At 47.4% G+C, this 57,671-nt stretch carries 35 protein-coding genes and 1 pseudogene (1 of these 36 cut by a window edge); 27 read left to right on the forward strand and 9 right to left on the reverse strand.

Annotated features, from left to right (window positions below; all coding sequences use genetic code 11):
• Together BLS14_RS00575 and BLS14_RS00580 are read left to right on the forward strand one after the other, a co-directional pair.
• Positions 1-2,013: the 3' portion of a X2-like carbohydrate binding domain-containing protein gene (locus tag BLS14_RS00575; protein WP_256336110.1), read on the forward strand. The gene continues 1,842 nt to the left of window position 1, outside the view; the window shows 2,013 of its 3,855 coding nt (coding positions 1,843-3,855); the start codon falls outside the window, past its left edge; it ends in the stop codon at positions 2,011-2,013.
• Between the two features lie 287 nt (positions 2,014-2,300).
• A complete protein-coding gene (locus BLS14_RS00580; protein WP_256336111.1) occupies positions 2,301-4,547 on the forward strand; it encodes a helix-turn-helix domain-containing protein in 2,247 nt (748 codons plus the stop codon).
• Here the strand turns inward: BLS14_RS00580 and BLS14_RS32415 are convergent.
• On the reverse strand, positions 4,544-4,714 hold the full coding sequence (locus BLS14_RS32415) for a hypothetical protein (protein WP_170867764.1): 171 nt from the start codon (positions 4,712-4,714) through the stop codon (positions 4,544-4,546). The genes BLS14_RS00580 and BLS14_RS32415 overlap by 4 nt on opposite strands.
• A gap of 159 nt (positions 4,715-4,873) precedes the next feature.
• Between BLS14_RS32415 and BLS14_RS00585 the strand changes: the two genes are divergently transcribed.
• From BLS14_RS00585 to BLS14_RS00630, 10 genes are all read left to right on the forward strand, one after another.
• Positions 4,874-5,758 (forward strand): ABC transporter permease, encoded by an 885-nt coding sequence (locus tag BLS14_RS00585; RefSeq protein ID WP_143805411.1) that lies wholly within the window; start codon positions 4,874-4,876, stop codon positions 5,756-5,758.
• Between the two features lie 15 nt (positions 5,759-5,773).
• On the forward strand, positions 5,774-6,673 hold the full coding sequence (locus tag BLS14_RS00590; RefSeq protein ID WP_063564773.1) for a carbohydrate ABC transporter permease: 900 nt from the start codon (positions 5,774-5,776) through the stop codon (positions 6,671-6,673).
• A 97-nt stretch (positions 6,674-6,770) separates the two neighbouring features.
• Entirely contained in the window at positions 6,771-8,414 is a 1,644-nt protein-coding gene (locus tag BLS14_RS00595; protein ID WP_063564772.1) for an extracellular solute-binding protein, read from the forward strand.
• Between the two features lie 113 nt (positions 8,415-8,527).
• Complete coding sequence (locus tag BLS14_RS00600; protein ID WP_090948974.1) at positions 8,528-10,291, forward strand: right-handed parallel beta-helix repeat-containing protein; 1,764 nt, start codon at positions 8,528-8,530, stop codon at positions 10,289-10,291.
• A gap of 29 nt (positions 10,292-10,320) precedes the next feature.
• Positions 10,321-12,696: a glycoside hydrolase family 95 protein gene (locus tag BLS14_RS00605; RefSeq protein WP_090948976.1), complete on the forward strand. Its 2,376-nt coding sequence runs from the start codon at positions 10,321-10,323 to the stop codon at positions 12,694-12,696.
• Between the two features lie 132 nt (positions 12,697-12,828).
• Positions 12,829-14,883 (forward strand): alpha-galactosidase, encoded by a 2,055-nt coding sequence (locus BLS14_RS00610; protein WP_371121128.1) that lies wholly within the window; start codon positions 12,829-12,831, stop codon positions 14,881-14,883.
• A gap of 154 nt (positions 14,884-15,037) precedes the next feature.
• On the forward strand, positions 15,038-17,368 hold the full coding sequence (locus BLS14_RS00615; protein WP_090948982.1) for a glycoside hydrolase family 95 protein: 2,331 nt from the start codon (positions 15,038-15,040) through the stop codon (positions 17,366-17,368).
• A 100-nt stretch (positions 17,369-17,468) separates the two neighbouring features.
• Complete coding sequence (locus BLS14_RS00620; protein WP_090805203.1) at positions 17,469-19,001, forward strand: response regulator; 1,533 nt, start codon at positions 17,469-17,471, stop codon at positions 18,999-19,001.
• 297 nt (positions 19,002-19,298) lie between these two features.
• Complete coding sequence (locus BLS14_RS00625; protein WP_176854269.1) at positions 19,299-23,894, forward strand: S-layer homology domain-containing protein; 4,596 nt, start codon at positions 19,299-19,301, stop codon at positions 23,892-23,894.
• 166 nt (positions 23,895-24,060) lie between these two features.
• Complete coding sequence (locus BLS14_RS00630) at positions 24,061-26,181, forward strand: alpha-galactosidase (RefSeq protein ID WP_090948989.1); 2,121 nt, start codon at positions 24,061-24,063, stop codon at positions 26,179-26,181.
• A 68-nt stretch (positions 26,182-26,249) separates the two neighbouring features.
• Here the strand turns inward: BLS14_RS00630 and BLS14_RS00635 are convergent, their stop codons facing one another.
• Positions 26,250-28,007 carry a cache domain-containing sensor histidine kinase gene (locus tag BLS14_RS00635; protein WP_161490576.1) on the reverse strand — a complete coding sequence of 586 codons (1,758 nt, stop codon included), beginning with the start codon at positions 28,005-28,007 and terminating at the stop codon, positions 26,250-26,252.
• A gap of 223 nt (positions 28,008-28,230) precedes the next feature.
• Here BLS14_RS00635 and BLS14_RS00640 point away from each other — a divergent pair, with 223 nt between their 5' ends.
• From BLS14_RS00640 to BLS14_RS00650, 3 genes are all read left to right on the forward strand, one after another.
• Positions 28,231-29,187 carry an ABC transporter permease gene (locus BLS14_RS00640; RefSeq protein WP_090948992.1) on the forward strand — a complete coding sequence of 319 codons (957 nt, stop codon included), beginning with the start codon at positions 28,231-28,233 and terminating at the stop codon, positions 29,185-29,187.
• A 28-nt stretch (positions 29,188-29,215) separates the two neighbouring features.
• Positions 29,216-30,106 (forward strand): carbohydrate ABC transporter permease, encoded by an 891-nt coding sequence (locus BLS14_RS00645; protein ID WP_063564764.1) that lies wholly within the window; start codon positions 29,216-29,218, stop codon positions 30,104-30,106.
• A gap of 133 nt (positions 30,107-30,239) precedes the next feature.
• Entirely contained in the window at positions 30,240-31,844 is a 1,605-nt protein-coding gene (locus BLS14_RS00650) for an extracellular solute-binding protein (RefSeq protein WP_090948995.1), read from the forward strand.
• Between the two features lie 82 nt (positions 31,845-31,926).
• Here BLS14_RS00650 and BLS14_RS00655 read toward each other — a convergent pair whose 3' ends face one another.
• Positions 31,927-34,365: a glycosyl hydrolase family 95 catalytic domain-containing protein gene (locus BLS14_RS00655; RefSeq protein ID WP_090948998.1), complete on the reverse strand. Its 2,439-nt coding sequence runs from the start codon at positions 34,363-34,365 to the stop codon at positions 31,927-31,929.
• Between the two features lie 210 nt (positions 34,366-34,575).
• On the opposite strand from BLS14_RS00655, the gene BLS14_RS00660 reads away from it, so the two are divergent.
• Positions 34,576-35,472 carry an AraC family transcriptional regulator gene (locus BLS14_RS00660; RefSeq protein WP_063564761.1) on the forward strand — a complete coding sequence of 299 codons (897 nt, stop codon included), beginning with the start codon at positions 34,576-34,578 and terminating at the stop codon, positions 35,470-35,472.
• A 76-nt stretch (positions 35,473-35,548) separates the two neighbouring features.
• Complete coding sequence (locus BLS14_RS00665) at positions 35,549-36,493, forward strand: divergent polysaccharide deacetylase family protein (protein ID WP_240321373.1); 945 nt, start codon at positions 35,549-35,551, stop codon at positions 36,491-36,493.
• On the opposite strand, the gene BLS14_RS00670 is transcribed toward BLS14_RS00665, so the two are convergent.
• Positions 36,468-37,241: an N-acetylmuramoyl-L-alanine amidase family protein gene (locus BLS14_RS00670; RefSeq protein WP_090949000.1), complete on the reverse strand. Its 774-nt coding sequence runs from the start codon at positions 37,239-37,241 to the stop codon at positions 36,468-36,470. The genes BLS14_RS00665 and BLS14_RS00670 overlap by 26 nt on opposite strands.
• Positions 37,242-37,435: 194 nt before the next feature.
• Between BLS14_RS00670 and BLS14_RS00675 the strand changes: the two genes are divergently transcribed.
• Positions 37,436-37,660, forward strand: coding sequence for a YqzE family protein (locus tag BLS14_RS00675; RefSeq protein WP_063564759.1), 225 nt, complete (start codon positions 37,436-37,438; stop codon positions 37,658-37,660).
• Positions 37,661-37,755: 95 nt separating this feature from the next.
• Here BLS14_RS00675 and BLS14_RS00680 read toward each other — a convergent pair whose 3' ends face one another.
• Genes BLS14_RS00680 through BLS14_RS00690 form a run of 3 tightly spaced genes read right to left on the reverse strand, consistent with a single transcriptional unit; the run spans position 37,756 to position 41,975 of the window.
• Positions 37,756-38,967 carry a hypothetical protein gene (locus tag BLS14_RS00680; protein ID WP_176854271.1) on the reverse strand — a complete coding sequence of 404 codons (1,212 nt, stop codon included), beginning with the start codon at positions 38,965-38,967 and terminating at the stop codon, positions 37,756-37,758.
• Positions 38,968-38,994: 27 nt separating this feature from the next.
• Complete coding sequence (locus tag BLS14_RS00685; protein ID WP_090949003.1) at positions 38,995-40,212, reverse strand: YqhG family protein; 1,218 nt, start codon at positions 40,210-40,212, stop codon at positions 38,995-38,997.
• A 2-nt stretch (positions 40,213-40,214) separates the two neighbouring features.
• Positions 40,215-41,975, reverse strand: a complete 1,761-nt coding sequence (locus tag BLS14_RS00690) for a DEAD/DEAH box helicase (RefSeq protein ID WP_063564756.1) — start codon at positions 41,973-41,975, stop codon at positions 40,215-40,217.
• A 190-nt stretch (positions 41,976-42,165) separates the two neighbouring features.
• On the opposite strand from BLS14_RS00690, the pseudogene BLS14_RS00695 reads away from it, so the two are divergent.
• Positions 42,166-42,858: pseudogene (locus BLS14_RS00695) on the forward strand (HAD family hydrolase); the annotation flags it as partial.
• Between the two features lie 60 nt (positions 42,859-42,918).
• Here BLS14_RS00695 and msrA read toward each other — a convergent pair.
• The gene (msrA, locus tag BLS14_RS00700) at positions 42,919-43,434 is read right to left on the reverse strand and encodes a peptide-methionine (S)-S-oxide reductase MsrA (protein WP_076289735.1); all 516 of its coding nucleotides are present in this window, start codon (positions 43,432-43,434) and stop codon (positions 42,919-42,921) included.
• A 220-nt stretch (positions 43,435-43,654) separates the two neighbouring features.
• Between msrA and BLS14_RS00705 the strand changes: the two genes are divergently transcribed.
• From BLS14_RS00705 to BLS14_RS00740, 8 genes are all read left to right on the forward strand, one after another.
• The gene (locus BLS14_RS00705) at positions 43,655-44,215 is read left to right on the forward strand and encodes a flavin reductase family protein (RefSeq protein WP_063564753.1); all 561 of its coding nucleotides are present in this window, start codon (positions 43,655-43,657) and stop codon (positions 44,213-44,215) included.
• Between the two features lie 514 nt (positions 44,216-44,729).
• Positions 44,730-46,823, forward strand: coding sequence for an acyltransferase family protein (locus BLS14_RS00710; protein ID WP_063564752.1), 2,094 nt, complete (start codon positions 44,730-44,732; stop codon positions 46,821-46,823).
• Positions 46,824-47,048: 225 nt separating this feature from the next.
• Complete coding sequence (locus tag BLS14_RS00715) at positions 47,049-48,362, forward strand: extracellular solute-binding protein (RefSeq protein WP_090949008.1); 1,314 nt, start codon at positions 47,049-47,051, stop codon at positions 48,360-48,362.
• A gap of 144 nt (positions 48,363-48,506) precedes the next feature.
• Positions 48,507-49,385 (forward strand): carbohydrate ABC transporter permease, encoded by an 879-nt coding sequence (locus BLS14_RS00720; protein WP_063564751.1) that lies wholly within the window; start codon positions 48,507-48,509, stop codon positions 49,383-49,385.
• 39 nt (positions 49,386-49,424) lie between these two features.
• Positions 49,425-50,279, forward strand: a complete 855-nt coding sequence (locus BLS14_RS00725; protein ID WP_371121405.1) for a carbohydrate ABC transporter permease — start codon at positions 49,425-49,427, stop codon at positions 50,277-50,279.
• A gap of 29 nt (positions 50,280-50,308) precedes the next feature.
• Positions 50,309-52,114, forward strand: a complete 1,806-nt coding sequence (locus BLS14_RS00730; RefSeq protein WP_090949011.1) for a cache domain-containing sensor histidine kinase — start codon at positions 50,309-50,311, stop codon at positions 52,112-52,114.
• Positions 52,111-53,694 (forward strand): helix-turn-helix domain-containing protein, encoded by a 1,584-nt coding sequence (locus BLS14_RS00735; RefSeq protein WP_090805247.1) that lies wholly within the window; start codon positions 52,111-52,113, stop codon positions 53,692-53,694. The genes BLS14_RS00730 and BLS14_RS00735 overlap by 4 nt, the downstream gene beginning before the upstream one ends.
• 92 nt (positions 53,695-53,786) lie before the next feature.
• Positions 53,787-56,363 carry a beta-mannosidase gene (locus BLS14_RS00740; protein WP_090949013.1) on the forward strand — a complete coding sequence of 859 codons (2,577 nt, stop codon included), beginning with the start codon at positions 53,787-53,789 and terminating at the stop codon, positions 56,361-56,363.
• A gap of 102 nt (positions 56,364-56,465) precedes the next feature.
• Here BLS14_RS00740 and BLS14_RS00745 read toward each other — a convergent pair whose 3' ends face one another.
• Positions 56,466-57,572 (reverse strand): FAD-dependent monooxygenase, encoded by a 1,107-nt coding sequence (locus BLS14_RS00745; protein ID WP_090949016.1) that lies wholly within the window; start codon positions 57,570-57,572, stop codon positions 56,466-56,468.
• Positions 57,573-57,671: the final 99 nt, after the last annotated feature.

Raw genomic sequence — 57,671 nt, forward strand, 5'->3', positions numbered from 1 at the left:
ACCTTGAAGGTGGTCAAGGGCTCGGGCCAGTATATGTTGCTGGATGCGCTTAGAGTAACCATGGAAATTCCTCATGGAGGGCAGAACAGCACCATTAGTCCGACCTCTGCAAACTTTGACAAGGAGACGGAGCAACAGAAGGATGTCACCGTGAGGCTGTCCTTGAACGGCAATATGCTGACCGGCGTTGAAAATGACGGGGTGCTGCTCAGTGATGACGACTACACGGTGGTCAATGACAAGCTGACTATCAGGAAGCAGTACCTCACGCAGCTGCCTATAGGGACAACGAGTCTAAACGTAATCTTTAGCGCGGGTGATCCCCAGTCTTTGGCAATAAGGATCAGCGATACTACGGGCATTCGATTTATAATGATCAATAACGACGATCCGGCAATCAAGTACAACGGCTCCTGGTCACGAAGCACTGGCAGAGGTTTGGGTGACTATAAGGACGATGTGCAGTATACCGAAAAAAACGATGATTCTTTTGAATACACCTTCAAGGGAACGGGGATCCAGTTATTTACGGAGGTTGACCAGTCACAGGGAGACATGGATATCTATGTTGACGACCAATTCAAGGAAACAGTCAGCGCCCATCGTAACGGTCGGCTGGCACAGCAGAACCTGTACAGCATATCGGGGCTGCCGGATGGGCAGCACACGCTCAAGGCAGTGAAGAAATCGGGGGAGTACATGCTGCTCGATATGCTCAAAGTTGAGCTTCCGAATCTAATTAATCCGGTAACCGCGGATTTCGAAAAGTCAGCTTCCGCTCAGACGGACATTGATGTGACGCTGCTGCAACAGGTGGAAAGCTTCAGTGGTATTACTAACGGATCACTTGATCTGGTTCCGGGGTCCGATTATACAGTTGCAGGGAACCGAGTTACACTGAAAAAATCGTATCTTGCTGCGCAGTCAGTGGGGACGCTGAACCTCAGCTTTGCCTTCGGCGGTGATTATCTCAATGATGTGCATTCCACGGTGGTGGACGGGGATTCTTTCGAATACGCCTTCAAGGGCACTGGAATAAGTATGATTACACCGACTGGACCAGAACAGGGCGAAGTGGACATTTATGTAGACGGACAGCTGGTGCAGACCGTGAACGCCTACAGTCCAAGCCGGCAGATTCAGCAGGAGATTTATAGCATTTCAGGACTGGCAAAAGGCCAGCATACACTCAAAGCTGTGAAGAAATCCGGTGAGCTCATGCTGGCCGATCAACTGAAGTTTATTGTCCCTACTGGAAACGGTGAACCAACGAATCCGTCGAATCCAGGTGGTCCATCCAATCCAAGTGGACCATCGACTCCAGTCGTCCAGCCTTCAGACACTTCTGTGCCTGCGCCAGCTCCTGAATCTGGAAATACAGACGGGACAACAGGAACAGAGGGTGGTCAAGATATTCCGTACAAGGCGTATATTCAAGGATATCCGGGCGGGTTGTTCAAGCCGGATAACAAGCTCACCCGTGCAGAGATGGCAACCATACTCGCAATGGTATCTGAGAAAGAAGGCACAGGATCTGCTGTTGTATTCAGTGACGTTAAGTCAGAATATTGGGGAGCCGACGGCATTGCTAAGGTAAGCAAGATGGGGTTGATGAATGGTTATAAGGATGGGACGTTTAAGCCAAATCAGCCATTGACTCGTGCGGAGATGGCCACTCTCGTAGCCCTTCTCGGTCCGGATTCCGAGCATTCAGGCGATGGATTTTCTGATATCAGCAGCCACTGGGCCAAGGAAGCCATTTTGAAAGCGCAAAGCGCAGGCATTCTGAAAGGCTATAAAGATGGAACTTTTCGCCCGAATGCTTTATTGACAAGAGCGGAAGCCGTTGTAGCAATCAACAGAGCTTTGGGCAGAGCACCGCTCACGAACGTTTCGCAGCCACAGTGGAAGGATGTTCCTTCCACACACTGGGCCTTTGGCGATGTTGAAGCAGCATCCGTCGATCAGGTTGTAAAAGCCCGATCAGAGGTGGAAGAACCAAAGAAGAAATGATGTAAACTAGGATTGGGGGGCCATCTCGGCCCCTTTTTTCTGAATGATAAGGAGTTATCATCTCAAACCAAAGAACTTCGGAAATGTTAAAAAAAGCAATGATAATCGTCTTTTTATCGTTGCCTTTTATTCATTCCCGAATGAAACACGATTGAAGAATGAGATAAAACAATTGACTAACCCGGAAAATATTATTATCTTTGATAACGCTACCAATACCTCAAGGAGGGGGAGGAGGGTTACCCATTAAATATTCCAATGTTTTTCGTAAATTTTTAATTTCCTACGTGATCATTTTGGTTATACCCAGCATTGGCGGTTATATGTCTTATCTAACTTCCATCTCCGTAACACAGTCCATTTCCATTGAGAATAGTGTTACCCAACTCCAGAAAAGCCAGGAAATATTGGAGGGCCGCATGGCGGAAGTGGAGGGCTTCACCCGACAGCTTGCAGTTAATCAGGAACTGAACGTTCTGATGAATGAAAGGGACAACGAAACCAACGTATATGGAATATGGAGAACGATGGAGAATGTGTTGACCTTTGGACAGACCAATGATTTTCTGCAAAATTATTATATTTATCTTGCGAATTACAATCTAATTTTGACCCCGGGCTCTTCTTACAGACCGAATCACTATTATACTGATTTTCGTTATAACGATCTTTCGTTGGAAGAATGGATGAAGGACGTGTTGGGGAAGACCCACCGGAGTGAGATTAAACCGCTTAGTTCCTATGTTAGTAGGGGGAAGCAGACTTCGGTAATCACATATATGCAGTCATTGCCTCTGGACAGCTTCAATGATTCTTCACCGGCTGTCGCCGTTGTAATCATTGACGAGAAAATGATTCTTAGTCTGTTGTCCAGCCTGAATGACCGATACGGTGGCTGGGTTCATATCAGCGATGCGGAGGGCAATACCATTGCACTGCAAGGGAGCTCTGAGCCCGAGATGGTGAAAATGGCCTCGGACTCTCATTTTGACCCAAGCAGAGTCAGCCAGTTCTATGGGGATGATCTCGTGATCACTACAAGATCTGATAAGAACGGATGGGTATACCAGGCGGGTATTCCCCGTCATGTCCTGATGGAGAATGCAAACAGGATCAAGGGGATGACGATGCTGATTACGGGCGGCACACTGCTCATCGGACTGATTGTTGGACTTGTGCTGGCTTATCGCAACAGCGTTCCAATCAATCGACTGTTAAGTGTAATGAAAGAGCAGTTTGGGAAGGATGAATCGGCTCCCAAAAATGAATTTGACTTTTTGAGTGGAAATATCGCTGCTATGCTCACCAAGAACAAGCTGCTTGAATCCGAATTAAATCGCCAGCTCCCACTGGTCAGGGATGCCTTCCTGAAGCGGCTGATCTCCGGCGAATTCAAATCGCGGGATGAGATTCTTTCCGCTGCCGAACAGGCAGATATTAATTTGTATCAAGGCACGGGATATGCTGGAATTGTCCAGATTAAGGGTTATGCCAGTATGGACAGCGTCGAGATCCTGAATGAACTGAATGCCTCCCGATTACTGTTGAAGCAGGCTTTGGCTGAACTGGACGTGGATGTCCTGATGACCGATATGGGTTCGGATAAAGTGGTCATCCTGTTCTTTTCCAAGGAAACCGACTCCGAATTGGATCGTGAAAAGGAAGATATCACGCATATCATGGAGAATCTGGCACAGTATGTGTTCAATGAATACAGGATCACCATCCAGTCAGGATTCGGAAATCTCTTCACATCGTTGACAGAGGTCAGCCTTTCCTTTGATCAGGCCAATCAGGCGCTGGAGTATGCAGTCTACATGAACAAAAAAGGTATGATGTGGAACAACGAAGCCCAAACCGAAAATACAACGTATTATTACCCGCTGGATTCGGAGCAGCGACTGATTGGCACCATTCGTGCAGGAGAACTTGAAGAGGCCAAACGGATTGTCGATGCAATCATTGTGCAGAACATGGAGCAGCGGGAACTGTCCATGGAAATGAAGCATCAACTTGTTGGAGAAATGAAGGGGACTTTTCTCAAGTTGCTGGATCAAAAGGCGTTTACGGAATATGCCTCCATCGAGAATGTGAAACGGCGGGTCATTGATATTGGTTCCTCGGAGCCGCTCGAAACGATCAAAGCTGAGTTTTATGAGATCATGGAAGAGCTCTGCTCCGTTATTGCAAACAAGAAGAAGGATGCTCATATTCAAATCATCAAACAGATTAAGGAATATACTGCGAAAATGTATTCAGATACAGAGCTGACTCTGTATCGGGTGGCAGAGCATGTGGAGCGGCCTGAGAAATACATTTCTCAATTGTTCAAAGAGTTTACGGGGGTTAATTTCTCCGATCACCTGATCAAAGTCCGAATGGATCAGGCTGTGATTTTGTTGAAAGAGAGCAATTATACTGTTGACGAGATTGCGTCACGGGTAGGTTACAATAGTTCTCACTCCTTTAGGAGGGCCTTCAAACGATTGAATGGCGTTTCGCCCAGTGTGTATAGACAATCGGTTGACGATTAAATGAAAGGAAGACCCATAGACTGTGTTGTCCGTGTTCCGGACAATGCGGTCTTTTTTTGCGAATACGCCTCCGTAATGGAAAAATGGCTGTCGTACTGCGGATGTGTGCCCCCAAAAACAGGATAACTGTACGTGTAACGGCGCAGGTGTACCTGTTTATAGGACATCAAAATCGACTATGATCAGAATCAAGAAAGCGCTATCATAATTTACGCATCGCAGACAGCTAGTAAGGGGGGATTGTTCTGGAGAAGGAAATCGTATTAAATCACAAGACATCAACACAGCCGAAGGCACCTGGTTTTCTGACCAATGCCCGCAAAAGAATGATGAAGCACTGGCAGTTACACCTACTGGTGATTCCGCCCTTGCTATTTTTTCTCATCTTCAAGTATTATCCGATGATCAATGCGGTTCTTGCCTTTAAGGACTATAACGTCATCAAGGGGATATGGGGAAGTGATTGGGTTGGTTTTCAAAACTTTCGTCTGTTCTTTGAGAACCCATTATTTTGGACCCTGGTGAAGAACACCATTTTACTTAGCGGTTATTTAGTGTTGGCCGGATTTCCAATTCCGATTGTGCTCGCACTCATGATTAATGAGGTACGCGGAGCCAAGTTCAAGAAATTCGTCCAACTCGTATCCTTTGCACCCTATTTCATCTCAACAGTCGTGATGGTGTCCATGATTATGCTGTTCCTGGCACCACGGCTTGGATTTGTGAACATCGCCATGAACTTCTTTGGGCTGGATTCCGTGAATTTTCTGGGTGAGCCGGGCATGTTCCGTTCGATCTATGTCTGGTCCGACATTTGGCAGACTGCGGGCTACAGTGCGGTTATTTATTTGGCAGCACTTGCCGGAATCGATCCCACATTGTACGAAGCGGCTAAAGTCGATGGGGCCTCGCGTTTTCAAAAAATCCGTCACGTGGATCTGCCAGGGCTGGTGCCAACCATTGTCATTATTTTGATCCTGAATGTCGGAAATGTCATGGCGATTGGCTTTGAGAAAGTCTACCTGTTACAGAATCCGCTCAATCTGGCTAATTCTGAAATCATTGCAACTTATGTCTACCGAGTCGGCCTGTTGAATGCCAACTATAGCTTCGCAACTGCGGTGGGGCTGTTCAACTCACTGATCAATCTGGTCTTACTGGTTACGGTGAATGGTTTGGCGAAGAGAGTTACTAAGAATAGCATTTGGTAGGAAAGGAGTTCACCTATGGCTGCAAACGTTCAAACCAAGATTAAAGAGTCCGCTGTGGACAAAACGTTTCTGATTACAATTTACATTTTGCTCAGTATCGTGGCGTTGGTGGTCATTTACCCACTGATATTTATCGTCAGCAGCTCAATCAGCAGCCCGGCAGCAGTAACTTCCGGTCGAGTATGGCTCTGGCCCGTAGATATTTCCTTCAACGGTTACAAGGCATTATTTAATACACCTGAGATTCTCATCGGCTATGGTAACTCCATTTTCTATACGGTCGCAGGTACCCTGATCAGTGTAGCGTTAACCATCATGATTGCTTATCCGTTGTCACGCAAAACCTTTTTCGGCAGGAACACCCTGATGATGATCATTACCTTTACCATGATTTTCAGTGGTGGGCTGATTCCGACTTATATGGTTGTGAAGCAGCTTCATCTGATTGATACTCGCTGGGCGTTACTGATCCCGAATGCAATCTGGGTATGGCAGGTCATTATTGCTCGCTCGTTCTTTCAATCTTCTATTCCGGGGGAGCTTCTGGAAGCCAGTGAAATTGACGGCTGTAGTGATATGCGATTTATCTGGAGTGTTGTACTCCCGTTATCGAAGCCGATCATCGCCGTGCTGGTTCTCATGTATGCTGTGGGGCAGTGGAATGCGTACTTTGATGCCCTGATCTACCTCAAATCGGCAGACCTGTTCCCGCTGCAACTCATCTTGCGAAGTATCATCATTCAAAATAATGGTTCGGGTGCCATGGACGTCGCGAAAATGGTGGAAAGACAGCAGCTTACCGAACTGTTAAAATATTCGTTAATTGTGGTCGCCACTTTGCCTGTACTTGTCATCTATCCATTTGTACAGCGTCATTTTGTACAGGGGATGCTGGTCGGTTCTGTTAAAGGTTGATCCTTAGATTCGGTGTATGGAGAAAGAAGATATAGACAGTTCATACGCAAGGTACCATCGTCTCAACTGGTAAACTACAAAAAGGGAGTGATCAGATTTGAAGAAAAGTATGGTAACGTTATTGATGCTGGTAGTGGCATTCACAGTTGTCATGAGCGGATGTTCCAATGGTAGCTCATCTACAGCACAACCGGGGAGCTCGGAAGAGGGCGGCAAGGTGAATATCAGCGTGTTCGCGGTTCAGGACTCTAGCATTGATATTCCGACCAATAAATTCACTGCATTTGTGGAAGACAAATTCAATATCAAATTCAATTGGGAGATCAACCCATCGGATGGAGCCAAGGAAAAGCGGCAAATCTCGCTGGCAAGCGGCGACTATCCTGATGCCTATCTGCTAACCCACTATATAGACCAATTCTCTCAGGCAGATCTGCTGAAGTATGGCAAGCAGGGTGTGCTCGTTCCTTTGAACGATCTCATTGATCAATACGCTCCCAACATCAAAGCAGCTATGGAGAAGAACCCTAATTTGAAAACGCTTAATACAGCACCTGATGGCAATATCTATGGACTTGTTGCATATACGGAATGTTTCCACTGCTCCTACCCGAGTAAGATGTGGATTAATACCGAGTGGCTGAAAAAGCTGAATCTGGAAATGCCAAAGACGACCGAAGAATTCAAAAACGTGCTGCAAGCTTTCAAGACGCAGGACCCGAACGGAAACGGCAAAGCAGATGAGGTACCTCTGAGTGGTTCCATAGAGGAGTTCGGCGTACGAATTATTCCGTTCCTGATGAATGCATTTGTCTATGATGATGACCGAAACTACCTGCAAATGGAAAATGGAAAAGTTCAATCTGCGGCAATTACACCTGAATGGAAAGAAGGATTGACTTACATTAAGTCCCTCTTTGATGCAGGTCTGATTGACCCTGGCGCATTCACACAAAATGCAGAAGCGTTCAAGAAAATCGGTGAAAATGCTGACGCTGAAATTTTGGGTGCTGGTGCAGCTATGCATCCCGCAATTTTCGTGAACATTGACGAAGGCAATACTCGCTCGGCGCACTATAACCCGCTGGCGCCGATTTCTGGACCACAGGGTGTGTCCTATGCGACGCATGATGCGGGCGGTGTATCTCCAGGAGCGAAATTTGTAATCACAAACAAGGCAAGTGAAGAAGCGCAAATTGCCCTGATCAAAATGGTTGACTACATGTTCACACCAGAAGGTCAAACGAACGGTGCAAGCGGTATGAAGGGGATTGACTGGACTGACCCGGTGGAAGGTGATGTGGCACTGGGTAAAGACGTTAAACCTGTAGTGAAACAAATCCCTATGGCTGAGGGTGAGGCACCACGTAATGCGGGCTGGAGTGGTATGGCTCACTTCTATATGCCAAAAGAATATCGTGATACCTTCGTTCAAGGCACAGATATTTATGCATCCAATGGTTATGAGCGCAGATTATATGACGCATCGCTGTTGTACGAAGGGCATGAGCCGAAAGAGCTGTTCCCGATCTGGTCCGTCTGGATTGATCCAAACGAAATTGACGAAGCCAGTTTGTTGCAAACCAACATCAGAAACTACATTGAGCAAAATGAATTGCAATTCATCACAGGCAACAAGGACTTGAATAAGGACTGGGATGCTTATGTGAAAGGTTTACAGAACCTGAAGCTCGATCGTTATCTAGAAATTTTGCAAAAAGCATATGATACAAGCAAGTAATTAAGAGGGATATCGGAATCAGGTGCCTATGATGTACCGGCACCTGATTTTCCTTGTATTTAGGCAGAAGCGAAGTATGATGATGGAGTATATGTGATGATAGAGAAGAAGCAATGGATGTGTTACATACCAAGAAGGGTGGGATCATCATTTCTGTGACAGAACAAGAAGATATCACGAATTTCACGACGATAAGTTTGACGGATTATGGCGCTGTGCCTGACTCTGAGTTGGACACCCAGCCAGCCATGGCTCGTGCCATTCAGGCGGCGGCCGAAATTTCTGGTCCGGTGGTGCTGGACTGTGCGAGAGGCAGATATCATTTCTACCCGGAGGAGGCGATTCGGGCGCCTTATTATATCTCCAATACGACGAGTGAAGAAGAGAATCCAGACGTAACCAAGACCATTGCCATTTTGCTGAAAGGGATGAACGATGTAACCCTGGAGGGCAACGGCTCCCTGTTTATTTTCCACGGCAAACAGACCCTGTTTTTGCTGGACAAATGCACCAATGTAGAGATTCGCAACCTGCGTACAGACTATTACCAGCCGACGGTGACGGAGATGACGATTATCGCAAGCGGAAAGCATTATTTCGATGCGCGGGTTCACCCCGATTCCCGTTATCAGATTCGGGACAACAAGCTAACCTGGCTCGGTGAAGGCTGGAGTTTTGCGGAAGGTCCTATGCAAACCTATGATCCATTGCGGAATACAACCTGGCGAATCGACAATTGGCTGGAATTGGCCCAATCTGTGGAAGAGCTTGAGCCCATAACCATCCGTTTGCATTTTGATTTTCAACCTGATGTGGTCCCTGGTCATGTGCTACAAAACCGCGATGGCATTCGTGATCAAGTTGGAGCTTTTATGACCGAATGCTCGGATATAACATGGAGAGACGTGAGTCTGCATTTTCTGCACGGACTCGGGGTCGTCGGACAGTTCAGCACAAATCTGACCTTCTCACGGATGAACCTGGCTCCCCGTACCGAAACGGAACGTACGGTTGCCGGCTTTGCGGATTTTCTGCACATCTCCAGCTGCAGAGGTAAGGTTGCCGTAAGGGACAGCTCTTTTTCCGGTTCGCATGATGATCCTGTCAATGTCCACGGTACCTATTTACGAATTGTAGATCAGCCAGCAGTGGATTGCGTGAAGGTTCAATTTATGCATCCCCAGACGTATGGGCTTCCAGCATTTTATCCTGGTGATGAAATCGAATTTGTCCGTTCCGGTTCGTTGACGACCTACGCCTCCAACAATGTGGTTGCGGTTGAGCGTTTAAGTGCTCGTGAGCTTTTGCTGACTCTTGCTCATCCGGTACCGGACGGTATTGGCAGCTATGATGTCATTGAGAATGTAACCTGGACACCTGAAGTGGAAATTACAAATAATCATTTTGCCCGAGTACCAACACGAGGCATCCTCGTAACGACTCATCGGAAAGTGCTAATTACCGGGAATACGTTTGAACGCATGTCCATGAATGCTATTTTGATTGCGGTGGATGCGGAGTCCTGGTATGAGTCCGGAAGGGTAGAGGATGTGACGATCTCCGATAACCATTTTATTGAATGTGGCGGCAGTGAGCATCCCGTGATATTCATATCCCCGGAGAATGTGGTGGTTGATGAGAGCGCTCCGGTCCACCGACAGGTCGTTATCCTGAATAACCGTTTCGAAACTTGCAGTGATGTCCCGATTCTAAGCGCCAAATCCACTCGTGGGTTGGTTTTCAAGTCGAATAAAATATGTTCCTCCAGCGAGACAGGAAAGTTATCCTGCGTTGAAGAAGCAGTCTATGCAATCGCCTGCAGCGAGATTGACATTGCGGATAATACGTTCACTAATGTTCCTGAAGGAATTGACTAACAATTGAGAAATCATGAGGGAGAGTGCACATGAAACTTCAATATGACAAACCTGCGCATGTATGGACCGAAGGGCTTCCCATTGGTAATGGCCGTCTGGGCGGTATGATTTTTGGTGGGGTGGAGCAGGAGAAAATCAGCTTGAATGAGGACACGCTGTGGTCCGGTTATCCGAAGAACGGCAGTAATCCTGGCGCAAAGGACGCTCTACCAAAGGTCCGCAAGCTGTTACAGGAGGAACGTTATACAGAAGCGGACATGCTGACCAAAGAGATGTTGGGTCCGTATACCCAGTCCTATCTGCCTTTCGGGGATTTACTCCTGCGTTTTGAGCACGGGAACATCTACCATTCCTACAAGCGGACGCTGGATGTAGAACATGCAGTGCACAGCCTTGAATATCAGATTAGCCATGTTATATATACCCGTGAAATGTTTGCGTCGCATCCTGATCAGGTACTTGTACTACGGCTGGCTGCGAGTGTGGAAGGTGCGTTGAATGTACATGCGTCACTGGTTAGCCCGCTTCGGCATGTGACTAGTGTGAGGGAAGGCCGCTTTGTTATGGAAGGAACGGCCCCTGAACATGTCGATCCCAGCTATGTTGCAAGCGATGAGCCGATCCGATACGGTGATCCGGGAAATAACAAGGGCATGGTCTTTGAAGGCCAGCTAGCGGTGAAGACAGAGGATGGACAGGTAACGGTAGATGGCAGTGGAATTCATGTATTGGGTGCGACAACGGCAACTTTTTATTTCAGTGCGGCAACAAGTTTTAATGGTATGGATGCCATTCCGGGAGTCGAGGGGAAAGATGCTTCCTTCACTGCAAGTTCATTTCTGAATGAGGCGGTAGCCAAGCCATATGACAGCCTGCTTGACTCCCATATTGCGGATTATCGTCTGCTCTTCGATCGGGTGAAGCTTCAGCTGGGGAATTCACCTGCTCCGGAGCAGATGTCCACTGAACAGCGGATTACGACCTATGGGGCGGAGGATCCGGGGCTTGTGGAGCTTCTCTTTCATTATGGGCGCTACTTGCTGATCGCAAGCTCCCGTCCGGGAACGCAGGCTGCGAATCTTCAGGGCATATGGAATGCAGTAACTCGTCCTCCATGGAGCAGCAATTACACGCTGAATATTAATACTGAAATGAACTATTGGCCGGCTGAAATATGCAATCTGGCTGAATGCCATGAGCCATTGCTGGACTTGATCAGCAATTTGGCGAAGAAGGGCGTTGAGACCGCACAGGTCAACTATGGTACCCGAGGCTGGACCACGCATCATAACACGGATATTTGGGGACAGACGGCACCGGTGGGCAATTATGGTGACGGTGATCCAAGCTGGGCTTTCTGGCCGATGGGAGGTATTTGGCTGACCCAGCATTTATGGGAGCATTATGCCTTCAGCGGAGATGAGACGTATTTGCGGAATTCCGCGTATCCAGTGATGAAGGAAGCTGCGCTGTTCGCACTGGACTGGCTCATTGACGATGGTAGCGGTCACCTTGTGACTTCGCCTTCAACTTCGCCGGAGCATAAATTCCGGACAGCGGAAGGTGTAGCAGCGGTCAGTCCGGGTTCAACCATGGATATCTCATTAATCTGGGAGTTGTTCACCAACTGTATTGAAGCCTCGGAAATCCTTGGAGCGGACCTGGATTTCAGAAAAGAACTGGTGAGCATTCGCGAACGCCTTCTGCCGCTGCAAGTCGGGAAATATGGCCAATTGCAGGAGTGGGCGAAGGACTATGAGGATGAGGACATTTACCACCGGCATACCTCGCATCTGGTAGGCGTGTATCCGGGTCGACAGCTTTCGGACGAAGAGACACCAGAGTTGTTTGTCGCCGCCAGAACCTCCCTTGAGCGGCGGGGAGACGAAAGCACGGGTTGGAGCCTGGGATGGCGTGTTGCACTTTGGAGCCGTTTCAGGGAAGGAAATCGTTCCCTGCATCTGCTCTCCAACATGCTGCGTCTGGTCAGAGATGGAGCGTCGGAACAATACAACCATGGCGGTGTATATCCGAATCTTCTGGACGCACATCCTCCGTTTCAGATCGACGGCAACTTCGCGGCCTCTGCCGGGATAGCCGAGATGCTGCTGCAATCTCACCGTCCTTATATGGAACTGCTACCTGCACTGCCGGATGCTTGGCAACAGGGCAACGTTTCCGGCTTGCGTGCCCGAGGTGGATTTGAGGTCAGTATCCGGTGGGACAACGGACAACTCGTAGAAGCGTACATCACTTCTCATCTGGGCCGGGACTGCGTGCTTAGAGGTGAAGGCCCAGTTGTGGTAACGCTTGACGGCAGCGTACTTGAAACGGAGGAAACCGATTCAAATATCATAAGCTTCCCTACATCTGCAGGACGTACCTACAGGGTAAAGTTGAGTTAAATCGCGTTATGGATCGGAAGATCGTTGCATGGAAAATGCTCTATTCGGTCTTTATAATGAGGGCAGACTTGGGCAGGAGAGACATAATCAGCTCCGCTCAGGGCATAGCATGCAACAATAAGGAGGCATATGATGCTAACTAGCGATACAGCCGTACAAGTGCAGCAACAGAATGTTAATCTTGTAAGCGTTACAAATGGCCACGTGAGCCTGGAGATCAATCTTGAAAATGGTGAAGTGTCCTTCATCGGCAAGCATTCTTCCCATGTGAAGGGCATTCGTAGTGCTTTTCGCTGGCAGGGCCGGGAATACAGCACGGATCATTATCAGAACCATGAGCTGACGGCACAGGAAGATATTGTTCGAGAAGGATTTGGAAAAGGCATCCGCTTGGTCGTTCTGCATAAAGCCTCGTTGCTGCCGCAACTGGAGCAGCATTTCTATATGTATGAATCCTCACCGTATGTACTGGTGCAGACCACTATAGTCGGTGATGAAGAGCTTAAGGCGAATCGCATGGCTGTCATCCAATCCAAAGCCATATCACTCGGCGGAGAATCCGGCCAGAATGAACCAAGCATTCTGCGTGTTCCGTTTGACAACGATAAATGGGTCAGATATACGGTCGTTAAGCCGCCGCTTGATATGGAGAGTTATGAGGCGACAGCCTTGTTCGCGCCCGACAGCCGCCGGGGAATTGTGATGGGTTCCCTTACGCATAAGGTATGGAAAACAGGGATTCGTATGCAAAGCGAAAAAAGCGGACAAATTGAGGGACTTGATCTGTACGGCGGTGCGGTGGGTGAACTGACTCGCGATTCCCAGCCTCATGGTTATGTGAAGGGAAAAAGAGTTGAATCTCCATTGGTATTCGTCGGGTTCTATGAAGACTACCGTGAAGGTCTTGAAGCCTACGGTCAGGCTAATAGCTGGATTGAGGCTCAATTACCTTGGGAGGGCGGTGTCCCCATCGGATGGAACAGCTGGTCTGCGGCTATGAGTGATCTGGACTATGATCTATATACAGCGACCAGCGATTTTCTGAAAAATGAAGTGCAGCCGCTTGGATTCGAGAATGAGGATACGTTATATATCAACTTTGATGCTTTCTGGGACAATTTTACGCCGGAAGAGATGAAGAGCGCACTGGACCGAGTACGGCAAAACGGACACAGAGCGGGAACGTACTGGACCCCATTTGCCTTCTGGGGAGGGCCTGATCAGTTCAGTCAAGCGGTCGAAGGAACGAACGGCAAATACACCTATGCAGATATCCTGCTGCGTGACAGTGAGGGCGAAATTCTGCCAGATGTAGACGGTGGTCTGGCAATAGACCCGACACATCCTGGCAACCTGCAAAGAATCGACTGGTTCACGGATAAATTCATCGCGGAAGGTTTCGAATATATCAAACTGGATTTCTTGGCACATGGCTCGTTGGAGGGACAGCACCACAATTCGGATATTACAACAGGGATCGCGGCTTATCACTATGGCATGTCTTATTTGCAGCATAAGCTCTCGCCAGAAGTAATCGGACGGCCATTTTTCATAAACTTGTCCATCGCTCCATTATTTCCATATGCATTTGCCCACAGCCGCCGTATTTCCTGTGATGTCTTCGGTACACTTGCGGATACGGAATATATGCTGAACTCGCTGACACACGGTTGGTGGATGAGCAATACGCTCTATCGCTACAATGATCCGGATCATTCGGTGTTATACAAGAGCTTCAACCAGGAAGCTACCGGCTGGCATGAAGGACGTAGCCGCCTGACTGCTTCAGTCATTGCCGGTACGGTGCTTCTACTCGGGGATGACTTCCGCAAAGAGGATGCTGCCGAACGAGCAAAAGAATGGCTTGGTAACAAGGAGATTTTGAACGTTGCTCGTATGGGCAAAACCTTCCGACCAGTTGAAGGTGATTTTGGGAAGCTGTCTTCTGACGTGTTTGTCCTTGAATCGTCGGAAGAGAAAAGTTTCTATCTCGCCGTCTTCAACTTTGATGCTGCACAGGCCGCGGTGAAATCCATCTCGCTGGAGCGGGCCGGACTAAACACCAATGCCGTTTACAGTTTGCAAGATCTGTGGGAAGGCTCACAAGGGGAAACGTCTGGAGAGCTTACGGTCTCACTGGAACCGGCGGAATCCAAAATCTTCAGATTGACCGTGAAGGGAAACTGACCTGGGAGAAATGATAACCCAGAGAAGTAAACGATTTTAGAATATAAAAACAAAGTCAAACGCGCGCTTTTGTATCTCACAGATCGCGCGTTTGTCTGTTTTGGGTCATGAGTCTATCTGTATAGATAATCATTATTGGACTGGAGGACATGATATGAACGATTTTACTTTGTGGTATTCAACCCCTGCAGCGGATTGGTCTCAAGGTCTGCCGCTGGGCAATGGAAGAATAGGGGCGGTTGTTATGGCGTCTTCGCATCGAGAAGTATGGAGTATGAGCGAGGTCACCTACTGGTCGGGTCGAATTGATCCGGAGCACCCTTCCGAAGGAGGCAAGGCTGCACTTCAAGAGATGCGAGATCATTTTTTCTCTGGGGATTATGATGGAGGAGATCGTCTTGCCAAGCAGCATTTACAGCCAAAGAAACGTAATTTCGGCACCCATCTTGGATTATGTGATGTTGTTATTGATTTTGGGAAGAAGAATTCGGGTTCTGATGAAACTGGAAGCTTCCAACGCGAGCTGGATCTGACTCATGCGCTTTCCGGAGCGTTCTGGAAAGATGATGACATCACGATTCTTCGTGAAGTTTTCGCTTCTCACGCCGATGATATAGTGGCCTCAAGAATTTGGAGCAATGTTCAGGGTTGCGTATCCTTTACACTTGGCTTGCAGGCAGGCACGGACTCATTCAAGGTAGTAGCCTTAGATGACAACACGCTTGAATTCCAAGGGCAGGCAACGGAAAATGTACATAGTGATGGGACTTGCGGCGTATGGGCCAAGGGTTTGGTCAAGTTGGTTGTATCCGGGGGTACCATCGTAAGTAGAGATGGTCGATTGAACGTGACCGGAGCGGATGAGGCATGGATTTATTTTAGTGTAAGCACGGATTATCGCCGTACAGATCAGGATTGGAAAACAGAGAACGAGTATACGCTGATGAAGGCTTTAAACAAGGGGTATGCCTTGCTGAGGGAGGATCATATCCGCGATTACGGCAAGCAATATGACAAGGTTGATATTCAGTTGGGGCTCAAGGGGAAATCCGGTCTGGCTACAGATCAACGTATTCGTTTGTTGGAACAGGGTAATGGGGATGAAGATCCGCAGCTGTACGCATTGTTTTTTCAATATGGCCGGTATCTGACCATTGCGGGGTCTCGCGAGAACTCTCCGCTGCCACTCCATCTCCAAGGAATCTGGAATGATGGTGAAGCGTGCCGAATGGGCTGGAGCTGTGATTATCACCTTGATATGAATACCCAGATGAATTATTACCCCACAGAGATTACGAATCTAGGAGAGAGCCATCTTCCGTTATTTAGGTATGTTGAGGATCTGGCACAGGCGGGCAGGGAAACGGCTCGTAATGTATATGGATGCGATGGGTGGGTCGCTCATGTCTTCTCCAATATATGGGGCTTTACGTTGCCTGGATGGGAGACCTCATGGGGGCTGAACGTTACAGGCGGATTATGGCTGGCTACACACCTGATTGAGCATTATGAGTACAGTCAGGATCGTGTTTTCCTAGAGAATGTGGCCTATCCTGTACTTAAGGAATCCGCGGCTTTCTATCTGGACTACATGTGTGAGCATCCTCGGAACGGTTGGCTGGTGACGGGTCCTTCCAATTCGCCGGAAAATCATTTCTATTCTGATAATTCGAGAGAGGGGGCACAGCAGCTGTCCATGGGAACAACAATGGACCAGATGCTGGTGCGCAGGCTCTTCGAATTTTGTCTTAATTCAGTTGAACTTTTGAACAAAGACGAGGAACTTGGACGCAAGCTGGAAGAAGCAATCAGCAAGCTACCACCTCTACAGATCGGCAAGAAAGGTCAGTTACAGGAGTGGCTGGAGGATTATGAGGAGGTGCAGCCGGAGCATCGGCATTTGTCTCATATGTATGCGCTGTATCCGGACAATCAGATTACACCTGACCATACACCGGAACTCAGTACTGCAGCACGAGTAACGCTGGAGAACCGCATGGTCCAGGAAGAGCTGGAGGATGTTGAATTTACAGCTGCTTTGTTTGGACTGGGTTTTGCGAGATTGCACGATGGGGAGACGGCATATAAACACCTCTCACATTTGATCGGCGGCCTGTGCTTCGATAATCTGTTCACCTATTCCAAATCCGGAATTGCTGGAGCAGAGAGTAATATTTTCGTCGTTGATGGAAATTTCGGCGGTACAGCTGTCGTAGCGGAGATGCTGCTGCAAAGTTATGACGGCGAGATCCACCTTCTCCCAGCGCTTCCACAGGCATGGAGCACCGGCTCGATAACTGGGCTGAGAGCAAAAGGAAATGCCGAGGTTGACATCGTCTGGGAGAATGGAAAGCTGACTTCTACGAACATTCACACTTTCTCGCCGGGAACGTTCACCATTTGTTGGGGCAACCATAGAACGATCCTTCATGCCGAAGCAGGCGAAAGTTACTATTTCAATAGCGAACTGGAGTTGGTAAAATAACGATCTATACTTGAAAATAACTTTCATTTATATGGACCATGGTCCAACGGGGGGAAAAACATATAATAGAGACAGAAAGAGACAAAGGGAGGGGACGTTGATGTACAGTATTTTTTTGGTAGACGATGAAGAACTGGGACTTGAGATGATGAGGGATTACATTCGTTGGGAAGAGATGGGTATCTATATCATGGGAACGGCGAGTAACGGCAGGGAGGCCTTGGAGAAGATTGAGGCCACCCAGCCTGATATCGTTCTTACCGATGTTCAGATGCCGATAATGAACGGTATTGATCTGGCGAGAAAGATACATGAGAGCTACGACTCGATCCAGGTGATGTTTCTGACCGGGCACGATGAATTTCAATATGTAAAATCGGCTATCAACGTAGGGGCCGTGGGATATATGCTAAAACCTTTGGATTTAAACGAAATTGAAAGCGTTATCAGTAAAGTTAAACAGCGTTGTGAAGAAGTTGCAATGAAGAACCGTTCCATGGAGGCAGCCAAAGCCAATATCCTGAAGGAGTTATCTTACGAAAAAAATGAGGATCGTGCTCTTGATCTCGCTTTTAGTTTCAGCCGTCTAACCCGACAACCGGAGACCACCCGATATGCAATGGCCTTGTTCAGTATCGATCCCAAGGAGGCTGAAGAGGAACAGCAAAGTCTGGAGGAATGTACAGGACGGCTGGTGTCTTTTCTCGACCATTTCTTCAAGGCGAAGAACCTGAAAGCGATCTTTGTGGATTACAAGGAAGGAGAGACGGGTGTATTTATGGAAGCGGCCCAGCAGCCGGGACATTATGCGTGGGAAGACTTGGCTGAGGCTATTCGTAGTGCCCTCGATTTTACGGTGACGGCAGCTGTAGGAGGACAAGAGACAGAGTTATCCCATATTCACTGTCTGTACGAACAGACACGCATCGTTTTGAATGAGCGTTTCTATGAAGGTACGGGCACCATTATTCATGCGGAGTCGCTTTCAAACCAGTTTTATACGGAGCATATGCCCCCTTTTGAACAAAAGGAATGGTTTGAGGCCATTAACCGACTGGATTTTGAATGGGCGGCACAGAAGCTGCACGGGTATATTGAGGGATTGGCAACACTGCGAGTTAAGAAGAAATTCATCTGCGACTGGTCGATAGATCTCGTTAATGAGCTGCTGGAGCAACTTCATAAACCTGTTCCGAAGCGGGCTGAGCTGTATCATTCCATCTATAATGCACTGACTCTGCATGAGATCGAGGATCTGATTCTCGGTACTGCGGAAGATGCCGTGAGTATGCTGGGTGAGCGGTTTATGGACAAAAATGCAAAATTGATTCACAAGGTCCGTACTCTCATCGATCAGAATTACAATCAGCCGATTACCATCAACAGCCTGTCTGATCAGGTCTATTTGTCACCAAACTATTTGAGATCCATTTTTAAGGACAAAACAGGGATGACAATTCACGATTATCTGACACGCATCAGACTGGATAAAGCCAGGGAACTGCTGGCAGATGGCTCGCTCAAGATTCACGATATCGCGCAGAACGTGGGCTATGAAAGTTCATCTTATTTTATATCTCTTTTCCTGAAGACAGAGGGCGTAACACCCAACGAATACAGGAAAAGTATATGAAGATACAGGCTGTCTGGTAACGATCACGATCCTCCCGTTTTCCTTGAACATGATTTGGATAGGCTCCCTCTTACTAACCCATGATATGGCGAATGAAAGAGGCTTTCCTGTATGAATAGTAACATTGTGGTATGGAACATCCCCCTCCTCCTTTTTACAATTAGGCATATAGGAAAGGAAGGAGGAGAGAGGGGATTTAACAGCTCTTTATGAAAGCGATTACAGATAATGGCTGTGAACTACCGCAGGATAGGCATATGGAGACCTAACTCAATCAAAAGAAAATGGAGGCATGTTATGTTGGGACGGATTATGAAAAAAGGATTTGTGTTCTTTATCATTTTTTGCGTGGTAGTTGGCGGGGGCCAGTTCGTCCGAACAGCTCACGCCGATGATATGAATACCTATGAAGCCGAGGCCGAGGGAAATATTTTGCTTGGTAACGCGAAAATCTCTGATAGCCCGACGGCTTCAGGCGGCAAAAAGGTCGGAGGCATGTACCAAGGCAGTTCCTTGCAATTTAACAATGTTACTGTAAGTGAGACAGGAAATTATAAGATTTCCGTTTACTACATTTCAGGTGATTCGCGGCCGTTTAATATTAGTGCGAATGGCGGGGAGAAGCAATTTGAAGAACCGCCCAAGACAGTCGACTGGGATACGGTGGGAACGTATGATGTGACTCTTCCGTTGAACGCGGGTACCAACACAATCCTGATTGATGACAACAACTGGTATTCTCCCGACATCGACAAGATTGTGATCCGCGGTTTGGACAGTGACATACCGGGAGAAGGTGGCGGAGACGACTGGAAGAAAAATCTGCATGGTGCAATCATTGAGGCAGAAGCAGCCGACAATATTTTGAAAGGCAATGCCAAGGTGGTGGACAGCAGTATCAGTTCAGGCGGAAAAAAAGTAACGGATCTGAACAAAAACAGTTCACTGCAATTTACGAATGTTACTGTACCGGCAGATGGTACATATTTGATCCGAATATCTTATATTTCTGGTGACCAGCGACCTGTCTATATGCAGGTGAACAATGAGACGGATGAGATGATTGATCTGCCCAAAACGGCAAGCTGGAATACGGTAGGCACGTATGATGCGGAAGCTTCCCTCGATAAGGGAGTTAATACCATTACGTTCTCGGATCATGATGGGTACTCCCCCGATTTTGACCGAATTGAAGTAATCCCGTATACGCTTAGTTATGAAGCCGAAGATTCGGGCAATACACTGACTGGTGAAGCGCGTGTAACAGAGAGTCCGAATGCTTCCGGAGGCAAAAAGGTCGGCTACCTGAATGGCGGGAGCTCCTTGACGTTCAATAAAATTATAGCCCCAATGACAGGTGATTACCGCGTTAAGGTAGATTATTTTTCCGGTGATCCGCGGAGTTTCTATGTCCATGCGAATGATGGGGAAGAGCAGTTCCACGACCTGCCTAAAACCCCGGATTGGGATACGGTAGGTACGTATGATCTTACCCTCCCATTAACTGAGGGCGAGAATACGATTACCTTTTCAGATAACAATGGCTATTCTCCCGATCTGGACCGGATTATCGTAGAGCCTGCGATAGAGACAGAACCCGAAAATCCAGGTGAAGGAGATGACGATCTGGGAACACCGGGTGACTCGCAACAATACGGGGATATCACGGTGACTGATTACACGTATGGCCTTCTGGTATCGAACGGACAATACGAAGTGTCTTATAATACCCAGACTGGATTCGTCGGCTATAGCTGGGCAGAAGGGCAGAAGATGCGGGGGATTTTCAGCAGCATTAAACTTGGTGACGGCCTTGTGGAAACCAAAGGTTATGAGAGTCATAAGAGCGGTGGAACACCTGTGGAGATTCAGGATGGATTCGGCAAAGGCATTGAGTTGAACTTTGTTCATACGTCAATTGGCAAACCAACCCTGAAGCAGGTCTATCGGTTTTATGAAGATAAATCGTATTTCCTCAACCGTCTGGATGCCTTCAGTGACACAGAGATCCAGAGTAATTACATGTCACCAATTACTGTGAAAAATACGGGTGGTGTGGATATCGGCGTCAGCTCGGATAATCGTGTACTGACAGTACCTTTTGACAATGACGCCTGGATTCGCTATAAATCTCAAACGATGAACCGGGCGGATACTAGCTACGAGATGACGACGGTATTCAATAACTCAACTCGTAACGGTCTGGTGATCGGTTCAGTAACCCATGATACCTGGAAGACCGGTATTGACTGGAAAGGCTCAGCTAATCGTCTGAATGAATTTGCTGTGTATGGTGGTGCAGCGAGTGACGTTACTCGCGATACCCAACCACATGGCAGCCTGACCGGTACTGAACTGTCCTCACCGCTGATTATGGTAGGTGGTTTCAGTGATTACCGCACAGGGCTTGAAGAATACGGTAACGCCAATGCGATTATTACACCTCCGCTGGCGTTGAATCCGGAGCTGCCACAAGGTGTTCCAGTAGGTTGGAATAGCTGGGGAGCTTATGACAGCGGGCTTTCGTATCAGAACGTAGTGGATGTGTCCAATTATTTCAAGAATAACCTTAAGAAATTCAACAATAACGGAAATGTATTCATTAATATGGATTCCTACTGGGATAATCTAAGTGATGCAGAGCTTGCCCAAGCCGTATCTGTAATTAAGGACAATGGTCAGCATGCAGGCATCTATTGGGGACCATTTGTGTATTGGGGCAACGATATGAGCCAAACGGTAGATGGTACCAACGGGCAATATACGTATGGTGATATTGTGCTCAAGGATGCTCAGGGGAAACCTCTGCCTACGCTGGATGGAGCATATGCACTGGATGTGACACATCCGGGGAGTCAAATGCGTATGAATTATTTTCTGGATAAGTTTAAATCACTTGGATTCACATTCATCAAACTGGATTTCCTGACCCATGGATCACTGGAAGGCCAACACTATGACACTACCGTGACGACAGGAATCCAGGCATACAATGAAGGGATGCGTTATGTCGAAGATCGATTGGATGGGAAAATGTTTATTAGTGCGTCCATTGCACCGATTTTTCCAAGTCAATACGCGCATAGCAGACGGATCTCTTGTGACACCTATGGCAAAATCAATGAGACGGAGTACATGCTTAATTCATTGACATATGGTTTCTGGCAAAATGGAACGATCTATTCTTATACAGACCCAGATCATTTGGCATTAAGCAGTGCTTCAAGCCTGGAGGAAGCCCGTAGTCGGGTAAATTCCGGTGTGATTGCCGGCACGGTGATGATGGATTCCGATGATGTGAACGATCCCAAGGCACAGGAATACATGACAGCATTGTACAATAACACGGATGTTCTTCAGGTGGCGCTGAAAGGAAAAGCATTCAAGCCGCTTGAAGGGAATACGAATGCAAATGCTGCGGATACGTTTGTTCTGAAAGACGGCAATAATTATTACCTTGCCGTATTTAATTACAGCGCCAATAGTTCAGCGAACAAAACGATTCATTTGGGTCGTGCCGGATTGAATGAATCCAAATCCTACACGTTACAAGATTTGTGGACAGGTGAATCTTCGTCAGCCATGGGTTCATGGTCCATCTCGCTTGGACCGGCTGAATCGAAGTTGGTTAAATTGACCGAAAAACCAGTCAACCCGGAAAATCCAGGCAACCCAGGTAATCCAAGCAACCCAGGTAATCCAAGCAACCCAGGGAATCCTGGCAACAATGGAAATAACAACAATACTAGTGGAAACTCCGGCAATAGCACTGTTCAGGAGAACGATACAGCAAAACTGGTCATCACAGCCGATATGCTGAAAGTGGACAGTGGGGCAGGGAAAGCCGTTGTGGACATCAAGGCTGGTACTCAGGAGCTACAATTGTCATCTGCTGTTTTACGCCAGCTCGGCGACCGTGCACTGGAAGTGAAATCAGGCAAATTAACCCTGCAAGTACCTGCGAGTTTGTTCCAGCAGCTGTTGAGCAAGCTACCAGCGGGGCAACAGGAAGATAGTACCATTTCCTTGAAAATGGTTTTGCTTGGCAGCAAGGCCAAGGAGGTCATTGCTGCAGTGGAATCATCTTCCCGGGCAACGGTTTCCCTTAAGGGAGAAATCTATGAATTCAGCCTTTCGGTAACAACTAAATCTGGTACAACCGAAACACTCTCTGCGTTCGATCATCCGGTTACGCTGAGTCTGGAAGCGGCTGAAGGCTTCGACCCTTCACAGGGAGGGATTTATTATATTAACGAAAATGGGAAATTGGAATTTCTCAAATCGGATTACGTGAATGGCGTATTAACGACTAAAGTGAGCCACTTCAGCAAGTATGCCGTTCTGGAACTGAATCGGACGTTTGCCGATGTTCCGGCCAATCATTGGGCTAGCTCTGTAATCAAGGAGTTAGCAGCAAAGGGGTATGTTGAAGGCACAAACGAAGATCAATTTGAGCCAGGACGTGCAGTCACTCGCGCTGAATTCACCGCCATGCTCGTTCATTCTCTGGGACTGACCGTAGCAGGGGAAGTACAATTTACAGATGTAGCGACAGATGCCTGGTACGCGGAACCTATCGCGATCGCGACCCAAGCTGGTATTGTCAACGGCCGAAGCACAACCAGTTTCCAGCCGGACGCACGGATTACCCGAGAGGAAATCACGGTGATGCTGATGAAAGCATACAAACTGAATGATGGGAAAGTGCCTGTTGGTTCTACAGATATCTTGTTTACAGATATGGCTCAGGTTTCTTCATGGGCAACTGCTTCGGTAAAGGATGCAGCCAAACTAGGACTAGTTCAAGGCCAAAGACAGGGGCAGTTTGTGCCTAAAGGGATAGCTTCCCGTGCAGAGGCGGCTCAGGTCATCTATAACCTGATTTTGAAGTAAGATTTAAGGCTGCGAATTGCATCGCAGCCTTATTTTCATAATTTGAAATGAGAGATGATTTCCCCTATGGATTGTAAGAATGCGATATGGCTAATTTAACTCCTGCTTCCTACAATAATAGGTATGTTCACAACACACAGCACGAGGGTAACTGGAACTCGAAAGGATGATAAACTTGACGATTCAATATAATGAACAACTACGTATATTTGCAATACAGACGCAAAATTCGTCCTACATTTTCGGAATCAATGAGAGAGAACACCTCCAGCATCTGTATTGGGGTGACCCCGTAGACATCGAGGACAGCGCTCCGTTGCTCCATCTACAATCCCATAGCTCTTTTGATGCGGAAGTGGAAGGAGAGATGGAGGAATATAGCTTCTGGGGAGGAGCATCTTATACAGAGCCATCTCTGAAACTGCGTATGCCTGATGGTGTCCGCGATCTTCAGGTAAGGTATGACCGTCATGAGATCATTGAACAGGATGGCAGACAGACGTTGATCATCACGTTGAAGGATCAGGTGTATGCACTTGAAACGCAGCTGGTATATCGGGTCATTCCGGAATTCGACCTGGTGGAGCGTTACGCCAATATCGTAAATACGGGACAGGAGGATATCGTGCTGGAAAGCATGCAATCCGCAGCCTGGACATTTCCATATCTCCAGGATTACCGCCTGACGCATGTTACGGGGAAATGGTCGGGTGAATTCCAACTGCGTAATACCATTTTGACAGAGGGGAAAAAGATACTTGAATCGCGGAGAGGTTTCACGGACGGTCATGCCAACCCATGGTTTGCGATTGATGATGGTCTTTCGACAGAAAGCGGCGGCGGGGTATGGTTTGGTGCTCTGGCCTGGAGCGGCAACTGGAAGATTGTTGCGGAGAAGACCCCATTCACGCATGTGCGGGTAACAGGTGGCATCAATGATTTTGACAATGAATGGTTGCTGGGTGCGGGCGAAACGTTTGAGACGCCTGTCTTTGTCGGCGGATTCAGCCCAGAAGGCTTTGGCGGAATGAGCCACCGCTTGCATCAATATCAATACAATTACATACTGCCTCGCAGTGAAATCGGGAAAGTGCTGTACAACTCCTGGGAAGCTACCTACTTCGATGTTAACGCACAGGACCAAATGGCGCTTGCCGAGCGGGCAGCCAAGATGGGCGTGGAGCTGTTCGTCGTGGATGACGGCTGGTTTGGACAGCGGCATTCCGACCGAGCGGGGTTGGGCGACTGGAACGTGAATATGGAGAAGTTCCCGAACGGACTTGTTGAGCTGATTGACCGGGTTCACGGACTTGGGATGGAGTTCGGCATATGGGTAGAGCCGGAGTCGGTCAACCCAGATAGTGATCTCTATAGAGCACATCCAGACTGGGTATATCATTTTGAGACCCGGGAACGTACGGAGCTTCGCAATCAGCTGCTGCTGAATATTTCCAAGCCGGAGGTTAAGCAATACATTATCGATTTTATGACCGAACTGCTTGGCAACCATGAGATTAAGTTCATTAAATGGGACATGAACCGGACCATCACGGAGCCAGGCATGAAGGGGCACCCTATTAACCGCCAGAAAGAAGTATGGGTAAGGCATGTCCAGAGTCTCTATGATATCTGGGCACAGCTGAGAACCAAGTTCCCGGATGTGGAGTTTGAGACTTGCGCAGGAGGTGGCTCGCGGATTGATTTGGGCATCTTCCGTTATGCCGACCAGTCCTGGCCGAGTGACAATACGGATGCGTTCGACCGTCTGAGCATTCAGGAAGGCTTCTCCTATACGTACGCACCACGTATGATGACCTGTTGGGTAACTGAGTCACCTACAGGAATGAACGGTCGAAACGTCTCCCTGAAGTATCGTTTCCACAGTGCAATGATGGGCACGCTTGGTATTGGCTCCAATCTGAACGAGTGGAGTGATGAATGGATTGGGCAGTCCGGGGAATTCATCGGTCAGTACAAAGCCATTCGCCATCTCGTGCAATTCGGCAGACAATTCCGTCTGACTGCGCTTCGCCATAAGGGGGTTACGGCTGTCCAGTACAGCGATGCTGCAGGAAGTGATCATGTGCTGTTCGCTTTTCTTCACTCGCAGAAGCTGGGTGAACCGTTGCCTAGACTGCGTTTGGCAGGTCTTCATGCTAACAAGACCTATCTCATTGAAGAGCTGGGATTATCGGTCAGTGGCCGTGCGCTTATGAACATCGGGGTGGAGCTGCCTCTACGTGGTGATTTCGATAGCCTGGTGTATCGTATCCGTGAGCAGGTATAAAAGGATGCTGTAGAATGGTTTAAAAGGAGTGCTTTGCAAGCCACTAGTGGCTGCACTGCACTCCTTTTTTATTGGATCTCTTTTTGTGGCAGACGGATTTGGACCGTGGTTCCCATGCCTAGTTTGCTATACACTTTTACACCGTAATATTCACCAAATTTCAGCTTAATTCTCCGATCCACATTTGAAATGCCATAGCCGCGTCCTTCTTTCTCTTCAAACAAAGACTGAAGCGTCTCACGCCGCATGCCCATTCCATCGTCTATAACAGATAAGATGATACTATTGTTCTCGATGACGCCCTTGATATGGATATTTAGGGGCCGATCCTGGTTCCAAAGTGCATGAATCACTGCATTCTCCACAAAAGGCTGTAACGCAAGCTTTACGGTCGAGTAGGGCAAGATCGATTGATCTATCGTGTAGGTGATATTCAGCTTGCCTTTAAATCGAATAAGCTGAATGGCATTATAGCTCTGCGTCAATTTCAATTCCTCATTGATGGTCAGGATGCTCTTTCCTTTATTCAGGGATATCCGATAAAACTTGGCTAGATGAAGGACCATATCCTGGATCTGCGGATCCTGATGCTTTACGGCCAGAGAGGAGATCGAACCGAGTGTGTTATACAGAAAGTGAGGATTGATCTGAGCTTGAAGCAGGTCAAGCTCGGCTTCCTTACTCTGTAGCTCCTTCTGGTAGACCTCCGTAACCAGACTTTTCAGCCGGGTTGTCATCTGTTCGAATGCAAAGTGAAGCTGTCCTATCTCATCATTGCCCATTTGTTCCTCATGGGTAGGATTGAAATCCCCCCGTTCAATGCGCCGAATCATGCGAATTAACGTCCTGATACGTTTGCTGAACAGCGATGCAGTAATATAAATGAGCAACAGCGCCACGCCGATGAAGCCCAGTGAAATTTTGATAATAAGCTGAGAGAGAGATTTGGCATCTTTGATAATACTGTCGTAAGGGAAGATGGACACCGTTTTCCAGCCATTTTTAAGCGTGTTATAGACCGCTAGAGCCTTCACGTCTTGATACGTTGTATCAAATCTGCCTGAAGGCGTCTCGTCAAAATTTTGATGAAGCAATTCGGGCAAGCTTGTATTGATTAACTGTTTGTCCGCTGAAGAAAGAATAATGCCCTTGTCATTTATAATAAAGATATCTTTGCCGCCTGCTTCTTTTTCCATGAGAGAGTAGATGACAGACTCGGAAATTTGAAAGACCAGCATTCCGTAGGGATACTGATTACTGTTGTTGTTCAGCAGCCGGGCAAGCGTAAACATGGCGGGACTATTCTCTGTCTGCGGCGATGAGAGATGAATAATGTTCCCATAGGATTGTTTCAATTTGTGGAACAGTTCCGTGTTCTGAACTTCGGGTGTAATCGGCCGGATATAATAATTGTCTTTGGGCAGAGATGGATTGTCCGAATAAATGAATGCGCTATCAAAATCGGGGTAGGCAGCCATCACGGTGTCGATTCGATTGCCAATATAATTATAGACATCCAAATAAGACGGATCATCCTGATACTCGTTCGTAAGGTAATTGGCAAGGCGGTTATCCAAATAAATGGAGGCGGAAATATGTTCGTAGCTATCCAGTTTATTCTCCAGATTTTTTGTGATCTGAGCTGTGGAGTTCGTCATGTTGATGTAGATCTGCTCGGTAAGTTTCGTTTTGGTAAGTTCATAGGAAAAATAAACCAATAACATCATTGGAATGATGGTGACGAGTACAAATACCATAAATAGTTTGGAACGAAAGCTCAGGTTAACAAAAGGCATGTATATGTATTTTCGATAGAATTGGCGCATTTGGAAGCCCTCTCTTGACTGATTATTCGTTGCACAATTCATCATAGCAGAGTGAATATGGAAAACCAATCCTCTCTTTTTACAAAAACATCTTTAAAAAGCGGTATCTTTCGGAGAATTCGACTATGGCAAGCGATCTGCGTCAAATTTATGATAAATAGGAGAGAAGTTGAATCAAGATATGGCCGGCCATGCTGCTGTATAGAAAAAGGGAGGGTACTTAATGCATAAGGTAAGCGCTATCAAAACAGTCAGGAGCAATAATCTGATAAGCAGACTAAAAGAGCAAAAATGGTTATTCGTGCTTATGCTTCCTGCCTTCATTGCGACATTGCTATTTTCCTATGGTCCGATGTTCGGACTGTATATGGCGTTTACGAATTATCAGCCGGGTGGGGGATCTTTTTTATACCAGTTCTTCCATGCCGAATTTGTAGGTTTCCAGTGGTTTGAGTATTTCTTTACAACAGGGGATTTCTATCGGGTTATGCGTAATACGCTTGCGACAAGCTTGCTGACGCTGTTCTTCGGATTTCCTGCGCCAATCATTCTCGCGCTTGTACTTAATGAAGCGAGACAGGGATTTTTCAAACGTTTTGTACAGACGGTTTCTTATCTGCCGCATTTTATCTCATGGGTTATTGCAGCCAACATTGTAATTACGCTGCTTGCTTCGGATGGAATGCTTAACAATATTCTGGTTCTGCTGGGCATTGTCAAAGAACCAGTCGCATTTTTGCAGAACGGGCCTCTATTCTGGTGGATTATCGCATTGTCGAACATGTGGAAAGAGATGGGGTTCAGCGCCATTATGTATCTCGCCGCAATCGCTTCCATTAATCCGGATCTCTACGAAGCGGCCAGGGTGGACGGAGCCAGCCGATTTAAGCAAATGTGGCATATAACGCTGCCATCCATGCGCCCTACAATTGTCATATTGGCTATTCTCGCGGTTGGAGGCATTTTGAATGCAGGGTTTGAACAGCAATACCTGCTGCAAAATAATACCGTGCTTGAATACTCCGAAGTTATTGATATTTATGCCTACAAATACGGACTACAAAACAGCATGTTCTCTTACGGTGCTGCCGTGGGGATGTTCAAATCCGTTGTTGCCTTTATTCTTGTCCTCATCGTGAACCGGATTTCCAGAAAAGTGAACGACCAGGCGTTGTTCTAACTACAAAAGACAGAGGGGAGCGCTTGTGATGATTCTGAACAGATTCGGGGATCGTATTTTCAAAATTATTGTGTATTTCATTCTTATTCTAGTATTACTGGTTACATTTCTTCCGTTTTGGAATATACTCGTTCTTTCATTGAACAGCGCGGAGGATACGGTACGGGGCGGCGTTTACTTGTGGCCCAGGGACTTGACCTTGGACAGCTATCAGCAGATTTTGAAAGATAGTGAGATTTTAAACGGGCTGTGGGTAACCGTCAAACGGACGCTGATTGGCGCACCGCTATCGGTTCTCGTCATTACGATGCTTGCGTATCCGCTAAGTCGGCGGAATCTGGTTGGCCGCAAAGGCTGGAACCTGTACTTTATCTTTACCATGTATTTCAGTGGTGGACTCATTCCGTTCTACATGGTGCTTAAGGCACTGAACATGATCGATACATTTTCGGTGTTCATTTTGCCAAGTTTGATGAATGTCTTCTATATGATTATTGTCCGTACCTTTATGGAGCAGCTGCCCCATGAGATTGAAGAATCGGCCAGGGTAGATGGGGCTAACGATCTGACGATTTTCTTCCGGATTGTGATGCCGCTGACAACACCTGTACTTGCCACAATAGGACTTTTTCAAGCGATTGGGCATTGGAATGCCTGGTTTGATTCCTATGCGTTCACCTACAGCTCGGACCTGAAGACCTTGCAGGCCGTGCTCGTCAAAATCTTGAATCAATTTCAGACTGGCGGCATGATTTCACAATCGCAGATGCTGGCCAACTCTGCTAAACGAAATGCTGTTTCGAGTGATACCATTCGAATGGCTGCTACCATGGTGGCCACCTTACCAATCGTTATGGTGTACCCGTTCCTGCAAAAATACTTTGTTAAAGGCATGACTTTGGGAGCTGTTAAGAGTTAATCTATTCCGTGATCCGGTTGCAGGGAAGGCTTGTCCGGTGGCTTCTCCCTGAAAGGGGGTGGGCAAAGATCGTTTTGGAAATGCTCAATCTAGCACTACAGGAATTTATTCATTGGGAGGAATTAGGGTGTCAATGATAAAGACAAAAAAATGGATGACCATGGGAATTACGGCTGCATTAGTCGTTGGTTTGCTTGCGGGCTGCTCCTCCAATGATGGGGAGAATAATACAGCGGGTAAAGATGGGGAACAAGGGCCGATTACGCTGACGTGGTTTGATGGCAATACCAAAGGAGAACCATTTACCGATGCAATTGCCCAGGAAATTACCAAAAAGACGGGCATAGAGATCTCCATCCAACAACCAACAGGTAATCCAACGGAAAAACTAAGCTTGATGCTCGCCAGTGGTGACTATCCGGATGTGGTGGTCATGAGTCGGGGAGACGCTTCACTTGATAAGTACATTTCAAGCGGTGCATTCATTCCACTGGATGAGTTAATTGAAAAGTATGGTTCTGACTTGAAAGAGATGTATGGCGAAACCTTGACCAAAACACGTTATACAGACGGCAAGAACTACTATCTGGCAAACTGGTATGGACTCGACAGTGATCCGGTCTTCGGTATGCTGATGAGACAAAACCTGCTGGAAGAGTTTCTTCCAGACAAAGCAGATGGTTCAAAGCCACTTACAACGGATGAGTTTGAAGCACTCCTGAAAAACTTTAAAGAAAAATACAACACGATTGATGGCAAAGAGTCCATTCCCATGACGATGAACGGTGAGAACATGGGCGCGAATTTGGGAACATTCAAAGGCATGTGGGGCTTAAAAGCCTACTATGACAACAATGGACGTCTGCAATATGATGTTAAAGACCCCAAATATCGCGAGATGCTGTTATATATCAATCGCTTATATAGAGAAGGTCTGATTGAGAAAGAATTTGCGATCAGCAAAACACAGACTTGGATTCAAAAGCTGACGACTGGCGCAGTATTCTCTACACCAGGTGCCTATTGGGACCCAGGTAACGGCAATGGCGCCTTGAAGAAAGATGGCGGGGAAAAGAATCAGTTGTTCGCATACAAGGTTGTTGCTCCAGGTGTAGACCCGGCTCAAACAACATTTGGCCCAAGAAGCTCGCTTGGATGGGATGCCATTGCGATTACCAAAAACAACAAACACCCGGAAGAAACCATAAAGCTGTTTAATTATCTGGCGAGTGATGAAGGACAGCATTTGCTGCTGTGGGGCAAGGAAGGCGAGCAATACACTATGGTGGATGGCAAGCGACAACCGGACCCTGCATTCCTGAAAAGCTTCAAGGATAACTGGGATGATACGGTGAAGAAAAGTGGCGTTCGTAAATGGTTATGGTTTATCAAAAATGGCCTGGATCCAAATGGACAGCCGTACGACATGGCCGTTAAATTCCAACGCAGTGAAGTGGATGAACTGGCCCTCAAGAGTCTTGGTGATTCCGTATGGGATACAGCACAGTATGATAACCTGAATCCGGATGGGGGAACACCTCAAGCACTGACGGCCCAGAAGGTGAAGGATATTATGGATCAGAGCATTACGAGAGCCATTATTGCTCCAAGTGAAGCTGAAGCCAACTCCGTATTTGACAAGATGCTGGAGGATATGAAGAAGGCTGGCGATGAGAAAGTGGAAGATATCATTAACGAGAAATATGCTCAGCGTATGGAACTGTGGTCTTCCAAGTAATTGAAGAGTAAATTTGGTAATAAGAAGCGTCCCGAGATGGTCAGGGACGCTTCTTATTTATGGACACATTCTACAAGATACGCTAAAACGTCGCTTTAACAATGGAGATGATATCTCCTGCTACGGTTGAGATCTTGCCAACCTGACCAGATAACATATATTGTTCACCAGAAGAAACTGTGCACAATGCCCCTTCTGCCCATGGGATATAGAAGGTTAGGGAAGTACCAGCTTCGCTCTCAATCTCGATCCAATCCGTCTCCCCATCCACAAAAGCCGCGCTGACAAGGAAGCCTCCCACAGCACGGAGAGTATGGAACTCTGCTTTTTGTCCATTCGGCCAGTTGGGAAAGAAGCGCAGGGTGCCATTATAACTTTGAAGAAGGCATTCATTGATAACGGCAGGCAGGGAGAAATTTTCGAACCAGATGCCCATGCGTGACATGAAATCGAAGTTCTCCGTGTCAGCATAGCGACCACCGCTCATCAGGACCCGATCTGTACAAGTACCGTTTGGTAGCAGACAATACTGGATTTGACGTTTGAAGCGTTCCAGATCCAACACGCCAAGCCGGGCTCCGGCAAGATGAAAGAATACCAGTTCATTCCCGCCTTCGTTGCGGTGGTTAAGGTAGGAGTTTACTGCGGTCTGATATTCCTCCTCTGACGAATGAAGCCCGTGATCTTCACCTGGAAATACAGTCGTAATAGGAATCGGGACATTATACACCACGTCAGGATCTTCCCCCTCCACCGACACAAAGACTGGACCGTTGCGTGATTCGGCTGTGGGATAAGAAGGGAACTGGTTTAAAATCTCCTCTACATTCTCTAGCAGTTCCTGCTCGGATTCTATCCTTTCAAGAACACCGCAGGCCTGGGTGAACGCATTGAACAGAAATCGTGTCAGAGTCAGGTCGATCAGGCAGTCTTTGTTTTTGGCAAAGCCGGGTGAAATCTCATATAGCTCCGGCACCACCGTCGGAAAAATGTGATAATTACCATCTCCCCAGCTTTCACCCTGTGCTTCCGGACGATTCATGTAATCGACCATGAACAGCACGGCTTCTTTCATGGGTTGAAATGCACGATCACGCAGGAACGTCTCGTCCATGGAATATCGATAGTGCCACCATAGACTTTGTACGGTCCAAGGCGTCTCACAGATTTCCCATCCCCAGTGCGGGACAGGGTAGGGCATCATGGACATCTCAACAGGATAGGCAGAGTGGGGGAAATAAGCTCCGCTTAGTCCGTAATAATCACTTGCCCATGCTCGGCTGATGGGAAGTACATGATCAACCATATCCACGTAGGGCAGATGTTTGTCGAGATGATTGCTGGAGAATGCGAGCCAAAATGGCTGCTGTGTGTTGTAATTCATGTGGTAATCCCCATGCCAGTCTGCACCGATGGTACGGTAGCTCCAGTTGGCGAATAGGCCTGGACAGGTAACGCCCTCTCTCACGGCACAATTAAAAAAGTAAAGATTGTGGTACCAGATACGCTCCAGAAATTCATCTTCCAGAGAGACGGAGGAGCGGCTCCAATAATCACGCCACATTGCATTGGATTCTTGTTTAGCTTGACTAAAAAAAGATAGTTCTGGCGGGTGGGCCTCATTATTGAGTTCACTGTAAAGGCCTTCCCAGAGCTCTGCACAGGCCAAAAAGCCGAGTTCAGGTTCTCCCAGAGGACAGCCGTTGGATGCGAGCGTCTGATGATGCAAAGCATGTTTCTTCATTGCTGTTAATCCAGACGAGCGAACAGCGAGCCGGAAAGCTCTATCTTTTTCATGTGTGATATAGGGCGTAGCGGGATGCTCAACATGCGGCAAAATTTGCGTAAATGACTGTCTACCCGTAATTTCACTGGTTACGATTGCTGCTTGAGGAAATTCAGGCGGTGTTTCGGGATCAGGAATGAGCTTGATCTCCTCGAATAAGGGGATCGGAGCACCCGTCGCAGTATCACTTACCTTCATCCAGATCCGGTCGTGCGCTCCTTCCACAAAGAGTTCGAATACAGCAGGTTTGCCATCGATCAGGAAATCAATCGTGCAAAGGCCGTTGGCAATATCCATGGTGTGGCCGATGACTTCGGCCTTTCGCCGATCATACCGCAGCAGTAGTGACCCGCAGGGCATGGGCTTGGGATATGCCTTACTGTAATTTTGGCCAGCCAACTCACAATATTGTTTGTACCACGGATGATCCGTTAATCGCGGTAAATCAGCTGGCAGAGCAGCAAATCTGTCATATACCTCTTGGAAAGTCATGAGCTCTTCACGGTGTTCTTCGGCGAGACGAATATCCCATACATTGTTGTGCCCAAAATGGAGCATCACAGCGTCTGGACGGGTTGTTACGACAACACCTAGTCCTCCATTGCCCAGTAGTGCGCCTTCAAAAAAATCCGGCGCAGGACCAGTGAAGGAAATGGGATGCTGCTTGGCCCGTTCATAGCCTCTGTTCTTTTTTATCTCGTTTTTTCTCTTCGTTAGACTATCCTTCTTCTGCACAAGTCGTCCTCCTCATGAAGTCATGCGATGTACAGTTATTACTGTATCTGAACAGCAGTTTGCTGTATTTAGCAAGACGTCCATGATTTGCACGATCGTCAGATCAATTGGTGCTCTGCTGATATGTACCTCTAGTCCCCAATTGTACCTTTCGATGATGGAGATGAAAGGTTAACATCGAGAAAAACGGAGTCGGAAAGGAAACTTCCAATGAATTTTGCTTCCTTGCATCCCTATGTATATTTGGCGACCCGATACCCTTTTGCGAAGGGACAGTCGAGTTCTCCGCGAATTTGTTATACCAGTTCCATTTACTTGATCAGCGAAGGGTATGGGATATTAAGTATAAATGGTCTGAGCAGCAGGCTCGGTCCTGGTTCGCTGGTCTATATTCCAGCAGGGCAATTACATGAATGGGTGGCTGATGGGAATAACCCTATGGTACATCTGTGTTGTTATTTTGATTGGCACTATGTGGAGCGAAAAGAGGTATTTGATACGTCCTGTCCGATCTGTTATCCGCCGCAGGTGTTGCAACAAGCTTTTGTTGGCCCAGCCTTTCCATATGAACTTAGGGAGATTTCAAAGGTGGAGTCGTTGCGAATCTGGCAGGATCTGTTCCAAGACTTTTATAAAAGTGGTTCATATACCAATGAGCAGACTTTTATGCGGAGCTTGACGATTCAGCGTCATTTTCAAACGTTTATCGACTACTTTCTGAACTGCTGCATGGAGAAGGGGCATTTAATCCCTGATCGCCGGATAGCCCATATTCTTAAAATTTTGGAGAAAGACTTACTTCACGGAGCACCCAAGCCGCTGGATATCTATCACAAAAGTCTCAAAATGAGCCGTGGTCATTTTTTCGAGCTGTTCAAGAAATCTACCGGATACTCCCCCATCCAGTATATGAATCACTTTCGTATTGGACGGGCGAAGTATGATTTGCTTCACACGACATTAAATATCACTCAAATTGCTGAAAAATATCATTTTAGCTCGGTTCATTACTTCTCTCGCCTTTTTCATCAACTGACAGGTCAGGCTCCTCGCCAATATCGCTTACATCATTCCAACACAGCGGCCTTCAGCGCTCCATTGGAATGAACAGGCTTTTTTTGTCTACATATTCCCCCTTCATTGTTCAAATAATGATGGGACAGAACAAAGGAGGGAACGATGGATGAATAAGGCCGGACGAAAAGGGTGGTCCTGCACCTGGAAATTTAAAATGTCAGTGGTACTCACAGGTACGATATTCATGGTTTATGGTTTTGGCTTTTCTGCCAGCAGTGCGGAATCACAAATTCGTTCAGGGCAGCCAGAGCAAATGTTAACGGAGCAAACCATAATACAAGCACCTGGTTCAACTTCAGGTCAGATATCACCAACTCCGGCAGACAAATCGCAGCGTAAACGAATGGCGATCATCATTGATGATGCGGGGAATGACATGAAAGGTACTTCTGAAATTTTGGCGACCCCGGTTAAGTTAACGTTGGCCGTGATGCCATTCTTGCCAACGACGAAGAAAGATGCGATTGCCGCACATGAAAAAGGAATGGATGTGATTGTTCACATGCCAATGGAGCCCAAAAAGGGAAGACCAGAATGGCTTGGGCCAGGTGCGATCACAACCAATCTGACGGATGAGGAAGTGCGTGATCGAGTCGAGAAAGCCATAGATGAAGTTCCTTATGCCGTCGGCATGAACAACCATATGGGTTCCAAAATTACGTCTGATAAACGGATCATGTCCATTGTATTGGATGTATGTCAAGAGCGCGGGCTATTTTTTGTGGATAGTCGTACCAATTTTCGATCTGTGGTGGGGGAATTGGCCATCACCAAAAATATGCCACCCGTCGGCAACGATATTTTTCTAGATGACCACAATTCCAAACAACAAATACGCAAGCAAATGGATTTGGCGGCCCAACGTGCTCTCGACAAAGATGTGTGTGTAGTGATCGGTCACGTTGGTCATACCGGATTAAATACCTCTGCTGTTGTCCATGAATCCGTATCTCGGCTCAAAGGTCAGATTGAGTTCGTCGGTATTAGCGATCTGGTCCGAGATGTGTGGCATTGGCAAGCTGAGCCTAAACTGCCGACAGATAATAAATAATGCCATTAGCAATGGACTGTGCAATCCGTTTCTGTTCGCCCGGGTCGCTGATCATTGCGCGATCGTGTGCATTGCTCAGAAATCCGGTTTCAACAATTACAGCGGGTTGCTTCACATGATTTAACAGGTAAAAGGGCTTGCCCCATACCACATCGCGCTCCGTCTTGTACAATTGATTTAGCTGATTCTGAATGGAACTTGCGAGCATGTAGCTTCTTCCTTCGTTCTGATGTAAAACAACTGGGCCACGAGCAGCTGATCTTGGACTCCAGTTGGCATGGATACTGACGACGATGTCGGTGCTGACCTCTTCGCTAAGGCTTTTGCGTTGAGCCAAATCTCTGCGATGGCGTGAGCGACTGTTTAACCAGCGATTCTCGTCACTCAGCGCATAGTCTCCAAGTCGGTTGATGATGACTGCATAACCCTTGCTGCGAAGCAGAAGATACACTTTTTGGCTAATGGCTAGGTTGATGTCTTTTTCCAGTACGCCATGGTCTGTTGTTCCACCGTCAATGCCGCCATGACCAACGTCTAGAAGGATGACAGGTGCTGCAAACGCATGATGAGTGGAGTGATAGGCATCCCCATCGGTTACCGGCAGCATGGATGGGCTTATGGGTGATCGTTGTGAATGCAATATAGGCAGGTCGGTTAAGGCAAATTTTGCCGCGCTGGCATGGGAGGTCAGAGGGATGGAACTGATGCTGATTAGCAATGCCATCGATGCGGCCAGCAGCTTATACATGAGAATACACGCTCCTTCTTGAAATAGGCATCTTATGCCATAAAGTGAGTGGATGGATACCTTTGGCATTAGACTGTGCATTCTTCTGTTTTTCATACTCTTTGCAGCAAAAAAAATGTTTATTGATGATCCCTTCTGCACACAATAGAGATAACATAAGCCCCGGCTTTGCCGGAGCTAAGGAGGCAGAGGTTATGGCCAAAAGTGATGAGCTGGTGAAATACATTACAGAGCGAGTTGTTCATTATATCGACACACCGAAGGATGAACGTAAAGGACGAACCAAGACCAAAGAGCCATGGACTATGAAGTGGTTTGGAATGATTCCTTTTGCTGTATCTCTATGGGTTGGAAAAAAGGAAAAAGCAATGAATTCGCAGGGGAAAATGCAGAAACGAAGCTCTTCAGGTAAAGGGTGAATCAAGAACCAACATAGGTAGAAGCTTCTTCCAAAGAAAAAGACGCATTCCTATGAAGAACCAGAGGAAGGCGTCTTATTTGTTGTATAGATCGGTCAAGGTTTCACAGCATAGAAATGCCCGTCCCGCAGCAAAGTCTGAAGAGGTACAAATCGTCTTACCGAAGTATTCCCGCCAATAGCTACATATTGTTTTTGAACGGTTCCACGGTCGTCACGCCAGATTTGATAACCACTGACAGGCAAAGCCCCGCCATACAAGACATTTTTCTCATCTGCAGAGAAAACGATCTTTTTATGCTCTTTCCATTGCTGATTCAATGTTTTTACGCCATTGATCGAAAGTGCTTTTGACGTGATCCATAACAGATTGTCCGCGGGATCAAAGAGAGGTTGCAGATCCATGGAGTCAACGGACAACGACAACGAGGAGACTTGTGGCGAATCCTCGGGGGTCATCACGACAGCTTGTACAGATATTGACCTTATGAACTTCATTCGACTCGTAGCCTGCCGTGAGTCCGTATCCAGTGCATCCAAAATACCCGTTGGTAAGGTGTCGCCGTTGGTTGCGTCAATATAGATTGCATCATCGTTAGGTCTCTCCACTTTCCAATAAGCGAGCAGGGGAGGCGCATAACGTAATTGAAGCCCTCCTCCGTCATTAATCATTTTCTTCAAGTCCAGTTGCTGTCGATCCAGAGCTTGATCCAACAAGGAAATGTTGTACGGTCGTTGTTCTCCCTGACCATACTCGCTGAGCTGTAATTGTCCTTGCTCGTTAGCTGAAATGATCATATAACCAACGGGTGACTCTCCAACATTAGCGTATACCAACCAGCTGCGTGTGCCTGGACCGAGGGGATAAAAGTCCAATTGAGCATGATCCCAATGGTTCCCTTCATGTTCAGTACTTAGAATGATAGCTTGCTCGCGAGCAAATTGTTGAACTGCATCAGGAGCCAGTGTGTCGGAATGAAGTCCCGCCGTACTTGTGGCCAATGTAGTGGGTAGTACGGGCCTATATGCATTTTGGATTCCAGCACCTTCAGCTTGGAGTATGGGGAGCAGGGTGATTATACATAGAAAACACATTACAATGCCGGTTATACGGCGAATCACGTTCCATCCCTTGTGGAAGGGTCGTTTCATGCTAACACCTACTTTTCTGGGGTACATATCCTGACAAAACGGACTCCATTTTCGCTGCGTGATCGTTTCTAGTTCCATTTTAGAGGACAGGTTATGCAAAGGTTGCTGCAACCTGTCGGGCTGCCACTCATGAATAAACACTACTTTTGCCGTCATTTGCGGGAAAAGTAGTGTCTTCGTCGTCTATCTCAAATGAAACATGCCGCTGCTAATCGCGGTCACCTTCACTTTGGGCTCATATTGCCAGATCATCTCGGTACGCCGTGTTTCATATTGCAGCTTCATAGCTTCCCGGTCCAGGACCGCTTGGCGGGCTTTCTCCTGTTCCAGGTCCGTTTCTGGTTCTGCCTGAACAGCAGCTTCAGCAGCGAGTTCGACATCTGCTCCAATCATCACGCCAGTTGGTTCGACGGGCTGTAGATGTGCTTTCTGGATACGAGTAGGGCCGGAGCGAGAAGTCTGAATTTGGGTAAATGGCCCGGTCCCTGCATGTTCCTGATCCGTTGAACTACCGTCTGTGCTGGAGGCAGAGGTTGTATCAACGTCGACCTCAGGGGTGTCCTCTCTAAGAACTGCTTCATAGTACGTATCCACAACAGCAAGCTCCAGATCAAGCCGTTCTTTGGCTTTCTCTGCCCAGCTATAGTCGAGTTCCAGCAAGCGATTTGTCAAATGCGATTCCAGAGCTGCCCCGGCATCGGCTAGCGACACTTTGGCGGTCTGTACGTGCATATTTTCAGCCAGCCTTGGGCTAAGGTCACGCCTGTTCAGTTTCAAGCCGAACTTCTCGACAATTTCCCCTGTTCTGAGGGAAATGCCGATAAAATGAAGTTCCTCTTTTTTCAGATCACAGGCGAATTCCACTTTAAAACACACACCAAGCCATGGCTCATATACTGCTGGCGCGGTAGCTCGCAATTGCCTTTTTGCAGCCTGTTCGAACAGGTTCACGAATGCGCCGCCTTCACGCGCTGCATTGAAGATCTGTTGCAACCTGCGACTGCCATATACAACATCTTCTTTCAAAATCCGTCCGGGTCCCAGCTGAGGCAGAGAAGGGACAATACCGAAGTACCGACCTAGAATGGTATCTTTGGGAGCCTCGGGGGTACCGGTACCTGGTGAGGTTGGAGGAGCTAACTGTGCAGCTTTTGCTTCTTCAGCTTCCAACGCTTGCTGATGGGCATCCGGATCAAAGACGAATGTAAAGGACATCGTCTCCGCAGGTGCACCGGTTCGCTCCACAAATCCCCAATAATACGGACGGTTGGTTAATGCCTTGTCGGCTTCAGGTGAAAGTTTTACCGTAACATGGGCAGGAGAACGCTCCATAATCTGACAATCAAGTGTTTCCAGGTAAGTGAGCACATACGCTTGCACTTCATGGGGTGACATGGTCATGATCAGAGGCCTCCTTTACGAATATCAAGCCCGGATACGGCTGGTGCCTCATCTGCGACTTCGCGTTGAATGGAGTTCAACGATTGTCCAAGGGAGTCCATTTTACGGCGGATATCCTCTTCGTTTTGTGATTCAAGCATGATTTTGTACAAACTCTTTTCGATCGATTCCTTCTTCTCCAGCCGCTCCAGAATGACATCCAATCCACCAATGACCATCTCGAACATATTGATCTTCTCATGAAGCAGATTCAGAATATGCTCCTCGATTGTGCCTGTCGTCGAAAGGTTGTAGATGTTCACATCATGCTGCTGTCCTAATCGGTGTACGCGACCGATCCGCTGCTCGACACGCATGGGATTCCAGGGCAGGTCGAAGTTGATCATGTGATGGCAAAATTGCAGGTTGATACCCTCACCGCCCGCCTCGGTTGCAATCATCGCTTGTACGCGACCACGGAAGAGGTCCATCATCCAGTCTTTTTTACCACGGTTCATGCCGCCCCGGTAGGGAACAGCGGTTAGGCCGTTGTTGCGAAAATAATTGAGCAAATACTCCTGCGTGGCACGGTATTCGGTGAAAATAATAACCTTCTCATTCATGTCACGAACGAGTTCCATCGTTTTTTCGGCTTTCGTATTTTCCTTGATCGCTTTAATATGGGCAACGAGCTCCCAAATCTTATCCCGCAGTGGGGAGTCCAGTGGAAGCTTCTTCGACAGATTGACCAACGTCACAAATACGGCATCCCGACTGCTGCATACTTCTCGCTGCAACGTCACTAGCGAAAGCATGCTGCTCAGATTGCCGCCGGCTTCCTGGTACTGATCCTTCACAAAGGAAGTCACCCCATCGTAAAGGGCTTGTTCTTCAGGCGAAAGCTGCAAATTCACATTGGAAACGTTTCGTTTGGTAAATTGAACAGGTCCTTCACCGCGACGGTTACGGATCATGACTTTGGACAACTCATCCTTGAGCTGCTCCTGATTTTTCGGAATACGTTTGTCGACGACAAAGTTGGCTGCAAAATCACCCTGACGGCCAAGCTGTCCCGGCTTGAGCAGATTAATGAGGTTAAACAGCTCGCTCATGTCATTCTGTACCGGTGTAGCCGTAAGCAGCAGGCAGTACTTTTTCCGCAATTTCAGCATGAATTGATAGTTCGTTGTTTTTTTATTTTTGAGCTTATGAGCCTCGTCGATAATAATCATGTCGTAATCTGTATTCAGCAGCATATCTTTATGCGGGTCACGCTTTGCTGTATCCATAGAGGCAACCACGATTTCATTTTGCCAGGAATAGGCTTTTTTCTGTGCAATCGCTGGGATGCCAAATTTGGAATTCAGCTCCCGGACCCATTGTAGTACAAGGGACGCAGGCACGAGAATGAGCACTTTGGATACAAGTCCACGGACCATATATTCTTTCAAAATCAGGCCAGCTTCAATCGTTTTGCCAAGTCCAACCTCATCGGCGAGAATGGCACGGCCTGACATTTCAAACAGTACTCTGCGTGCAGTATCCATCTGGTGTGGAAGAGGAGTGAGTCCCTGTAAATGCTTCAGACATTGGATTTCATCAAAATTGGGAATCAGATTCGTCTCTTCAGCTTGAATACCAAGTTGAAAGAGTCTGTAATCGCCCCAAGGGCCGCCTTTATCGAGTCTGGACTCCAGTTGGGTGATCCAGCTGCGATCGAATTCAAGCGGAACGGGTAGTTCTGCTGCAGGTTGATTAATTTGATGCGGGTTTTTCCGGTTCATGGTGCTTCCTCCCCTGCCATTCGTGATGACGGTTTATTCGTAGGTAATAGTATGGACGAATGAGAGGCAGTTCATAACCAACCTTGGAATAAGGGGTGATTTCAATCAGAAAGTTTGGAAGGGTTGTAAAATGATAGGTATTCACGTATGTTGATGAATAGTCACTTTACTTAAGTAGAGTGACTATTATATCTCAAACTATATCCTGAATATGAAGGAGGAGAATCTGTTTATGCTTTCATTGATTTTTGATATGGATGGTACGTTATTTCAGACAGATCGAATATTGGAAACTTCTCTACATGACACTTTTAATCATCTGAGATCAAAGGGATTGTGGGAGCAGAATACGCCAATAGAAAAGTACCGTGAGATTATGGGAGTTCCTCTGCCCGTCGTCTGGGAGAATTTATTGCCCGGATACTCGGACCAGATTAGACAACAAGCAAATGAATGGTTTCATGAAAAGTTAATTGCCAATATCGAGGCAGGCCATGGAGCACTATATCCGTACGTAGAAGAGTTCTTTCAATACTGCAAAGAGAAGAGTATACCGATATACATAGCGAGTAATGGACAAATCGAATACTTGAATGCCATCGTAACCTATTATCATTTGGATGAGTGGGTAACGGAAACCTTCAGCATACAGCAGATTTCATCACAAAATAAGTCTGATCTCGTACGCTCCATCGTGGAGAAATATAAGATCATTCATGGCATGGTTATCGGGGATCGCTTGTCTGACATTAAGGCGGCGAAGGATAATGATTTAATTTCCATTGGATGTAATTTTGACTTTGCTCAAGCCGATGAACTAGCTCAGGCGGATCGGGTTATTGATAGCTTCGAGGAGTTGAAGACTTTAATCGGTGTACTGTAAAATGGATGCGACAAAAAAGCGGCCCATGTGGCCGCTTTATTAATTAATTATTTAAAGAGATTAACTCCAATATTTCTTGATAATTTCGTCACGTCCGGAATAAATCCGGGATTCTTTATAATATTTCGGATCTTTGCGATGGAAATTTTGATGATATTCTTCTGCCGGATAAAATACGGAGGCTTCCTCAATGGCAGTAACGACAGGTTTATCGAATCGGCCTGTTTTGGCAAGTTCCTCTCGGGATTTCAGGGCCAATTGGCGTTGCTCTTCATTGTGATACAGGATGGCAGCCCGATATTGGCTTTTGCGATCATTACCCTGACCCGTGGCATCTGTGGGATCGATCTGCGGCCAGTACAGCTCAAGCAATTTCTCATATGGGAAAATGGCTGGATCAAACGAGATTTGCACAACTTCCAAATGCCCCGTTTCCCCGGTCAATACTTGCTCATATGTAGGGTTTTCTACGGTTCCACCCATGTATCCGGATATAATCCCGTGAATGCCGGGCTGCTCTTCAAAGGGACTTACCATACACCAGAAACATCCCCCGGCAAACGTTGCTTTTTCAATCACTGCTATTCCCCATTTCTCAGTTGTGTTTAATCAAGATTACTATGAATGCTAATTATAACGCAATCCATTTGATAGTTCACCCAGCCTCTTCTTTTCAAAAAGTGATTTGTGATAAGGAAGTAATTCTTTCTCATCCTTTACTTATATTGTATAATAATGGATGAGAAAAACGGCCTAGTGCTGCTTTGGGGCCAATTAAAAACGAAGAGGTGATCAGATGCGGAAACCGATAGATGAACCTATGTTTTATTCCTATCCCGGCATGGTGGCGGTAGTGACATCCCGTCATAAGGGCATGCAGAATGTGATGGCCTCAGGCTGGCATACCTATATTGGGTCGTCTCCCGGAATTTACGGGATATCGCTGAGGAAGGAAACGTACTCTTATGAATTGATTGAGCAGAGTGGAGTATTCGGGGTACACTTCCTTCCGGGTCATCATTCGGAGTGGATTCAGGCTGCGGGAACCTTCAGTGGAAGAGACACAGACAAATTCTCGAAATTCGGGATTACATACGAAGAAGGAATTAAAGTGGATGTACCCATTCTGACTGAAGCTTATTTTGCTTACGAGTGCAAGGTAATCAATATCACAACATATGGGGATCATGAATGGATTGCAGGTGAAGTGATACAGCGGTATCAAGACCCGGAATACTTCTTGGAAAATGGAATGGTTAATCTGGACAAATTGCAGATTCCAATGTACGTAGGACGATCCTCTTATCGGATTCTTGATGGGAGTGCGGAGGAGAAGGTTCATCCGTTTTACCTCTAGGGTCCTAGGCACCAAGATGCAATTATGAGCAAAACTTTCAATCCGGCAAGAGATAGGTTTATAATGGTTATTGGCTGCTGAGCAAGTCGGCAGCCTTTTCCTATTGGCATAAGTGTACACTCCAGACCCTCAGAGGGATCTGCTCATATATGAAATAAAAGGTAAGGTAATATTAGCCATTCTATGAAAAATGCTGTATTTAAAAATAAAATTAGAGTATGATTTTACAGCTATATATGCTTGGCAGGAAAGGTTACATCGTTTCACTGGATTGTAACTATTACTGTAATTTGTGAATAATCTTTCGGGCGTATAATGCTAAACGGGACATAACGACAAAGATATAAAGAAATCGTAATCATAAAACATCATGGTTAAGTAACACGTCTTCTTTATGTTGTAAATGAATGATGGAAGGTGCAATACGTATGTTAATGACAACCAGAACCACAAGGAGTTCTCGAACGCCCCAGACATGGATGATGTCGACTCACATTGTCAAGGAGGGGCTCGCATGTCACAATCGTTGAAAAGCAAGCGGCATATGAACGGACTGGATGGTTTGCGAGCCATCGCTGTGCTTGCAGTAATAGGGTATCATCTGAATTTAGGTTTTATTCCGGGCGGTTTGCTCGGTGTAGGCATTTTCTTTGTTCTATCAGGGTATTTGATTACAGATATTCTTTTGACACAATGGCAGGAGCATGGCCGGATTTCGCTCGGTGATTTCTGGGTGCGAAGAGTAAGGCGCTTGTTACCTGGCATGATCACGATGACTGCAGTGGTGATGATTTGGCTGCTTTGCACAGATCCATCTCGACTGGCTGCGTTGCGTGGTGACATTGTCTCGGGAGTATTATACATAAGCAATTGGTGGTATATCTTTCATAACGTTTCCTATTTCGAAAGTTTCGGCCCTCCATCACCCTTTGGACATTTCTGGTCGCTGGCTGTGGAAGAACAGTTTTACATTGTTTGGCCCCTTCTACTGGTCGCAGCAATCGTCTTGTTCAAAAGAAAGGGATGGCTGGTCGTCTTTATTGTCGTAGCAGCTGAATTGTCTGCTGGTGCGATGGCCATCATGTATAATCCGGATCTGGACCCGAGCCGTGTTTATTATGGAACAGATACAAGAGCATTCGCCTTATTGGCTGGTGCTGCACTGGCCGTGGTATGGCCGAGTCGCAAACTATCGTCATCCCTTGCCCGCATCAATCGCCTTGTCCTGGACGTGTTAGGTTTAGCTGCGCTGGCTTGGTTAATCTACATGATGCTGAATAGCAGCGAGTACGACCCTTCATTGTATCGAGGAGGAATGGTACTTCAGGCTATAGCGACGACTTTGCTCGTAGCTGTACTGGCTCATCCATCATCCTTCCTGGCAAGGCTTATTGGCGCCAAGCCATTGCGCTGGATCGGGGAACGATCCTATGGTTTATATTTGTGGCACTATCCTGTCATTATTCTGACGAGTCCAACGGTAGACACGGGTGGAGCACATCCTGTGCGAATGGTTTTGCAGGTTGCAGCAACGGTTGCACTGGCCTCCTTGTCACTTAAATATATTGAAAATCCAATTCGTCATAACGGATTTCGTGATTCCTGGTCCCGGTTATGGGGAAGAGGGCGCAATGCAACAGGTATTCGCAACGTATGGTGGAAGCGCGCTGGATTGCTGATGAGTATTCTGTTGATGTGCTTTACGGTGTCACAGATGATGATTACGTCAGCAGCGAATTCTGATTCCCATTCGGTATCGATGTCGGCCACGCTGAATGGAGATCATTCCGTAACGGAGGAAAAGGGGCAGGACGTTCTTCCAGCAACAGTGAGCACCTCCGGGGCCAACAACCAACCTGCGCCACAGAAAAACGATAAACCAGCGGCGAACGCTGGAGATCCACCAGGCAAAGGAGAACAGCAAACGACGAAGCCAGGTAATGCTCCGAAATCTGAGGAACCAACTTCAGGTGAGCAGAAAGGATCAACTCCTGGCGACTCGAACCATGCTGTTGGTAAACCCAAAGGAAGCACCGACAATCCTGGAAATCCAGAAGACAACGGTAATGAACAACCCGAGGATCCTGTCAATACATCAGATTCGTCCAAAGAGCAAGAGGAAACAGCCCCTCCAGCCAAAGATGGCAAGATTCATTATACGGTCATTGGAGATTCAGTTATTTTGGACGCCAAGCCTTATCTTGAACAAACCATTTCGGGCGTGCACGTGGACGGTCATATCGGCCGTCAGATGTGGGAGGCTGCCGATGTACTGGATGGCCTGAAGAGAAATAACCAAATGGGCAGTCAGGTCGTACTGGAGCTTGGAACAAACGGTTCCTTCAATTCCAAAAGTCTGAATTCCGTGTTGGATTATTTGAAAGATGAAGAACATGTTTATCTGGTTACTGTGCGAGTCCCTCGCCCATGGGAACGAACCGTGAATAAAGCACTGAACGAAGCGGCGTCAGATTATAGCAATGTATCTCTCATTGACTGGCACACTGCAAGTGAAGGACATGACGAATATTTCGAAAAAGATGGTGTACATCTGACGAAGGAAGGTTCGGAAGCTTTTGCAGCACTTGTGAAAGACAGTATGAAATAAATCAGAACTTATCTATTCATTTATTTATAAATTCAAGAATGGTTCCCGAATCCACATACAGAAAGAGCTCTCATGATGAGGGCTCTTTCTGTATGTAGCAAAGATTGCAGGATCAACGGGGAATCCGATATTTTTCACCCCTGCATCCGTGCATCGTCACCTTACAGAATGATAGCGTTACCATTTAAAATAAGTGTATTCAAATCGCCAAGGGGGACTATAGAGATGTTGAAAAAATGGCTTTCGGGAATATTGGCAATGACGCTATTTTCCATCGTTCTGGCTGGTTGCGGCGGCGGGGACAGCTCAGAAGGCAGCGACAGCAAGGATAAAGTAACCGTCACTATATGGCACAACTGGACTGGACAGGACGCCAAAGCGGTGGCGATGCGCAAAATCATTGAAGACTTCCGTGGGTCGCATCCGGATATTGAAGTCGTGGATGAAGGTCTGCCGACAGATGGCCTCAAAACAAGGCTCCGGACGGTGGCAGCGGCCAATGAAATGCCGGATCTGTTCGTCATGTGGCCGGATGCGATGACCAAGGAGTTTGTGAAAGGGGATCTGTTGCAGCCGATCAATGCCGAGCTGGACGCGAAGCCGGAATGGAAAGACAACTTTATTCCGAACGCTCTGGATGGATATACGGTGGACGGGGATATCTACTCGGTACCGATGAATCTCGCACCCACTTCCTTTATTTATTACAATGAAGCACTGTTTAAGCAGTACAACGTGAAAGTACCTGAAACGTGGGCTGAGCTGGAGCAGGCCATCGCTACATTTAATGAGAACAAAGTAATACCGATGGCACTGGGGAACAAGGCCAATTGGGTGGCTCAATCCACGATCTTCAGTACACTGGCTGACCGGGTAACCGGCACAGACTGGTTCTTAAAAGCAACAGCGCAGGATGGGGCCAGCTTTACAGACCCACAATTCATCCAGGCGCTGGACAAAATGCAGGAACTCGGTAACAGCAAAGCATTTCAGGATGGTTTCAACAGTATTGACGAAACACAGATGATGCAGCTGTACTTCCAGGGAAAAGCAGCGATGGTGATGAACGGCGGATGGGCATTGGCCAACCTCGTCAACAACGCACCGGAAGACATTTTGAACAATACACACATTACGATTTTACCAGCAGTAGATGGAGGCCAGGGTGAGGCCAGGACGACATCTGGCGTTGTAGGGACAGGCTTGGGTGTAAGCAAAAAGTTAAGCGGTGCCCAGAAAGATGCGGCCATGGAGCTATTCTACGCTTTGGCAGGCCCTGACGGTCAGAAAGCAACTCTGGATAGCAGCACACTCGTCAGCTACAAGATTGATCTGGACAAATCAAAAGCCCATCCATTGTTTGTGGAGCTCTATGACTTAATGCAGGAAGTAAAGATTACTCCGGTGTATGATTCCAAACTAGGATCTGCAACCGTCGAGGTTATCAACAATGGATTGCAGGAGCTATTGATGGGTGGTAAAGCCGCAGATATCGCGAATAAAATTCAGGCATCGCAAGCCAGTGCAGTCGGAAATTAAGGTCATAGGTCATTCCGATCCAGATCTGGATGAGCTGAAAGATGCTTTGCGGTAAGATTCAGACCCCTTCCCGGTAGGGGAGGGGTTTTGCATTGATATCAAGGGTTGTAATTACCAAAGGTTTGATGAAAGGAAGTGAGCAAGATGAACGCATTGCGCAGTCGACGTTTTATTATGCTGGGGCTCGCTCCGGCAGTTCTAATTTACGCTTTGTTTGTATTTGTGCCGGTTGTATGGTCAGCGTACTATGGATTCTTCAACTGGTCGGGAATCGGAGAGTCAAAATATATCGGACTGGATAACTATGTGGAAATATGGCATGATTCCGTATTTTGGCGGGCACTGAAAAACAACGTCATTTTTGTTCTAGCTTCAGTATTTGGGCAAATTCCGTTAGCGTTGATGCTGGCGGTCATTTTGCACAAAAGCAATCCGTTACAGCGTTTTCTGCGTTCAGCCGTATTTCTGCCGATGGTATTATCCACAGTAGTTATCGGTATGATCTGGCAATATATCTATCACCCGCAGATCGGGATACTGAACTTTCTACTGGATGCATTAGGGCTGGAAAGCTGGAAGCTGCAGTGGCTTTCAGATGAGAAAATCGCCATTTTCTCCTTGGTGCCACCGCTGCTCTGGAGTTTTGTCGGTTTGTACTTGATTATCTTCATCTCGGCGCTGCAGAATATTCCGGGCGAAATCCATGACGCTGCCAAGATTGACGGTGCTTCCGGAATCCGCAAGCTGGTTTCCATTTCTTTGCCCATGATCTGGGGAACGGTTCAGGTGGCGATCATTCTATGTATCTCGGGCAGCCTAAAATCATTCGATCTGGTGTACATCATGACCAAAGGGGGCCCGGCGCATGCGACAGAGCTGCTGGCAACGTATATGTATAATTCAACCTTCAACACGTATCGCTATGGCTTCGGGAGTGCTATCTCGACCACCATTGTGCTAATCTCCCTGCTGCTGATCGGAACAAGCCAGTGGGCGACAAGCCGTAAGAGAAAAGAGAATTAGGAGAGAGGGGGGAATGTAATGAGTGTTACACCGTTATCGATGCCAACACCAGGGAATACTTCAGGCCATCCGGTTCGCCAATTCCGTAGTGGAATTGTTTGGACGCTGTTGACGGTCTATGGTATTTTAACATTGTATCCGTTCTATTGGCTTGTGATCAGTGCATTCAAAACGAATGAAGATTTCTATAGCAGGCCCTTCGGGCTTCCGGAGAAATGGAACGTGGAGAATTTCAGTAATGCTTGGGAAAGCTCAAAGCTGGGAACCGCTTTTGGCAATTCCCTGATTGTGTCCGTAGGTTCGCTTATCATAACGCTGTTTATAGCAGCGCTGGCCTCATTTATACTTGCACGTTTCCAGTTTCGTTGGAAAGGGTTGATCATGACCTTCTTCGTTGTAGGTATGCTGATTCCCATTCATAGCACATTGGTTCCGTTATTTATTTTGATGAAACAGATGTCTCTGCTGAATACGTATTGGGCACTGATATTGCCGTATACCGCATTTGCGTTGCCAACCGCGATATTTGTGCTAACAGCTTATTTGACTAGCATTCCACGTGACATTGAAGAGGCCGCTTTTATTGATGGAACAGGTCTATGGGGGCTGTTCACCCGGATCATGCTTCCCATGTCTGTGCCTGCCTTGTCAACGGTCACTATTCTAAGTTTTCTACACGCATGGAATGACTTTTCATTCGCACTCGTGTTTATTAACAAAACAGGGTTGAAAACGTTACCGCTCGCGATCGCCAACTTTGCCGACGGATATCAGACCGATTACGGCCTGACTCTTGCTGCCATGACCTTGTCCGTAATCCCGACCATCATTCTATACCTGGTATTTCAGGAACAAGTCATGAAAGGCATGACGGCCGGAGCAGTCAAAGGTTAAATGAGAGCGCATCCAGAGGAGGAAAAGGTGTGGGACGCTGGCTAACATCTTCACTGCAGCGGAAGCTGTCCGTCGTGGTTACGGCTTCCATGATTGTGCCGCTGCTGGCACTGGGGCTGTTCGCCTTTCTGATCTCTTCCCGCATCACAGAGCAAAAAACAAAGCTTTCCGGCATGGACACACTGAAGCAGGTAGAAGCGAATTTGCGCTATATGCTGCAGGATGCCGAGACATTATCGATTTTTTTGATTGGAGAAAGGGACATTCAGCAGTATTTGAGTAGCGATGAGGACGATGTGCAGGAGCGTGTGGATATTCTGGGCAGGATGACCAATTTGGCCGCTTCCAAAAAATATATTGCCAACATTGCCATCTATCCGGAACGTTTCGATGCGGCTCTGTCCACGGCTACATGGTATGAATCATCCAATGTAACTTATCCTCCTGCTCCGCGTGGTGATGCGGTTAAAGCATGGACTGGCGTATATCCGGTTCAGAATTATGCGGGTATCCAAAATGTAATAACATTGGTTCGACCCATTCGCAGCATTCATGATTATCGGCCCATCGGATGGCTGGCGATCAGTCTAGATGAGAAGGCAATCTCGAAAGGATGGGCAGCGCTGGGACTGGGTATGGGCGAAGGTCGACTGGAACTGATCGGTCCCACTGGAGAGATTTTGTCTTCCATGGACAAATCCCGTCTTGGACAGTCACTGGAGAAGATCGAGCCTGAAGTACATACGCTGATCCAACAGGAAGTCAGTGGAACAGCCACGTATGGCAGCGGCAATGAGAAACGTACTTTGCTCTATTATCCGGAACTGTTGACAGATTGGACGCTGACCGGAACGGTTCCCTACGATCAGTATAAGTCCGAAAACGGTTATATTCTGATCCTAACTGCTGTTGCAGTGACGCTGTCTGCTGCGATCAGTGCAGGACTGGTCTGGTTTACGGTGCGACGAGTCACAAAGCCGCTGAGAGTTCTTACGAGACATTTGTCCCGAATGGACCCGGATCGACCGATGCCCCTATTTCGATCGGAAAGTGATGATGAAATCGGCAAGCTGGGAGAGAGTTATAATTTGCTCGGTGCACATATTGAGAGACTGAAGGAAGAGGTTATCCGTGGTGAAACCCGCAAGAAGGAAGCTGATCTCAGGGCACTTCAGGCGCAGATCAATCCTCATTTTCTGTATAACACCCTTTCATCCATTCACTGGATTGCCTTGATGTCTGAGGAAAAGCGGATCGCAGAGATGGTTGAGGGATTGAGTGATTTTTTGCGCATCAGTTTGAATCAGGGTAGGGATTATTGTCCAGTTGGGCAGGAGATTGCCCACATTCGCCATTATGTTCGTGTACAATCCATCCGATTTCCCGACAAGTTCGCCGTGCATTATATTGTGGATCCGGCACTTGAACAGCGAATGATGCTGAAATTGCTGCTCCAACCACTTGTCGAAAATGCCATGATTCACGGAATTCAGCCAAAAGCGGGTATGGGCACAATTACGATCATGATTCGTCAAGAACAGGAACGAATGAATGTGCTGGTTCTGGATGACGGGGCTGGCATGGAGCGGGACAGACTTGAGCATGTCAGAAGCAGCCTTGTGTCATCGGATGAGGAAGAGCACCATGATTCAAACCACTACTGGACGGAGAAAGAGCCAATGAAGCAAACATCCCAAGGGGGTTACGGACTCCGCAATGTGAACGAGAGACTACTGCTTCATTACGGAGCGGAGGCGCAGCTCGAAGTGGACAGCCGGGTCGGAGGTGGAACCCGGATTTCATTTTCCATTCCAATCCTGGAGGAATCACGATGAGATTACTGATTGTTGATGATGAAGTAATTATCCGCACAGGGCTCGCCAGTGTAATCGCTTGGCATGAACTGGGGATTGAGCTGCTTTCGCCAGCAGCCTCGGCAGAAGAGGCGTTAACACGCATGGCCGAGGAGAGGCCGCATATTCTGATGACTGATATTCGGATGACGGGAAGGTCGGGGCTTGAACTGGCTGAGGAAGGGCGGCATATGCTGCCGGAACTCGAGGTCATTATTTTATCGGGATACGATGACTTCTCTTACGCTCAGCAAGCGATTCGTCAAGGTGTCACGGATTATCTGCTTAAGACGAGTAAACCGGAAGATATTATCAAGACGGTGCTTCAGGCCAAACAACGGATTACCGAACGATGGGCTGAGAAATCAAGAGAAGGGCAGCTACTGCGAGAGAACAAACAGCGCCTGTTCGCTGGATGGATCATTGATGGAGACGTTGAATCAAGCCCTTGTCCTGTATTTCTCCAGTCGGGAATGAATGTGCAATCGGAATATTCCTCAGACAAGGAGCAAGTGCAGAGACAGATTCTTATTTTAAAAGCTGAGGGGTGGAATCATTCTTCGGTTACTTTACTGAACTTTGCCGTGCAAAATATGCTGGAGGATGTTCTGTCAGGCGCAATTGCACACATTCAAAAAGACCGGATTATCTGTGTTGTACAGCTGCCGCCGAATGAGCAGGATTTCCAATTTACTTTGGGGATTGCGTTAACCCGGATGGAGCAACTGTTGAAATGTACATTGCGTGCAGCAGTAGGTCGACCCTGTATGGAGGTTCAACTTCTGCATGAGAGCTACCGAACAGCGTCGATTGCATACCGTTACCATGGGTTACTTGAAGACAGGATATGGCAATATGAAGACGTTTTGCACCGCATAGGAGGCAAAGCCGTCCTTCAGCATGAGGAAGAAACTACCCTGGGGACATTGTTAATGGATAACGACTCGATTATGCTGACCACATGGACGCGAGAACTGGTGAATGAACTCCTGTTGGACCCCGAAGTAACGCCAGAGTCTTTTGATGCCTGTCTGCATGCTGCGGTGAATGCCGGACAGCGCTGGTTGATTCGCACGATGCGGGCCATTGGAAGAGACGATCTGGAACGATTCGAACCATGGAGGCCAAACCCGGATGCCGATGCTGGTGAACTTCGTGATCTGCTGTTTCATCATTTATATGGGCTGATGCATACCTATCACAGCCAGATGGGACAAGGGCGGACCACCCATGTACAGAAGGCTATTGCTTATATGGAATCTGGATTGGCACAGGATATTAGCCTGCAATATGTCGCAGGTCAGGTTCATCTGCATCCGGGCCATCTCAGTGAACTGTTTAAGAAGGAAACGGGCGTCACTTTTGGTGATTTTGTAACTGGCATGCGAATTCGACGCGCGATGGACATGCTGGTGGTTTCTCCCGCAAAAGTAAGTGAAGTGGCGGCTATCAGCGGATATGAGGACGTTAAGTATTTTAGCAGGCTGTTCAAAAAACATACAGGCAAGACTCCGAGTGAGTTTCGCGAGGAGGCCGTGTCGTACAAGACTTCCGGACATTAAAGGTTAGCAGGCTAAAGAACGAACGAAGTCATTTTTATATTGCAAACGTTTTCGATATTTTATTACCAAGGAAACTGGGGAGCGAGGCAAGGATGAAGATGATTAATTCAAGTCAGGATTTGTCAGGACAATGGAAAATACAGCATTTCGAGGTTGGGGAGAAGCGGCCCATGGATGTTGCAGCGGCAGCGCTGGATGATCGATTTTGGATCGGAGCGGAGGTGCCAGGGGATGTGCACACCGCTCTGGTGGAACGCAGCATCATTGATCCGCCCTACTATGGGCATAACGATGCCAAGAGTCGATGGATCGAGCAGAAGGAATGGTGGTATCGTACTAGCTTCAACCTGTCGAAGGATGGGGAAGCAGAGGAGTACTTTGAGTTAATATTCGACGGGTTGGATACGTTCGCCACCGTATATGTGAACGGACATGAAGTGGGGCAAACGGCTAATATGCTCATGTCCCATAATTTCGATGTGACTACACTAGTTCGTAATGGCTGGAACGCCTTAGCGGTCAAGTTCGATCCCCTTTATCTGCATCACAGAGACAAGGAAACGTTTGACTGGTCTTCGTATACGAAGGAACGGCCATGGTTGCGCAAAGCTGCGATGAATTTTGGCTGGGACTGGGGTCCACGGATGGTCACCGTAGGAATTTGGGGAGGGGTACGTCTTGAAAGACGAACGATTGCAAAGCTGGAGAACGTATATGCACGTACCGAATCAGCCAGCAAGCAGCAAGCAGTTGTCCATGTCACTGCGGATGTGAAGTCCGTATTGTCTTTCCGTAGCAGACAGAAACGTGAAAAAGCGGTGGCCCTGTCTTGTGATATCCGTTTACTGGACGCGAGTGGACATGAAGTGGCACGGTCAGCCGAAGCAGTTGTGGAAAATGGTCTCGCCGATACAATACTAAAATTAGATTCACCACAATTATGGTGGACGCATGATTTGGGTGAACCTTACTTGTACAGGATGGAAGTTACGCTATTTGCCGATGGGGTGGAAGTAGATCGTTACAACGAGCCTTATGGTGTACGAACCATTGAACTGGCGCTTCATAATGATCAGGGTGAGGATGCTTTTACGTTTATCCTGAACGGAGTGCGTGTGTACGCGAAGGGAGCCAACTGGATTCCGGCCGACCATCTGATTGGTGCCATCCCGGCCTCCCGGTATCGTGAGCTGATCGAGTTGACCGTGGAAGGGCATATGAATATGCTGCGTGTCTGGGCGGGCGGTATATATGAAAAGGACGTCTTCTATGATGAGTGTGATCGGCAAGGCGTACTGGTGTGGCAGGATTTTGCTTTTGCCAACGCCTTATTCCCTGATTTCAATCGGGACTTCATGAACAATGTACGGGATGAGGTTGAAAATAATGTCTTGCGCCTGCGCAATCGTGCCTCGCTTGCACTCTGGTGTGGCAATAACGAAATTGACTGGCTATATGACATGAAGTCCGCCAGTGGAGATATTACCAGCCCCTTCTATGGAGAGCTGATCTACCATGAGCTGATACCGGAAGTGCTGGAGCGGTTGGATTCGTCTCGTCCATACTGGCCTTCCTCACCGTATGGGGACAGTCACGGCAATGATGCCAACGATCCGGCTGTGGGGGATCGTCATAACTGGCAAGTATGGCATGGTTCCGTGTATCCCCGAAAACACGGCGAGCCGCCACTGCTGAATTACAGTATTGAGGGCGTGACTTTCAAAAACTATAAAAAAGATAATGCCCTGTTCAGCAGTGAATTCGGCATGCACGCCTCGGCCAACCGCTACACACTGGAGAAAAACATGCCTGCAGGGCAATTTTACTGGGGCAGCCCCGAAATGGCCTATCGGAATAAGGATACCAATCATCAGAAAGGCATTCTTCTAATGGAAGGATATACGGGCATTCCGCAAAATATTGAAGAGTACATGAACTACTCGATGCTGACACAGGCGGAAGGATTACGGTATGGCATTGAACATTTCCGGCGGATCAATCATCGCAATAGTGGAGCCCTTGTGTGGCAGCTGAATGACAGCTGGCCAGGCACAAGCTGGTCCATGATTGACTACGAGCTGCTGCCGAAGGCCTCCTTTTATTACGGAAAAGTATTCTTTCACCCGATACTGCTGTCTCTGGAACATGAACCGGGTGAGTTGCTTACGTTATGGGTTGTGAATGATACACGTGACACTCTGAAGGGACAGCTTCGACTTAATGTCTATGGATTGAATGGGGAAAAAGTATACTCCAGCTCGCATCATGTGGAGACAGGTTCGCAATCCGCTAATCGCATTGCAGAGCTGAGCGAAGCGGAAGTATTGGGAGGCAAATTGGCAGATGAAGTGATGGTTGAATTGGTAGCCGAAGGTTTCACTGCACCACTCAATCGATATTTCTTACGTGATCCGAAGGATGTTAACCTGCCTCAATCTCAGCTCAGTGTACATGTGAACGAAGAGGAGCAATCCGTGTCGGTTACAGCCATTGGTGCAATTGCACGGTTGGTGAAGCTCGAGCTGCCCCTCGGACGCGTTCGTTTTAGTGATAACTATTTTGATCTTCTCCCTGGTGAGAGCCGTACGGTGAGATTACGTCATCCCGATAAGTTGTCTCTGCCGATGACTGAGCTACGGGTAAGCGCCATGAATGGCAGTGAAGCCTGATCCCTAATTGTTTTTCCACAAAGAACAAAACAGCCGATGCTTCCCCAACAGGGAGTCATCGGCTGTTTGTTGATTTACGCGGTATGTGAATAACACGCCCCATTATTGAAAAGATTCGTACCGCTGCTGGAACGAAGACTCCATCTCCAGTTGCCTAGCCAACTGCTGCTTCACTTTTTCTCCACGTCGGGCCTGCAGCTCTTGCAGCCGTTCTGTAGAAGTGAATTGATCGGCTGCCATATCAATGAGCAGCTCAGCGAGCACGTCCGCATCTTCCAATGCGGCATTCAATCCAAAAGCGCCCGTTGGAGTCATTGTGTGAGCCGCATCACCAAGCAAGACCACATTGTCCTGTGCCCACGAATCGACGAAACTGCTCTCAACGGATAACAAAACAAAATCACTCCATGTCTGGATATGTTGAGCTACCGAATCAGCGAGACAGGGGAAGGCCGCCACGAGTTTCTGTACAAAGGGAGCAAAAGGCTGTTCACGCAGCTTGGAGAAGGACCCTTGCGAGATGTTCCATCCGATCTGTACGTATCCTCCAAATTGTGAGAATAGCGCCAACTGCTGACCATCCATACTGGCCATTCGAACAGCAGGTTCCCAGCCTGCTGGAGCAGGAATGCGAGCCCATAACAGATCGTATCCATGTTTGCGGATATCCGGGGTCAGACCAGCGTGTCTGCGTACAGCTGAATATCTGCCATCTGCACCAACAATAACCGCTGCTTCAATGGAAGCAGGCCGTCCTTCTTGCCGAATGTTGATGCCAACCGTGTGGTCAGCCTTATTCCGTAATAATCCAGTCATAACCGTATTATAAAGGACTTGTTCGTTTTCCTGGTTCTGTGATTGTGACACGATGACTTCCAGCAGATGATCCTGAGGCACATGAATGCCCACATGGGATTCTTGCTCTCCAGGGAAAATGGTGTGGATGATCTGACCGTTCTCCCAATATTGAATTTGCTCCAGAGGCAGCACGCCACGCTGGGTTACAGAAGGGTATAACCCATGTTTATTCAATACATGTTCACCATCTGCATTAAGCACTTCGCCACGAAACGACTTAAGAAGGTGCGGCTGGCGCTCGATCAGAATGGTGGATATTCCTTGCCGTTTCAGCAGGAATGAGAGTAGCGCCCCTCCAGGGCCAGCTCCCACAATACAAACGTCAGTTTTTAAATACGTATTTTGATTCATGTGTAAAATTCCCTTGCAATATAATGGATGAGGATGAATAACCTATTACTTTATAATAACAGATTTATAAAAATCATTAAGTAACTAAAAGTAACTTTA

Source organism: Paenibacillus sp. OK060, from assembly GCF_900101205.1.
Lineage (GTDB): Bacteria > Bacillota > Bacilli > Paenibacillales > Paenibacillaceae > Paenibacillus > Paenibacillus marchantiae.

Bases quoted from the DNA above. Each gene is read 5' to 3' on its own strand.
- BLS14_RS00630 (WP_090948989.1), top strand. From the start codon at position 24,061: ATGATAAACTTGACGATTCAATATAATGAACAACTACGTATATTTGCA.
- BLS14_RS00620 (WP_090805203.1), top strand. From the start codon at position 17,469: ATGTACAGTATTTTTTTGGTAGACGATGAAGAACTGGGACTTGAGATG.
- BLS14_RS00585 (WP_143805411.1), top strand. From the start codon at position 4,874: ATGATGAAGCACTGGCAGTTACACCTACTGGTGATTCCGCCCTTGCTA.
- BLS14_RS00670 (WP_090949000.1), bottom strand. From the start codon at position 37,241: ATGTATAAGCTGCTGGCCGCATCGATGGCATTGCTAATCAGCATCAGT.
- BLS14_RS00635 (WP_161490576.1), bottom strand. From the start codon at position 28,007: ATGCGCCAATTCTATCGAAAATACATATACATGCCTTTTGTTAACCTG.
- BLS14_RS00645 (WP_063564764.1), top strand. From the start codon at position 29,216: ATGATTCTGAACAGATTCGGGGATCGTATTTTCAAAATTATTGTGTAT.
- BLS14_RS00610 (WP_371121128.1), top strand. From the start codon at position 12,829: ATGCTAACTAGCGATACAGCCGTACAAGTGCAGCAACAGAATGTTAAT.
- BLS14_RS00690 (WP_063564756.1), bottom strand. From the start codon at position 41,975: ATGAACCGGAAAAACCCGCATCAAATTAATCAACCTGCAGCAGAACTA.
- BLS14_RS00715 (WP_090949008.1), top strand. From the start codon at position 47,049: ATGTTGAAAAAATGGCTTTCGGGAATATTGGCAATGACGCTATTTTCC.
- BLS14_RS00685 (WP_090949003.1), bottom strand. From the start codon at position 40,212: ATGACCATGTCACCCCATGAAGTGCAAGCGTATGTGCTCACTTACCTG.
- BLS14_RS00735 (WP_090805247.1), top strand. From the start codon at position 52,111: ATGAGATTACTGATTGTTGATGATGAAGTAATTATCCGCACAGGGCTC.
- BLS14_RS00675 (WP_063564759.1), top strand. From the start codon at position 37,436: ATGGCCAAAAGTGATGAGCTGGTGAAATACATTACAGAGCGAGTTGTT.
- BLS14_RS00680 (WP_176854271.1), bottom strand. From the start codon at position 38,967: ATGACGGCAAAAGTAGTGTTTATTCATGAGTGGCAGCCCGACAGGTTG.
- BLS14_RS32415 (WP_170867764.1), bottom strand. From the start codon at position 4,714: ATGTCCTATAAACAGGTACACCTGCGCCGTTACACGTACAGTTATCCT.
- BLS14_RS00625 (WP_176854269.1), top strand. From the start codon at position 19,299: ATGTTGGGACGGATTATGAAAAAAGGATTTGTGTTCTTTATCATTTTT.
- BLS14_RS00665 (WP_240321373.1), top strand. From the start codon at position 35,549: ATGAATAAGGCCGGACGAAAAGGGTGGTCCTGCACCTGGAAATTTAAA.
- BLS14_RS00590 (WP_063564773.1), top strand. From the start codon at position 5,774: ATGGCTGCAAACGTTCAAACCAAGATTAAAGAGTCCGCTGTGGACAAA.
- BLS14_RS00745 (WP_090949016.1), bottom strand. From the start codon at position 57,572: ATGAATCAAAATACGTATTTAAAAACTGACGTTTGTATTGTGGGAGCT.
- BLS14_RS00600 (WP_090948974.1), top strand. From the start codon at position 8,528: ATGGATGTGTTACATACCAAGAAGGGTGGGATCATCATTTCTGTGACA.
- BLS14_RS00710 (WP_063564752.1), top strand. From the start codon at position 44,730: ATGTCACAATCGTTGAAAAGCAAGCGGCATATGAACGGACTGGATGGT.
- BLS14_RS00725 (WP_371121405.1), top strand. From the start codon at position 49,425: ATGCCAACACCAGGGAATACTTCAGGCCATCCGGTTCGCCAATTCCGT.
- BLS14_RS00615 (WP_090948982.1), top strand. From the start codon at position 15,038: ATGAACGATTTTACTTTGTGGTATTCAACCCCTGCAGCGGATTGGTCT.
- BLS14_RS00740 (WP_090949013.1), top strand. From the start codon at position 53,787: ATGAAGATGATTAATTCAAGTCAGGATTTGTCAGGACAATGGAAAATA.
- BLS14_RS00705 (WP_063564753.1), top strand. From the start codon at position 43,655: ATGCGGAAACCGATAGATGAACCTATGTTTTATTCCTATCCCGGCATG.
- BLS14_RS00650 (WP_090948995.1), top strand. From the start codon at position 30,240: ATGATAAAGACAAAAAAATGGATGACCATGGGAATTACGGCTGCATTA.
- BLS14_RS00720 (WP_063564751.1), top strand. From the start codon at position 48,507: ATGAACGCATTGCGCAGTCGACGTTTTATTATGCTGGGGCTCGCTCCG.
- BLS14_RS00605 (WP_090948976.1), top strand. From the start codon at position 10,321: ATGAAACTTCAATATGACAAACCTGCGCATGTATGGACCGAAGGGCTT.
- BLS14_RS00640 (WP_090948992.1), top strand. From the start codon at position 28,231: ATGCATAAGGTAAGCGCTATCAAAACAGTCAGGAGCAATAATCTGATA.
- BLS14_RS00660 (WP_063564761.1), top strand. From the start codon at position 34,576: ATGAATTTTGCTTCCTTGCATCCCTATGTATATTTGGCGACCCGATAC.